The 55,973-nt window shown below is 60.9% G+C and carries 52 protein-coding genes and 1 pseudogene (1 of these 53 cut by a window edge); 23 read left to right on the top strand and 30 right to left on the bottom strand.

Annotation, left to right across the window (positions count from 1 at the left end; translation table 11 throughout):
• Nucleotides 1–102: 102 nt before the first annotated feature.
• The 3 genes from rfaC to rfaD are packed head-to-tail and all read right to left on the bottom strand — an operon-like array spanning nt 103 to nt 3,070.
• Nucleotides 103–1,074 (bottom strand): lipopolysaccharide heptosyltransferase RfaC, encoded by a 972-nt coding sequence (rfaC, locus tag GKQ23_RS23090; protein ID WP_212409518.1) that lies wholly within the window; start codon nt 1,072–1,074, stop codon nt 103–105.
• Entirely contained in the window at nt 1,075–2,121 is a 1,047-nt protein-coding gene (gene rfaF / locus GKQ23_RS23085; protein WP_212409517.1) for an ADP-heptose--LPS heptosyltransferase RfaF, read from the bottom strand. It lies immediately after the preceding gene.
• Nucleotides 2,122–2,137: 16 nt separating this feature from the next.
• Nucleotides 2,138–3,070: an ADP-glyceromanno-heptose 6-epimerase gene (gene rfaD / locus GKQ23_RS23080; protein ID WP_056233745.1), complete on the bottom strand. Its 933-nt coding sequence runs from the start codon at nt 3,068–3,070 to the stop codon at nt 2,138–2,140.
• 242 nt (nt 3,071–3,312) lie between these two features.
• On the opposite strand from rfaD, the gene GKQ23_RS23075 reads away from it, so the two are divergent.
• Both GKQ23_RS23075 and tdh read left to right on the top strand, forming a co-directional pair.
• Entirely contained in the window at nt 3,313–4,509 is a 1,197-nt protein-coding gene (locus tag GKQ23_RS23075; protein WP_212409516.1) for a glycine C-acetyltransferase, read from the top strand.
• Nucleotides 4,510–4,521: 12 nt separating this feature from the next.
• Nucleotides 4,522–5,550, top strand: coding sequence for an L-threonine 3-dehydrogenase (gene tdh, locus GKQ23_RS23070; RefSeq protein WP_212409515.1), 1,029 nt, complete (start codon nt 4,522–4,524; stop codon nt 5,548–5,550).
• A gap of 111 nt (nt 5,551–5,661) precedes the next feature.
• Here tdh and GKQ23_RS23065 read toward each other — a convergent pair whose 3' ends face one another.
• Complete coding sequence (locus GKQ23_RS23065; RefSeq protein ID WP_101506244.1) at nt 5,662–6,582, bottom strand: divergent polysaccharide deacetylase family protein; 921 nt, start codon at nt 6,580–6,582, stop codon at nt 5,662–5,664.
• A gap of 44 nt (nt 6,583–6,626) precedes the next feature.
• Nucleotides 6,627–7,931 (bottom strand): murein hydrolase activator EnvC, encoded by a 1,305-nt coding sequence (envC, locus tag GKQ23_RS23060; protein ID WP_082502301.1) that lies wholly within the window; start codon nt 7,929–7,931, stop codon nt 6,627–6,629.
• A gap of 348 nt (nt 7,932–8,279) precedes the next feature.
• Between envC and GKQ23_RS23055 the strand changes: the two genes are divergently transcribed.
• The 5 genes from GKQ23_RS23055 (at nt 8,280) to cysE (ending at nt 11,447) form a co-directional block, all read left to right on the top strand.
• Nucleotides 8,280–8,711, top strand: a complete 432-nt coding sequence (locus tag GKQ23_RS23055) for a rhodanese-like domain-containing protein (protein WP_056233619.1) — start codon at nt 8,280–8,282, stop codon at nt 8,709–8,711.
• A 32-nt stretch (nt 8,712–8,743) separates the two neighbouring features.
• Nucleotides 8,744–8,995 (top strand): glutaredoxin 3, encoded by a 252-nt coding sequence (gene grxC / locus GKQ23_RS23050; RefSeq protein WP_056233621.1) that lies wholly within the window; start codon nt 8,744–8,746, stop codon nt 8,993–8,995.
• Nucleotides 8,996–9,077: 82 nt separating this feature from the next.
• Nucleotides 9,078–9,542, top strand: coding sequence for a protein-export chaperone SecB (gene secB, locus GKQ23_RS23045; protein WP_056233624.1), 465 nt, complete (start codon nt 9,078–9,080; stop codon nt 9,540–9,542).
• Entirely contained in the window at nt 9,542–10,561 is a 1,020-nt protein-coding gene (gene gpsA, locus GKQ23_RS23040) for an NAD(P)H-dependent glycerol-3-phosphate dehydrogenase (RefSeq protein ID WP_212409514.1), read from the top strand. The genes secB and gpsA overlap by 1 nt, the downstream gene beginning before the upstream one ends.
• Nucleotides 10,562–10,625: 64 nt before the next feature.
• The gene (gene cysE / locus GKQ23_RS23035) at nt 10,626–11,447 is read left to right on the top strand and encodes a serine O-acetyltransferase (RefSeq protein WP_056233629.1); all 822 of its coding nucleotides are present in this window, start codon (nt 10,626–10,628) and stop codon (nt 11,445–11,447) included.
• A gap of 162 nt (nt 11,448–11,609) precedes the next feature.
• On the opposite strand, the gene trmL is transcribed toward cysE, so the two are convergent.
• The 3 genes from trmL to cpxR are packed head-to-tail and all read right to left on the bottom strand — an operon-like array spanning nt 11,610 to nt 14,200.
• A complete protein-coding gene (gene trmL, locus GKQ23_RS23030; RefSeq protein ID WP_101506222.1) occupies nt 11,610–12,083 on the bottom strand; it encodes a tRNA (uridine(34)/cytosine(34)/5-carboxymethylaminomethyluridine(34)-2'-O)-methyltransferase TrmL in 474 nt (157 codons plus the stop codon).
• 39 nt (nt 12,084–12,122) lie between these two features.
• Nucleotides 12,123–13,502: an envelope stress sensor histidine kinase CpxA gene (gene cpxA, locus GKQ23_RS23025; RefSeq protein ID WP_101506223.1), complete on the bottom strand. Its 1,380-nt coding sequence runs from the start codon at nt 13,500–13,502 to the stop codon at nt 12,123–12,125.
• Nucleotides 13,499–14,200, bottom strand: a complete 702-nt coding sequence (gene cpxR, locus GKQ23_RS23020; protein WP_101506224.1) for an envelope stress response regulator transcription factor CpxR — start codon at nt 14,198–14,200, stop codon at nt 13,499–13,501. Before cpxR ends, cpxA begins: the two co-directional genes overlap by 4 nt.
• Nucleotides 14,201–14,351: 151 nt before the next feature.
• On the opposite strand from cpxR, the gene cpxP reads away from it, so the two are divergent.
• The 5 genes and pseudogenes from cpxP to GKQ23_RS22995 all read left to right on the top strand — a co-directional run.
• On the top strand, nt 14,352–14,861 hold the full coding sequence (gene cpxP / locus GKQ23_RS23015) for a cell-envelope stress modulator CpxP (RefSeq protein ID WP_056233638.1): 510 nt from the start codon (nt 14,352–14,354) through the stop codon (nt 14,859–14,861).
• A gap of 243 nt (nt 14,862–15,104) precedes the next feature.
• Complete coding sequence (gene fieF, locus GKQ23_RS23010) at nt 15,105–16,016, top strand: CDF family cation-efflux transporter FieF (protein ID WP_212409513.1); 912 nt, start codon at nt 15,105–15,107, stop codon at nt 16,014–16,016.
• 201 nt (nt 16,017–16,217) lie between these two features.
• Nucleotides 16,218–17,180 (top strand): 6-phosphofructokinase, encoded by a 963-nt coding sequence (pfkA, locus tag GKQ23_RS23005; RefSeq protein WP_056233642.1) that lies wholly within the window; start codon nt 16,218–16,220, stop codon nt 17,178–17,180.
• Between the two features lie 142 nt (nt 17,181–17,322).
• Nucleotides 17,323–18,312 (top strand): sulfate ABC transporter substrate-binding protein, encoded by a 990-nt coding sequence (locus GKQ23_RS23000; protein ID WP_212409512.1) that lies wholly within the window; start codon nt 17,323–17,325, stop codon nt 18,310–18,312.
• 193 nt (nt 18,313–18,505) lie between these two features.
• Nucleotides 18,506–19,258: pseudogene (locus GKQ23_RS22995) on the top strand (CDP-diacylglycerol diphosphatase); the annotation flags it as partial.
• Nucleotides 19,259–19,500: 242 nt separating this feature from the next.
• On the opposite strand, the gene yhjD reads toward GKQ23_RS22995, so the two are convergent.
• Together yhjD and GKQ23_RS22985 are read right to left on the bottom strand one after the other, a co-directional pair.
• On the bottom strand, nt 19,501–20,508 hold the full coding sequence (yhjD, locus tag GKQ23_RS22990) for an inner membrane protein YhjD (RefSeq protein WP_101506226.1): 1,008 nt from the start codon (nt 20,506–20,508) through the stop codon (nt 19,501–19,503).
• 49 nt (nt 20,509–20,557) lie between these two features.
• On the bottom strand, nt 20,558–21,457 hold the full coding sequence (locus GKQ23_RS22985) for a LysR family transcriptional regulator (RefSeq protein WP_056233648.1): 900 nt from the start codon (nt 21,455–21,457) through the stop codon (nt 20,558–20,560).
• Nucleotides 21,458–21,573: 116 nt separating this feature from the next.
• Here GKQ23_RS22985 and GKQ23_RS22980 point away from each other — a divergent pair, with 116 nt between their 5' ends.
• On the top strand, nt 21,574–22,332 hold the full coding sequence (locus tag GKQ23_RS22980) for an SDR family NAD(P)-dependent oxidoreductase (RefSeq protein ID WP_212409510.1): 759 nt from the start codon (nt 21,574–21,576) through the stop codon (nt 22,330–22,332).
• Between the two features lie 71 nt (nt 22,333–22,403).
• Here GKQ23_RS22980 and GKQ23_RS22975 read toward each other — a convergent pair whose 3' ends face one another.
• The gene (locus GKQ23_RS22975; RefSeq protein ID WP_212409509.1) at nt 22,404–23,255 is read right to left on the bottom strand and encodes a PhzF family phenazine biosynthesis protein; all 852 of its coding nucleotides are present in this window, start codon (nt 23,253–23,255) and stop codon (nt 22,404–22,406) included.
• A gap of 130 nt (nt 23,256–23,385) precedes the next feature.
• On the opposite strand from GKQ23_RS22975, the gene GKQ23_RS22970 reads away from it, so the two are divergent.
• Entirely contained in the window at nt 23,386–24,009 is a 624-nt protein-coding gene (locus GKQ23_RS22970) for a glutathione S-transferase family protein (protein WP_212409508.1), read from the top strand.
• 107 nt (nt 24,010–24,116) lie between these two features.
• On the opposite strand, the gene GKQ23_RS22965 is transcribed toward GKQ23_RS22970, so the two are convergent.
• Both GKQ23_RS22965 and GKQ23_RS22960 read right to left on the bottom strand, forming a co-directional pair.
• On the bottom strand, nt 24,117–24,854 hold the full coding sequence (locus tag GKQ23_RS22965) for a thioesterase II family protein (protein WP_212409507.1): 738 nt from the start codon (nt 24,852–24,854) through the stop codon (nt 24,117–24,119).
• Between the two features lie 31 nt (nt 24,855–24,885).
• A complete protein-coding gene (locus GKQ23_RS22960) occupies nt 24,886–26,340 on the bottom strand; it encodes a PLP-dependent aminotransferase family protein (RefSeq protein ID WP_056233657.1) in 1,455 nt (484 codons plus the stop codon).
• 136 nt (nt 26,341–26,476) lie between these two features.
• Between GKQ23_RS22960 and GKQ23_RS22955 the strand changes: the two genes are divergently transcribed.
• On the top strand, nt 26,477–27,064 hold the full coding sequence (locus GKQ23_RS22955) for a LysE family translocator (protein ID WP_212409506.1): 588 nt from the start codon (nt 26,477–26,479) through the stop codon (nt 27,062–27,064).
• A gap of 342 nt (nt 27,065–27,406) precedes the next feature.
• Here GKQ23_RS22955 and mqo read toward each other — a convergent pair whose 3' ends face one another.
• Together mqo and GKQ23_RS22945 are read right to left on the bottom strand one after the other, a co-directional pair.
• Complete coding sequence (gene mqo, locus GKQ23_RS22950) at nt 27,407–29,020, bottom strand: malate dehydrogenase (quinone) (RefSeq protein ID WP_212409505.1); 1,614 nt, start codon at nt 29,018–29,020, stop codon at nt 27,407–27,409.
• A 322-nt stretch (nt 29,021–29,342) separates the two neighbouring features.
• Entirely contained in the window at nt 29,343–29,798 is a 456-nt protein-coding gene (locus GKQ23_RS22945; protein ID WP_212409504.1) for a carboxymuconolactone decarboxylase family protein, read from the bottom strand.
• Nucleotides 29,799–29,882: 84 nt separating this feature from the next.
• On the opposite strand from GKQ23_RS22945, the gene GKQ23_RS22940 reads away from it, so the two are divergent.
• A complete protein-coding gene (locus GKQ23_RS22940; protein ID WP_101506230.1) occupies nt 29,883–31,322 on the top strand; it encodes a PLP-dependent aminotransferase family protein in 1,440 nt (479 codons plus the stop codon).
• A 36-nt stretch (nt 31,323–31,358) separates the two neighbouring features.
• Here the strand turns inward: GKQ23_RS22940 and tpiA are convergent, their stop codons facing one another.
• A complete protein-coding gene (tpiA, locus tag GKQ23_RS22935) occupies nt 31,359–32,126 on the bottom strand; it encodes a triose-phosphate isomerase (protein ID WP_056233670.1) in 768 nt (255 codons plus the stop codon).
• Between the two features lie 117 nt (nt 32,127–32,243).
• The gene (locus tag GKQ23_RS22930; protein WP_056233672.1) at nt 32,244–32,837 is read right to left on the bottom strand and encodes a DUF1454 family protein; all 594 of its coding nucleotides are present in this window, start codon (nt 32,835–32,837) and stop codon (nt 32,244–32,246) included.
• A gap of 92 nt (nt 32,838–32,929) precedes the next feature.
• On the opposite strand from GKQ23_RS22930, the gene GKQ23_RS22925 reads away from it, so the two are divergent.
• Nucleotides 32,930–33,364 (top strand): DUF805 domain-containing protein, encoded by a 435-nt coding sequence (locus GKQ23_RS22925; RefSeq protein ID WP_101506231.1) that lies wholly within the window; start codon nt 32,930–32,932, stop codon nt 33,362–33,364.
• Here GKQ23_RS22925 and fpr read toward each other — a convergent pair whose 3' ends face one another.
• Nucleotides 33,365–34,111 carry a ferredoxin--NADP(+) reductase gene (gene fpr, locus GKQ23_RS22920; RefSeq protein ID WP_212409503.1) on the bottom strand — a complete coding sequence of 249 codons (747 nt, stop codon included), beginning with the start codon at nt 34,109–34,111 and terminating at the stop codon, nt 33,365–33,367.
• Nucleotides 34,112–34,417: 306 nt separating this feature from the next.
• Here fpr and emrD point away from each other — a divergent pair, with 306 nt between their 5' ends.
• A complete protein-coding gene (gene emrD / locus GKQ23_RS22915) occupies nt 34,418–35,602 on the top strand; it encodes a multidrug efflux MFS transporter EmrD (RefSeq protein WP_056233677.1) in 1,185 nt (394 codons plus the stop codon).
• A 115-nt stretch (nt 35,603–35,717) separates the two neighbouring features.
• Here emrD and glpX read toward each other — a convergent pair whose 3' ends face one another.
• From glpX to GKQ23_RS22900, 3 genes are all read right to left on the bottom strand, one after another.
• On the bottom strand, nt 35,718–36,728 hold the full coding sequence (glpX, locus tag GKQ23_RS22910) for a class II fructose-bisphosphatase (protein WP_056233679.1): 1,011 nt from the start codon (nt 36,726–36,728) through the stop codon (nt 35,718–35,720).
• Nucleotides 36,729–36,815: 87 nt separating this feature from the next.
• Nucleotides 36,816–38,330 (bottom strand): glycerol kinase GlpK, encoded by a 1,515-nt coding sequence (gene glpK, locus GKQ23_RS22905; protein ID WP_056233681.1) that lies wholly within the window; start codon nt 38,328–38,330, stop codon nt 36,816–36,818.
• Between the two features lie 32 nt (nt 38,331–38,362).
• Complete coding sequence (locus GKQ23_RS22900; RefSeq protein WP_056233683.1) at nt 38,363–39,205, bottom strand: MIP/aquaporin family protein; 843 nt, start codon at nt 39,203–39,205, stop codon at nt 38,363–38,365.
• 440 nt (nt 39,206–39,645) lie between these two features.
• Between GKQ23_RS22900 and zapB the strand changes: the two genes are divergently transcribed.
• The gene (gene zapB / locus GKQ23_RS22895; protein ID WP_056233685.1) at nt 39,646–39,885 is read left to right on the top strand and encodes a cell division protein ZapB; all 240 of its coding nucleotides are present in this window, start codon (nt 39,646–39,648) and stop codon (nt 39,883–39,885) included.
• A gap of 56 nt (nt 39,886–39,941) precedes the next feature.
• Here the strand turns inward: zapB and rraA are convergent, their stop codons facing one another.
• The 6 genes from rraA to priA all read right to left on the bottom strand — a co-directional run bounded on the left by rraA (nt 39,942) and on the right by priA (nt 47,145).
• Complete coding sequence (rraA, locus tag GKQ23_RS22890; RefSeq protein ID WP_056233687.1) at nt 39,942–40,427, bottom strand: ribonuclease E activity regulator RraA; 486 nt, start codon at nt 40,425–40,427, stop codon at nt 39,942–39,944.
• Nucleotides 40,428–40,545: 118 nt separating this feature from the next.
• Nucleotides 40,546–41,877, bottom strand: a complete 1,332-nt coding sequence (gene hslU / locus GKQ23_RS22885; protein WP_056233689.1) for an HslU--HslV peptidase ATPase subunit — start codon at nt 41,875–41,877, stop codon at nt 40,546–40,548.
• An 11-nt stretch (nt 41,878–41,888) separates the two neighbouring features.
• Nucleotides 41,889–42,419 (bottom strand): ATP-dependent protease subunit HslV, encoded by a 531-nt coding sequence (gene hslV / locus GKQ23_RS22880; protein ID WP_013200194.1) that lies wholly within the window; start codon nt 42,417–42,419, stop codon nt 41,889–41,891.
• 90 nt (nt 42,420–42,509) lie between these two features.
• Nucleotides 42,510–43,538 carry a cell division protein FtsN gene (ftsN, locus tag GKQ23_RS22875; protein ID WP_212409502.1) on the bottom strand — a complete coding sequence of 343 codons (1,029 nt, stop codon included), beginning with the start codon at nt 43,536–43,538 and terminating at the stop codon, nt 42,510–42,512.
• A gap of 169 nt (nt 43,539–43,707) precedes the next feature.
• Nucleotides 43,708–44,745, bottom strand: a complete 1,038-nt coding sequence (cytR, locus tag GKQ23_RS22870) for a DNA-binding transcriptional regulator CytR (protein WP_056233696.1) — start codon at nt 44,743–44,745, stop codon at nt 43,708–43,710.
• Nucleotides 44,746–44,949: 204 nt separating this feature from the next.
• On the bottom strand, nt 44,950–47,145 hold the full coding sequence (gene priA / locus GKQ23_RS22865) for a primosomal protein N' (RefSeq protein ID WP_212409501.1): 2,196 nt from the start codon (nt 47,143–47,145) through the stop codon (nt 44,950–44,952).
• Between the two features lie 218 nt (nt 47,146–47,363).
• On the opposite strand from priA, the gene rpmE reads away from it, so the two are divergent.
• On the top strand, nt 47,364–47,576 hold the full coding sequence (gene rpmE, locus GKQ23_RS22860) for a 50S ribosomal protein L31 (protein WP_056233700.1): 213 nt from the start codon (nt 47,364–47,366) through the stop codon (nt 47,574–47,576).
• A gap of 74 nt (nt 47,577–47,650) precedes the next feature.
• Here rpmE and GKQ23_RS22855 read toward each other — a convergent pair whose 3' ends face one another.
• Both GKQ23_RS22855 and metJ read right to left on the bottom strand, forming a co-directional pair.
• Nucleotides 47,651–48,661 (bottom strand): linear amide C-N hydrolase, encoded by a 1,011-nt coding sequence (locus tag GKQ23_RS22855; RefSeq protein WP_212409500.1) that lies wholly within the window; start codon nt 48,659–48,661, stop codon nt 47,651–47,653.
• A 325-nt stretch (nt 48,662–48,986) separates the two neighbouring features.
• Entirely contained in the window at nt 48,987–49,304 is a 318-nt protein-coding gene (gene metJ, locus GKQ23_RS22850; RefSeq protein WP_056233705.1) for a met regulon transcriptional regulator MetJ, read from the bottom strand.
• Between the two features lie 246 nt (nt 49,305–49,550).
• Between metJ and metB the strand changes: the two genes are divergently transcribed.
• The 3 genes from metB to metF all read left to right on the top strand — a co-directional run bounded on the left by metB (nt 49,551) and on the right by metF (nt 54,398).
• Nucleotides 49,551–50,711: a cystathionine gamma-synthase gene (metB, locus tag GKQ23_RS22845; protein ID WP_056233707.1), complete on the top strand. Its 1,161-nt coding sequence runs from the start codon at nt 49,551–49,553 to the stop codon at nt 50,709–50,711.
• 2 nt (nt 50,712–50,713) lie between these two features.
• Nucleotides 50,714–53,143, top strand: a complete 2,430-nt coding sequence (locus tag GKQ23_RS22840) for a bifunctional aspartate kinase/homoserine dehydrogenase II (RefSeq protein ID WP_212409499.1) — start codon at nt 50,714–50,716, stop codon at nt 53,141–53,143.
• Between the two features lie 349 nt (nt 53,144–53,492).
• Entirely contained in the window at nt 53,493–54,398 is a 906-nt protein-coding gene (gene metF / locus GKQ23_RS22835) for a methylenetetrahydrofolate reductase (protein WP_212409498.1), read from the top strand.
• Between the two features lie 72 nt (nt 54,399–54,470).
• Here the strand turns inward: metF and ppc are convergent, their stop codons facing one another.
• On the bottom strand, nt 54,471–55,973 hold the 3' portion of the coding sequence (gene ppc, locus GKQ23_RS22830; protein WP_056233714.1) for a phosphoenolpyruvate carboxylase. 1,146 nt of this gene lie beyond the right edge of the window; the window shows 1,503 of its 2,649 coding nt (coding positions 1,147–2,649); its start codon lies off the right edge, out of view; it ends in the stop codon at nt 54,471–54,473.

The following is a 55,973-nucleotide window of genomic DNA, read 5'->3' as shown; positions in this document are numbered from 1 at the left end:
TGAGTGGGCAGCACGCCGGTCAGCCCGATTTTCGGGGAGGTCGCTTTAACGATGGCCACTGTGCCATCGCTTTTGTCGCAGTGCTCCTGAATATGTGCTGTTTTATACCTGCAGCAGAGATTCCAGTTTTTCAAATACGGCAGACGCCTGAATAGCGGCCATCTCACCGGAGGCTGGCGATTTGAGAACATACTGATTCTCCCCATAGCCGCCAATCAGCCCCGGATCGGTCGGGCCGTACAGGGTGATGTTCGGCCGTGCTAACGCGGCGGTGAGGTGGCTTAAGCCGGTGTCGACCGAAACCACGCCGCGTGCGCCGGCCAGCTGCAGCGCCACCTGCTCCAGCGTCAGCTTTGGCAGCACCTCGACGTGGTCAAAACCGTCGGCCAGCCGCAGCGCCCGCTGCTCTTCGTGCGGGGCACCCCAGGGCAGCCGGATGCGCAGGCCGGTGGGCTGTACCAGCGCGATCAGGTCACGCCAGTGGCTCTCCGGCCAGTGTTTGTTATCCCGCGTGGTGGCGTGCAGAAACACCAGATACTGACCGGCGTCGGCGGATAACTCCGCGGTGAAGTGGCGGGCGATAGCATAGTCGCCGGGGGTGGCCGGTAACGGGTAACCGAGGCTTTTGGCAAACAGCTCACGGGTGCGCTCCACCGCGTGCCTGGCTTTCGCGATCTCATGGCGGCGGTCGTACCACCAGCTGGCAAACGGCTCACGCGCGCTGCGGCTGTCCGGGCCGTGCTTGACGCCGTGCGCCAGGCGCGTCACCAGCGCCGCGCTCTTGATCAGGCCCTGGGCATCGATAACCACATCATACTCGCGCGACTGCAGCTCGCGTTTAAACACCACGCGCTCCTCGCGAACCTGGCTGCCAAACCAGTGTTTACGCCAGCGGCGAATCGCTACCGGCAGCACTTTATCCACCGCCGGATGCCAGGCGGGGATCTGTGCGAAGCCCTCTTCCACCACCCAGTCGAAACGGATACCGGGTATCGCCTGCATAGCGTCGGTTAAGGCGGGCAGCGTGTGCAGCACGTCCCCCATCGAGGACGTTTTAATAATCAGAACCCGCATTCAAACTCCTGGCGTCGGGCAAAGCGTGGCCAGCTCGGCGATCACCCGTTCCGGCGTGATGTCGATCAGGCTCTGGTGATAACCTTCGGCGGCATCCCCTTTGCGGACTTTGTGATAGCCGGTGATCAGCCTGATCACCCGGGCGTGTTCGGACAGCGGCGGCGTGAAGTCCGGGCTGCTTGGCCCGTACAGCGCCACCAGCGGACGCTCCAGCGCAGCGGCGATATGCATCAGGCCGGAGTCATTGCTGACCACCGCCTGGCAGGCCGCCAGCAGGATCACCGCCTGCTCCAGCTGGGTCTCCCCGGCCAGATTGCGGCAGTGCTGGCGGCGTTCTTCGCTCAGCGTGGCCAGAATCTGCTGCCCGGTTTCATGGTCCTTCGCCGAACCGAACAGCACGACCTGGTAGCCCTGGTCGATCAGCTGCTGCGCCAGGCTGGCGTAGTGGTAGTGCGGCCAGCGCTTGGCCGGGCCAAACTCTGCCCCCGGACAGAAGCCAATGAGTGGCCGCCCGCTGTTCAAGCTGAAGGCGGCAACGGTAGCCTGTTTCTCCGTCTCCAGCACCTGCAGCTTTGGCCACAGCAGCGGCTGCGGCAGATCGCTGGCGCGGGTGATGTTTCCTTTCGGGTAGCCCAGCGCCACGTAGCGCTGCACCATCAGCGGGAAGGCCGCTTTATCCAGCACCCGCAGGTCGTTGAGCAGGCCGTAGCGCATCTCTCCGCGCCAGCCTGTACGCCGGGGGATCGCGGCAAAGAACGGCACCAGCGCTGACTTAAACGAGTTCGGCAGCACGTACGCGCGGTCATAGCCGGCACCGCGCAGCTGCTGCCCAAGCCGGCGACGTTCGCCGATCGCCAGCGCACCGTGCCCCAGCGGCATCGCCAGCGCGTTGCTCACTTCCGGCATGCGCGACAGCAGCGGACGGCACCAGGCCGGCGCCATCACGTCGATCGTCGCGTCAGGGTGCTGCACTTTCAGCGTGCGATACAGGCTCTGCGACATCATCATATCGCCGACCCATGACGGGCCGATAACCAGAATTTTCATGACCCGGATCGTCCCGTTACGCGTTGCGGTTCAGCCAGGCCATATACTCCGCCACGCCTTCCGCCACGGTTTTAAACGGCTTGTCGTAGCCCGCTGCGCGCAGTTTGGTCTGGTCGGCCAGCGTGTAGGCCTGGTAGCGGCCTTTGAGTTTTTCCGGGAACGGGATGTATTCGATCGCCCCTTTCTGGTGGTAGTTCAGCGCGGCATCGGCCACCTGCTGGAAGGACTCGGCGCGGCCGGAGCCGCAGTTGAAGATGCCGGAAACGCCGTTTTCCCAGAACCACAGGTTGACCGCCGCCACGTCTTCCACGTAGACGAAGTCGCGCTTAAAGCCGTCGCTGCCTTCAAACAGTTTCGGGTTCTCGCCATTGTTCAGCTGGGTATTGAGGTGGAACGCCACGCTGGCCATGCTGCCTTTGTGGCCTTCGCGCGGGCCGTAAACGTTGAAGTAGCGGAAGCCACATACCGGCGATTCGGCTTCCGGCAGGATGCTGCGGACGTAGTGGTCAAACAGCATCTTGGAGTAGCCATAAACGTTCAGCGGCTCTTCAAACTGGCGCTCTTCGATAAAGTCGGCGTTGCGACCGCCGTAGGTGGCGGCGGAGGAGGCGTAAAGGAACGGGATCTGGTGCTCAAGGCAGTAGTGCAGCAGCTCTTTCGAGTACTGATAGTTGTTTTCCATCATGTACTTGCCGTCCCACTCGGTGGTAGAGGAACAGGCACCTTCATGGAACACCGCTTCCACATCGCCAAAGTCTTCATCGGCGAGGATAGCGATCAGAAAGTCTTCCTTGTCCATGTAGTCGGCGATATCCAGGTCGACCAGGTTAGCGAACTTGGTGCCGTCTTTCAGGTTGTCGACCACCAGAATATCGGTGTGACCTTTGGCGTTCAGCGCCTTGACGATGTTGCTTCCAATAAATCCGGCACCACCGGTGACGATAATCATGAGCATTGGCCTTAAGTGGGGGCGTCGCAGGATGCTGACGCGCTAATGCTTCTATCATAACACTTCAGCGCTGTGCAGGCAGCCAGAGGAGTCTGTAACTGATGTTGTCACCGGTGCCGTTACCCGTCCGGTTATTTTCCGTGAGATGTGCGGCAAAAAACAGATCGCGTTGATCGGTTATCCGGTTAACTGCTTTATTCTCAGGTGTCCGTATTATCAAATGCACCAGCCGGAGGATAATCATGAAGCAGGATTTCTATCAACAGCTTAAGCAGCAGCTGCGCGAAACGGAAGAAGAGGGGTTGTTCAAAACGGAACGGCAGATCGTCGGCCCGCAGCAGGCGACGATTGAGCTGGCGGACGGCAGCGAGGTGCTGAACCTGTGCGCCAATAACTACCTCGGGCTGGCCAACCACCCGTCGCTGATCGCCGCGGCGAAAGCCGGCCTCGACGGCCAGGGTTTTGGCATGGCCTCGGTGCGTTTTATCTGCGGTACCCAGGATCGCCATCGTGCGCTGGAAAAGCAGCTGGCCGGCTTCCTCGGCATGGACGATGCCATCCTCTACTCCTCCTGCTTTGACGCCAACGGCGGCCTGTTTGAGACGCTGCTTGGTCCGGAAGATGCGGTGATCTCAGACGCGCTGAACCACGCCTCGATTATTGACGGTATTCGTCTGTGCAAGGCGCAGCGTTACCGCTACGCCAACAACGATATGGCGGAGCTGGAAAGCTGCCTGCGGCAGGCGCGCGAAGCGGGTGCCCGCCATATTCTGATCGCCACCGACGGGGTGTTCTCGATGGACGGGGTGATTGCCAACCTGCGCGGCATCTGTGACCTTGCCGATCGCTGGCAGGCGCTGGTGATGGTCGACGACTCCCATGCGGTCGGCTTTGTCGGTGCCGGCGGGCGCGGCAGCCATGAATACTGTGAAGTGATGGGGCGGGTGGACATTATCACCGGCACGCTGGGCAAAGCGCTGGGCGGCGCCTCCGGCGGCTATACTGCCGCAAAGCGCGAGGTGGTGGAGTGGCTGCGCCAGCGCTCGCGTCCTTATCTGTTCTCCAACTCGCTGGCCCCGGTGGTGGTGGCGGCCTCACAGCAGGCGCTGCAGCTGCTGAGCGAAGGTCATGGGCTGCGGCAGCGGCTGTGGGAGAACGTGCGCTACTTCCGCGGCGCGATGAGCGCGGCGGGCTTTACGCTGGCCGGGGCCGATCACGCCATTATCCCGGTGATGCTCGGCGATGCGCGGCTGGCGCAGACCTTCGCCAGCCGCCTGCAGCAGGAGGGCATCTACGTCACCGGTTTCTGTTATCCGGTGGTGCCGAAAGGGCAGGCGCGCATCCGCACCCAGATCTCCGCCGCACACGGCCAGCCGCAGCTGGAAAGGGCGGTGGCGGCCTTCAGCCACATCGGCCGCCAGCTCGGCGTGATCGCCTGACAGGAGCACACCATGAAAGCACTCGCTAAACTGCACTCGCGCCCCGGCATCTGGATGACTGACGATGCGCCGGTGCCGGAGCCGGGCCATAACGACGTACTGATTAAAATCCGCAAAAGCGCCATCTGCGGCACCGACGTGCATATCTACAACTGGGACAGCTGGTCGCAGCGCACCATTCCGGTACCGATGATCACCGGCCACGAGTACGTCGGCGAGGTGGTGGCGGTCGGCCAGGAGGTGGTCGGCTTCGCCCCCGGCGACCGGGTCTCTGGCGAGGGGCATATCACCTGCGGCCACTGTCGTAACTGCCGCGGCGGCCGCACCCACCTGTGCCGTAACGCCATCGGCATCGGCGTCAACCGCCAGGGCAGCTTCGCCGAATACCTGACGATCCCGGCGGCTAACGCCTTCAAAATTCCCGATAATATTTCCGATGAACTGGCGGCGATCTTCGATCCGTTCGGCAACGCGGTGCACACCGCGCTCTCGTTCGACCTGGTGGGCGAAGATGTGCTGATCGCCGGCGCGGGGCCGATCGGCATTATGGCGGCGGCCATTTGCCGCCACGTGGGTGCACGCCACGTGGTGATCACCGACGTGAACGACTACCGGCTGGCGCTGGCGCAGAAGGTCGGCGTCACCCGGGCGGTTAACGTGGGTCAGCAGAACCTGACGCAAACCATGAGCGAGCTGGGTATGACCGAGGGGTTTGACGTCGGGCTGGAGATGTCCGGGGTGGCGGCGGCGTTTCGCGGCATGCTCAGCGTGATGAACCACGGCGGGCGCATCGCTATGCTGGGCATCCCCTCCGCCGAAATGGCGATTGACTGGAATCAGGTGATCTTCAAGGGGCTGTTTATCAAAGGTATCTACGGCCGCGAGATGTTTGAAACCTGGTACAAAATGGTGGCGCTGCTGCAGTCCGGGCTGGATATCAGCCCGGTGATCACCCACCGGCTGCACATCGATGAGTTTCAGCAGGGCTTTGATGTGATGCGCGCCGGGCAGGCGGGTAAGGTGATCCTCGACTGGGACTGAGCGGGCAGCTGCAGAAGGCGGGCGTCGGAGCGCGACGCCTGATGACGCCGGGCATCCGGGGGAACGACCCGCCCGGCCTGCTGTTCTGCGGCCGGAGCGTACCGGCCGCCGCTAGTGCCCGGCTGCTGCTGGCCTGTCTGTCGCTGGTTCGTTTGTCGTCGGCGAACCGACGATCTGTGCCATCACCTGTTTGATCAGCGGGCCATCCGCCAGACTTTCGGCGATGATGCTTAGCGCGCGCGTGGCCGGCACCGGGGCCACCTTCACCGGGCAGACCTTGCCCGGGCGGAACGGATTACGCGGCTTCACCGCCTGAGGTTTGCTGTCCGGCGGCAGCGGCGCGTTATTCACCCGCTGCGGCTCATTCAGCAGCTGGCTCGGGCGCACCAGGGTGATATCGGCGGGCAGGGTCGGCAGCATCTGCTGCAGCACGCGGACGGTAGTCGGATGCGGATGGCCGATGGCGATCGCCGAACCGTCACGCTGCGCCAGCCGCACCGCCCGCATAAACTGCCGGCGGATGTCCGCTTCATTTTGCGTATCGTCGAGGAACACCCGGCGTTTAATCACCTTCACGCTGGTGCCCGCAGCGGCCTGCACCGACTTACTGCTGCCGATGGTCATGCTGTCGAGGAAGTAGAAGTTGTAGTGCGAGAGTACCTGCATCACCTTCTGCATCCCCGCCAGGCTGGAGGTCATCGCGCTGCCCATATGGTTGTTCAGCCCCACCGCAAACGGCACCTTCTCGCTGGCCTCACGCACGATACGTGCGATTTCGTCGGCGGACATCTCCGGGCGCAGGGTATCTTTTTCCAGCGGCTGTTTGCTGAGCGGGGCCATCGGCAGATGGATCAATACCTCGTGGCCGCGCTGGTGGGCTTTGGTCGCCATGTCGCGGGCGTGCGGGGCATTCGGCAGCACCGCGACCGAGATGGCCGCCGGCATCTGTAATACCTGGTTCTCCTGCGCGGGCCGGTAGCCAAAGTCATCGATGACGATCGAAAGCTTACCGGCGTAAGCCGGCCCGGCCATCAGCACGGCTGCCAGCAGCGCGCTGAGTTTTCGACGTTGCACAGTTATCTCCCTAGCCACGGAACCGGGTTAACGGCTTGTCCCTGACGACGAATTTCAAAATAGAGTGACGGCGTGCCGCGGCCGCCGCTGTTGCCGACCAGGGCGATCGGCTGCCCGGCTTTCACCTGGGTGCCGACGCCGACCAGCGCGCTCTGATTATAGCCGTACAGGCTCATATCACCTTTACCGTGCTCAACCACCACCACCAGGCCGTAGCCCTGCAGCCAGTCGGCCATCAGCACCCGGCCATCGGCAATCGCTTTAACTTCAGTGCCTTCCGGCGCGGCAATCACCAGCCCTTTCCAGCGTAGCTCACCCTGCAGCTGTTCGCCAAAGCGGTGTTCAACGCGGCCGCGTACCGGCCAGATCGCCTGACCGGCCGGCCGGCCAAGGCCGCCGGTACGTGAGACCAGCGCGCGTTCGTTCTCGGTCGGTTTGTAGGTGGTGCCTTTGCGTTTGGCCTGCGCCTCACGCTCGCGCACCTGTTGCGCCTCACGCGCTTCGCGCTCCGCGCGGGCTTTGGCCTCCCGCTCGGCTTTGGCGATCTTATCGCGCAGGCGGCTTTCGTTCTGCCGCAGCTCAACCAGCTGCGCCTGGTCTTTCTCCAGCGAGGATTCCAGCGTGGTCAGGGTTTTCTGCCGCGCCTGGCGCGCCCCTTCCAGCGTCTGCTGCTGACTCTGCTGCTGGCTTAACAGGCTTTTTTGCTGCGCCTGTTTATCCACCAGGCTGGTTTTCTGCGCCGAGAGGTCAGTGCGGGTCTGTTGCAGCTCCGCAATTGACTTCTGTCGTGCATCATTGAGATAACCGAAGTAGGCCAGCATCCGCTCGCTGCGTTGGCTCTCTTCGCCGCTCAGCACCAGCTGCAGGCCGCTATGCTGGCCCTGGCGGAAGGCCGCATCCAGCTGATCGGCCAGCAGTGCTTCCTGCTGCTGCTGCTGCTGCTGCAGCCGGGCGATCGAGGCGGTCAGGGTGGTAATCTCTTTGCCGAGCGCGCCAAGGACCGATCGGGTATCGCGCAGCTGGCGGCTGGCCTGGGCAATCACCTTTTCCTGGCTCTGTAGCTGATTGAGCAGCTGGCTGCGCTGCTGCTTCTGCAGCTGCACGCTTTTCTCTTTTGCCGCGATATCCTGCTGCAGGCTCTGCAGCTGCGACTTATTATCGTCAGCCGCTGCGGCGGTGAGCGGGCACAGCAGCATCGCGCTGCACAATGCACCGATGGTCAGGGCGGACACGCCGCCGCGCAGTCGCCGGCGCGGCGGGGTATGACGCGGAATCCTTGAAATGATCACTGTCGCTTTTTCCCTCATAGCCGCGGATTATTCCACGATGAACAGCGGCTTACCAGCGACCACTGCGCGGTTTTCTATTACCAGTCGTGACCTTTTAGCCGCTAAACCGCAGATTGCGGGCATGACGTTAAGCCAAATGTCAGGTGGCGCATCGCCTGCGAAGTGCGCAGCTGCGCAACAATTCACCACCCGTTGCGACACGCCTCGATCACAGGATAGCCTTTTTCATTAAAGGCAACTTTTTTTTGGATTATGCCGCAGAAAACGCAATTCAGACGGCCTTCGCGGCTGTACATGACAGCCCCGAAAGGTATACTCAGAACCCTTGTTTTCGCTTATTAACCCTTTCGGGAGTTGTTACCCCTCATGCAAGATATTATGCAGTTCGCAGGCAATCACACCATCTTAGCTCTTTCGTGGGTTGTTTTGCTGGTTTTGGTGATCGTGACCACCGTTAAGGGCATGTTCTCCAAAGTAAAAGTGATTAGCCGTGGTGAAGCTACCCGTTTAATTAACAAAGAAGATGCCGTGGTAGTGGACGTGCGTGGGCGTGATGACTTCCGTAAAGGCCATATCTCTAATGCGATTAACGTGCTGGCTGCGGATATCAAGAAAGGCAGCTTTAGCGAACTGGAAAAACACAAAGCGCAGCCGCTGATCGTGGTTTGTGCCACCGGCACCTCTGCGTCTGACTCTGCGGCACAGCTGATCGCAGCAGGCTTTCCGCAGGTGTTCGTCCTGAAAGAGGGCGTATCCGGCTGGAGCAGTGAGAACCTGCCGCTGGTGCGCGGTAAATAGCAGTCCGTCTGACACAGTGAAGGAGAGCCGCTATGGCTAACGTTGAGATTTATACCAAAGCAACCTGCCCTTTCTGCCATCGTGCTAAGGCGCTGCTCAGCCAGAAAGGCGTGGCGTTTAAAGAGATTGCCATCGATGGCGACGCGCCGCTGCGCGAGAAGATGATCGCCCGCAGCGGCCGCACCACGGTACCGCAAATTTTTATCGACGATCGGCACATCGGTGGCTGTGATGACCTGTTCGCGCTTGACGCGCAGCAGGGTCTTGACCCGCTGCTGAACTAGCAGCGGGCGCGCATGTAACGCGCCCATTGCTGACCCGCGCTTCGGCACAATAACGGATTATTAACCCATAGGATTACGTACCATGTCAGAACAAAACAACACCGAAATGTCTTTCCAGATCCAGCGTATCTACACCAAAGATATCTCCTTCGAAGCGCCTAACGCGCCACAGGTCTTCCAGAAAGAGTGGGAGCCGGAAGTGAAACTGGATCTGGACACCGCCTCTACCCAGCTGGCTGACGACGTGTATGAAGTCGTGCTGCGCGTCACCGTGACCGCGACCGTGGGTGAAGAAGCGGCATTCCTGTGCGAAGTGCAGCAGGCGGGCATCTTCTCTATCGGTGGTATCGAAGGCACCCAGATGGCACATTGCCTGGGCGCGTACTGCCCGAACATTCTGTTCCCGTATGCCCGTGAGTGCATCACCAGCCTGGTTTCCCGTGGCACCTTCCCGCAGCTGAACCTGGCACCGGTTAACTTTGACGCGCTGTTTATGAACTACCTGCAGCAGTCAAACGAAGGTGAAGCACCGCAGCAGGATGCCTGATGCGTAGCCCTCATGCTTCCATGAGCGTCATCGGTGCCGGCTCGTACGGCACCGCTTTGGCGATTACGCTGGCCCGTAACGGCCACAACGTGGTGCTGTGGGGCCATAACCCGCAGCGCCAGGCGCAGCTTCAGGCCGATCGCTGCAACAGCGCTTTCCTTCCCGATGTGCCCTTCCCGGATACCCTGCAGCTGGAAACCGACCTGGCAAACGCCGTGGCCGCCAGCCGCGATCTGCTGGTGGTGGTGCCGAGCCACGTGTTTGGCGACGTGCTGCAGCAGATTAAGCCGCACCTGCGGGCGGACTCGCGCCTGGTATGGGCGACCAAAGGGCTGGAGAAGGAGACCGGGCGTCTGTTACAGGACGTGGCACGCGAAATCCTCGGCGAGTCGATCCCGCTGGCGGTGATTTCCGGCCCGACGTTTGCCAAAGAGCTGGCGGCTGGCCTGCCAACGGCGATCGCGCTGGCGGCAACTGACAGTCTGTTTGCCGACGAGCTGCAGCAGCTGCTGCACTGCGGCAAAAGCTTCCGCGTGTATAACAACCCCGATTTTATTGGCGTTCAGCTCGGCGGCGCCGTGAAGAACGTCATTGCCATCGGTGCCGGCATGTCCGACGGTATTGGCTTTGGTGCCAATGCCCGCACCGCGCTGATCACCCGCGGGCTGGCCGAAATGAGCCGGCTTGGGGCGGCATTAGGCGCCGATCCGACCACCTTTATGGGCATGGCCGGGCTGGGCGACCTGGTGCTGACCTGCACCGATAACCAGTCGCGCAACCGTCGCTTTGGCATGATGCTCGGGCAGGGTGCCGACGTGGAAGGAGCCCAGCAGGCGATTGGTCAGGTGGTGGAAGGCTACCGTAATACCAAAGAGGTGAAGGCCCTGGCGGCACGTTACGGCGTTGAGATGCCGATTACCGAGCAGATCTTTCAGGTGCTGTACAGCGGTAAAGATGCGCGTGAGGCGGCCCTGAGCCTGCTGGGGCGCACAAGGAAGGATGAGAACAGCAGTCGCTGAGCCGGAGTGGTCGCGTGAACGTAGTTAGCGCCCGCCGGGCGCTATTTTTAATGGGGAGAGAATCATGCCGTGCGTAGAACCTGAACTGATCTGGGATAACATCAAAACGGAAGCGCGCGCGCTGGCGGACTGTGAGCCAATGCTGGCCAGTTTCTACCACGCCACCCTGTTAAAGCATGATGACCTCGGCCTGGCGCTGAGCTATATGCTGGCCAACAAGCTGTCTAACCCGATCATGCCGGCGATTGCGATCCGCGAGGTGATCCTCGACGCCTATCGTCAGGATCCGTCGATGATCGTCTCGGCCGCCTGTGATATTCAGGCGGTGCGCCAGCGCGACCCGGCGGTCGACAAATACTCCACTCCGCTGCTCTACCTGAAAGGCTTCCATGCGCTGCAGGCTTACCGTATCGGCCACTGGCTGTGGAATGAAGGCCGCCGCGCGCTGGCGATCTACCTGCAAAACGAAATCTCGGTCTCGTTCGCCGTCGATATCCACCCGGCGGCAAAAATTGGCCGCGGCATCATGCTCGACCACGCTACCGGCATTGTGGTGGGGGAGACGGCGGTGATTGAAGATGACGTTTCGATCCTGCAGAACGTCACGCTGGGCGGTACCGGCAAAACGACCGGCGATCGCCATCCGAAGATCCGTGAAGGGGTGATGATTGGTGCCGGTGCCAAGATCCTCGGCAATATCGAAGTCGGCCACGGCGCGAAAATCGGTGCCGGTTCGGTGGTGCTGCAGCCGGTGCCGCCGCATACCACCGCCGCCGGCGTGCCGGCACGCATCGTCGGCAAGCCGAACAGCGACAAGCCGTCGATGGATATGGATCAGCATTTTAACGGCACGGTACCCGGCTTCGAATTCGGCGACGGGATCTGAGATCGGCCTGGTTTACTTGCCATTTTGAATTCGGGCAGTGCTCGAACTCCTTACGTACTTCAGTACGCTCCGGGTTCTCCGCGCTGGCCGTAGCCAGAGTGGCTGCGACACCGACGGCCCCTGTAATCGCTGACAAGGGGCACCAGGGCTCCATGCTGACGATCACTTCTTAATCAGTGCACCGGCGTAGTCGAGCTGGCGCCACGCTTCGTAGACCACCACCGAAACAGCGTTCGACAGGTTCATGCTGCGGCTGTCCGCCATCATCGGGATGCGGATCTTCTGCTGTGCGGGCAGGGCGTCGAGAACAGAGGCCGGCAGGCCGCGGGTTTCCGGGCCGAACAGCAGATAGTCACCGGGCTGGTAGCTGACCGCGCTGTGGGCCGGGGTGCCTTTGGTCGTGAGAGCGAACAGCCGCTGCGGCGCTTCGCTGGCGAGGAAGGCGTCATAACTGTCGTGATGCTTAATCGCGGTGAATTCGTGGTAATCCAGCCCGGCACGGCGCAGCCGTTTATCATCCCAGGCAAACCCCAGTGGTTTAATCAGGTGCAGCCGGAAGCCGGTGTTGGCGCACAGGCGGATGATATTGCCGGTGTTCGGCGGGATTTCAGGTTCAAACAAGACGATGTTAAGCATTAAGACGGCCCTCAAAAACGAGGGCCGCAGGATAACAAATTATTCGCTCTGGGTGGTATATAACGGTAGCCAGATGGTCAGCCGCAGGCCGCCCAGCGGGCTGTCGTCGGCTTTCACCCAGCCCCGGTGCTGCTGAATGGCGTTCTCGACGATCGCCAGCCCCAGCCCGGTGCCGCCCGATTCGCGGTCGCGTGCCTCGTCGGTGCGGTAGAACGGCCGGAAAATCTGTTCACGATCTTCCGGGCTGACCCCCGGACCGTCATCATCAACGTGGATGGTGATGCCCTTTTTATCCACCGCAAAGCTGACCGAAATTTTGCTGTGCGAGTAGCGCAGGGCGTTACGTACGATGTTCTCCAGCGCGCTGTCCAGCGCGTTCGGGTTTCCGTACAGCGGCCACGGGCCTGGCGGATAAGGGACTTCCAGTGATTTCCCCATCTGCTCGGCTTCAAAGCGCGCATCCTCCAGCACGTCAGACCATAAATGGCTGGCCTTCAGGGTTTCGCTGACCAGCGCATTGGTGTGCTGCGCCCGCGACAGCACCAGCAGATCGTTAATCATGCCGTCCAGCCGCTGCGCCTCCATCTCAATGCGCCCCAGCTCCTTGCCTTCACCGTGACGGCGGCGCATCAGCGCCGTCGCCAGCTGCAGGCGGGTCAGCGGGGTGCGCAGCTCGTGCGAGATATCCGACAGCAGGCGCTGCTGGGTGGTCATCATCCGCGCCAGCGCGCTGATCATCTGGTTAAAGCTGGCACCGGCCGCCAGGAACTCCTGCGGCCCGGACTCCAGCTCCGGCCGCTGGCGCAGGTTGCCGGCGGCGACGTCGTCGGCGGCATGTTTCAGCCGTCGCGCCGGTTTTGCCAGGCTCCACGCCAGCCACAGCAGCAGCGGCGAGCTGATCAGCATGGTGACCATCAGCAGCAGCAGCGGGCGGTCAAACAGCAGGTTGATAAAGTCCAGCTGCGAACTGCCCGCCGGGCGAATCAGGTACAGCTGGTAGTTATCTTCCCCGTCGCGAATCGAAAACGGACCGACCAGTTCAACGCGGCCATACTTTTTCTTCTGCGGCTGATCGGCGTTATCGGCCTGGCCGATAAAATTCCTGATGACCTGCATCTCGCTGTGCTGGGCGCCAATCACCCGCCCTTCGCTGGTGACCAGCAACAGGCGCTGGCCGGGCGGTGCCCATTTGTCGATGGCGCGGAACAGCCTGCGCCACCACATCAGGTCATTGGGCGGATCCTGGCTCAGCTCTGCCTCGACGTGCTGCTCGATCATCAACCCCTGCCGCTGTTCACTGTCCAGCAGCGGGGTCATCTGGCGTGAGTCCAGCTTCGGCAGCATCAGCACCAGCATCAGCACCAGCGCCAGCGTCAGCCAGAAAATGGCAAAGATGCGTGTCGTCAGGCTGGAGATCATGCGGCAGACACCATCAGGTAGCCACGACCACGCAGGGTTTTAAACCACGGATGCCCGTCTTTGCGCTCCGGCAGTTTCCGCCGCAGGTTGGAGATGTGCATATCGATGGCGCGGTCAAACGGCGTCAGCCGTTTGCCCAGCACTTCCTGGCTGAGGTGCTCACGTGACACCACCTGGCCGAGGTGCTGCGCCAGCAGGTAGAGCAGGGTGAACTCGGTGCCGGTTAAGTCCAGTGAGATATTTTCAAAGCTGGCTTCCTGGCGTCCTGGATTGAGGCGCAGCTGATCCACTTCCAGCGTTGGCGAACTGTTGTCGTGCTGCTGTTGCTGCTGCTCGCTCCAGTTTGACCGGCGCAGGATCGCGCGGATGCGCGCCACCAGTTCACGGTCGTTAAAGGGTTTTGGCAGATAGTCGTCGGCACCCAGCTCAAGGCCGAGTACGCGGTCCAGTTCGCTGCCGCGGGCGGTGAGCATGATCACCGGGGTCTGATGCTGCTGACGCAACTCTTTCAGGGTATCAATGCCGTTTTTCTTCGGCATCATTACGTCCAGAAGTAACAGGTCAACCGTGCTGTCCAGTATCGCCAGTGCCTGTTCGCCGTCGCCGGCAACCAGTACGTCGAAGCCTTCCATTTCCAGCAATTCTTTCAGTAGCGAAGTCAATTCGCGGTCATCGTCAACCAACAGGATTTTATTCATTTTTTATTGCCCTCCGCAGGCAAAATACCGTGAACGAACGCGCCTAATCACTGACTTTACGTAGTTTTACACCCCCTGACGCATGTTTGCAGCGGGCACTTTAAACTGGCTCTCGTTGAATCGAAATACGCAACAAAACTGGGAGTACACGATGCGCAATGTTACTGCCGTCGTTGCGGTGCCGGCGTTGATATTAACACTCTCCAACGCCTTTGCAGCAGCCGTGACGACGACTGACGAGATGCATCAGAACGATGGCGCAAACCGCACGCTGCAGCAGGTTCCGCAAAGCCATATGTTTGATGGCATCAACCTGACTGAACAACAGCGGCAACAGTTGCGCGATCTGATGCAGCAGGTACGTCACGATCGTTCTCCCATAAGTATTAACGATTTAGAACAGATGCATGAATTGATTATTGCAGAAAAATTTGATCAGGCAGCCTACCAGGCTCAGGCGGAAAAAATAGCGCAGGCGGAAGTGTCGCGGCAGGTCGAAATGGCCCGCATACGCAACCAGATGTACCACCTGTTAACGCCCCAGCAGCAGGCTGTTTTAGAGAAACGACACCAGCAGCGCCTTGAAGAATTGCGCCGGCTGACGAATATGCAGGTCTCCTCACCGCTGCAGGCGGCAAGCAGTACCGGGAGTAACCCGTAAGTTATCAGTAGCGAGTCATCAGTAACGTAGTCCCTGTACCAGAGTATCCCTGTTTTCCTTGCCATAGACACATCCCTGTCTTCCCCCTCATGATGAGGGGGTTTTTTTTGGCAAAAATTTGTCCCTGTCTCCCGGCCGTAGCGGCCCATCGACCGCATTTTGATCGCCAACCGGCCACCACTACCGGGCTTTTTTTGCGCAAAACCCGATATACTGAGTGCACATTCTCTGAGAGCGTGCGCCATGAATCAACGCTATGCCCGGCTGGTAAACGCGGCGGCCCTTGCGGCGACGGTACTGGCTTCACTGTTGCTGATTATCAAAATCTTTGCCTGGTGGCATACCGGGTCGGTCAGCGTGCTGGCGGCGCTGGTGGACTCGCTGGTCGACATTGCCGCCTCGCTGACCAATCTGCTGGTGGTGCGCTATTCGCTGCAGCCCGCCGATGCCGAGCACACCTTTGGCCATGGTAAGGCCGAATCCCTTGCGGCGCTGGCGCAGAGCATGTTTATTTCCGGATCGGCGCTGTTCCTGTTCCTGACCGGCTTCCAGCACCTGGTGACCCCGGAACCGATGACCTCGCCGCAGGTGGGCATCATCGTGACCCTGATCGCGCTGTTTTCTACGCTATTGCTGGTCACCTTCCAGCGCTGGGTGGTGCGTCATACCCACAGTCAGGCGATCCGTGCCGACATGCTGCACTATCAGTCCGACGTGGTGATGAACGGGGCCATTTTGCTCTCTCTGGCGCTGAGCTGGTACGGCTTCCACCGTGCAGATGCGCTGTTTGCGCTGGGGATTGGCGTCTGGATCCTCTACAGTGCACTGCGGATGGGCTATGAAGCTGTGCAGGCGCTGCTGGATCGCGCGTTGCCGGAAACCGAGCATCAGGCGATGCTGGCGATCGTCGCCGGCTGGCCGGGGGTGCGGGGCGCGCACGATCTGCGTACCCGCCAGTCCGGCCCGACACGTTTTATTCAGCTGCATCTGGAAATGGATGACCACCTGCCGCTGCTGCAGGCGCACGATATTGCCGACCAGCTGGAACAGGCGCTGCTCAGGCGTTTTCCGGGTTCGGACGTGATTATTCATCTCGATCCCTGCTCGGTGGTGCCGGAAGGCCGTCAGGGAAATTTTTCCGGTTGTGGCGAGTAAACGTGGTTTATCTGTCCGGATGCTGTAAGAAACGTGACTTACCGCAAAAAAAATAGCCATTTAGGCTGTGACCTGAATCAATTCAGCTCACAGTGTTTGATATACTATTGCACTTATCAGACTCTGCTTACTCGGTCGCGTGGGTTGTTCCGCTCCGGCGTTCAGAATTCATCATTGGTATCAACAAGTTCAGAGGTTGTCATGATCAAAAAAATCGGTGTACTGACAAGTGGCGGTGACGCCCCAGGTATGAACGCTGCGATCCGTGGCGTTGTGCGCGCCGCATTGAGTGAAGGACTGGAAGTCTGTGGTATTTATGATGGCTATCTGGGCCTGTACGAAGATCGCATGATCAACCTCGACCGCTACAGCGTTTCAGACATGATCAACCGCGGCGGCACCTTCCTCGGCTCTGCCCGTTTCCCGGCGTTCCGCGAGGATGAGGTGCGTACGGTTGCGATTGAGAACATGAAAAAACGCGGCATTGATGCGCTGGTGGTGATCGGCGGTGATGGTTCCTACATGGGTGCCAAGCGCCTGACCGAGATGGGCTTCCCGTGCATCGGTCTGCCGGGTACTATCGATAATGACGTAGCCGGTACCGACTACACCATCGGCTATTTCACCGCGCTGGAAACGGTGGTGGAAGCGATTGACCGCCTGCGCGACACCTCCTCTTCACATCAGCGTATTTCGATTGTCGAAGTGATGGGGCGTTACTGCGGCGACCTGACGCTGGCGGCGGCGATCGCCGGCGGCTGCGAGTTTATCGTCCTGCCGGAAGCGCCTTACACCCGTGAAGAGCTGGTGGATGAGATCAAAGCCGGCATCGCCAAAGGCAAAAAGCACGCGATTGTGGCGATTACCGAGCACATCTGCGACGTCGACGAGCTGGCGAAATATATCGAATCTGAAACCAAACGTGAAACGCGCGCCACGGTGCTGGGCCATATTCAGCGCGGCGGTGCGCCGGTGGCTTACGACCGTATCCTGGCTTCACGCATGGGTGCCTACTCGATCGAACTGCTGCTGCAGGGCTACGGCGGCCGCTGCGTCGGTATCCAGAATGAAAAAATGGTGCATCACGACATCATTGACGCGATTGAAAATATGAAGCGTCCATTTAAGGGCGACTGGCTGGAAACGGCGAAACGCCTTTACTAAGCAAAATCAAGGCGCTGCGGGTCAGCGCCTTTTTTATGCAAAGCTATATTCCATATGGTTATTAAAGCTGTTTTTTAATTCTTTAAATCGTTGGTTACTTTATGTCACGCTTCACTCAACAAAACCTTGGGGAGTGTGTGCGATGAATAAGTGGAGTGTGGGATTTACCCTGTTACTGGCCTCAACCAGCGTGCTGGCGAAGGATGTTCAGCTGCTGAACGTCTCTTACGATCCGACGCGTGAGCTGTATGAGCAGTACAACAAAGCGTTCAGCGCACACTACAAACAGGAAACCGGCGATAACGTGGTGATTCGCCAGTCACACGGCGGATCCGGCAAACAGGCCACCTCGGTGATCAACGGCATTAAGGCCGATGTGGTAACCCTGGCGCTGGCCTCTGACGTGGACGCGATTGCCGAGCGCGGCCGCATAGATAAAAACTGGATTAAACGCCTGCCGGATAACTCCGCGCCTTATACCTCGACCATCGTGTTCCTGGTACGCAAAGGCAACCCGAAACAGATCCACGACTGGCCGGATCTGATCAAACCGGGCGTGTCGGTGATTACGCCAAACCCGAAAACTTCCGGCGGCGCGCGCTGGAACTATCTGGCGGCCTGGGGCTGGGCGCTGGATCAGAATAAAGGCGACCAGGCGAAGGCGCAGGAGTACGTGAAGGCGCTGTTTAAGAACGTCGAAGTACAGGACTCCGGCGCGCGCGGCGCGACCAATACCTTCGTTGAACGCGGCATTGGTGACGTGCTGCTGGCGTGGGAAAACGAAGCCTACCTGGCGGTAAACAAGCTGGGTGCCGATAAGTTTGAAATCGTCACGCCAGGTGAGTCGATCCTGGCTGAGCCGACCGTCTCGGTGGTGGATAAGGTGGTGGACGAGCGCGACACCCGTCAGGTGGCCGATGCCTACCTGAAGTACCTCTACTCGCCGGAAGGCCAGGAGATCGCGGCGAAGAACTTCTATCGTCCTCGCGATCCGGCGGTAGCGAAGCAGTTCGCCAGCACCTTCGCGCCGGTGAACCTGTTCACCATCGACGGCAAATTTGGCGGCTGGACCGCCGCGCAGAAGACCCACTTCGCGGAAGGTGGCACCTACGATCAGGTGATGAAGCGTTAGATTTTCACGAGCGATAAAAAAGGCTGACGGTGACCCCGTCAGCCTTTTTTTATGTCCCCGGCGGTTAATTTGCGTTAAGTCATTGTGGGTGACGAAAAGCGCCGAAAAATGTTCACCCGCGTGATGATTTCACATGATCTTCGGACAGGCCTGAACTACATTACAGGCATCGTGTGGACTGGGGCAGAGGCTGATGCAGGGAACGAAGTGGGTGGCGGCGGGCGTGGCGGCTGTGGTGGTGGCGATCGCCGCCGCGAGCGGCATTGTTGCGTTTAATTTTCAACGCAATGCGGATGCGCTGTGGCAGATTGTCAGCCAGCAGTGCGTGCCCGGCCAGCGGCTGAACAACCAGCCCGCGCCCTGTCGGCTGGTTAATTTGCCGGATGACTACGTGGTGCTGAAGGACCGCAACGGCCCGCTGCAGTTCCTGCTGCTGCCGGTGGCAAAAGTCAGCGGCATTGAGAGCCAGAAACTGCTCAATCCTGCCACCGCCAACTACTTTGCCGAAGCCTGGCGCGCGCGGCATTTTATGGAGGAGCGCCGCGGCGCGCCGATTGACGAGAGCGTCTATGCGCTCGCGATCAACTCGCGCTGGGGACGCAGCCAGAATCAGCTGCATATTCATATCTCCTGCCTGCGGGCGGACGTCCGCCAGCGGCTCGACAGCCTGAGTGGCCAGCTCAGCAATCAGTGGCAGACCCACCAGCTGGCCAATCATGACTACCAGCTGCGGGTCATCAGCCGCGATGAGTTTAAGCGTACCAGCCCGTTTATCCTGATTGCCCGCGAGCTGCCCGGTGCCCGCGAAGAGATGGGCAGCTACGGTATTACCGTCGCTTCGCTGGGCGGCGGCAAACGCGTGCTGATGGTGCTGAAACGCAACTGGCTGCTGCTCAACCGCGGCCACGCCGAAGAGCTGCAGGACCACAGCTGTGCGCTGTTGAGCCGGGTTAACCCTCATACATCGAACGTTCTGCTGCCCAACCCCCGGACGTCCGAGCCTCAGGCATCGATCCTTCCTGCTGCTGAACATCAGGCGTCTGAAGCCCTGGCATCTGAACCTCTGGTATCTGAAGCCCTGGCACCTTAAGCCCTGGCATCTGAACCTCTGGCATCTGAACCCCTGACACCTGAACCTCTGGCATCTGAACCGCAGGCAGCGCGTTGAACGATCGCGCTGCCCTGCGCTTAACGCGACGCTTTTTCTTCCGGTAACGGGTCGTCTTTGTAGCGCGCGGTGGCGATCCAGGCGGCGCAGAACAGGGTCAGGCGTGCAAAGAAGTAGAAAAACGCCATCAGGCCGAGCACCGAGCCGAAGGCGGCACCGGAAGGCGACGAGGCCAGCTTGGGCAAGGTCAAGGTCATGATAAACTTAATCACCTCGAAGCCGATCGCCGCCAGCAGTGTGCCGCGCAGCAGCGCTTTTTTGCGCGGCTTGTGACGGGGCAGGATCCAGAAGATCCACAGGAACAGCAGGTAGTTGGCGAAGATCGAAATCGACAGCGCGATAACGGTCATCGCCGGGCGCAGCCATTCAATTCCCTCCAGCCCGAGCGCCCGCACAATCGCCGCCTGCGCCGCGCCGGCGACCGAGGTCAGCGACAGGGTGATAATCAGCGCCAGCACCAGCCCGGTCAGCGAGATAAAATCGCGGCTGTATTTAAACCAGATTTTCTCCTGATCCTGTGGCGTGCGCTCCCAGACGTCGCGCGACTGCGCGCGAATGGCTTCACGCAGGTTGCCCATCCAGCTGATCCCCGAGTAGAGCGCCACCAGCAGCCCGGTCAGGCCGACCGTGGTGCGCTGCTGCACCGCGGTATTCACCGTACTTTTCAGGGTGGCGGCCAGCGCCGGGTCGCTGATGCTGCCGACCATCTTTGCGATCAGCCCGGTCAGCAGATCGGGGTTGGAGGCCAGCACAAAGCCGACGGCGGCAAAAGACACCATCAGGATCGGAATCAGCGACAGGAACGAAAAGTAGGTGATGGCAGCACCAAACTGGCTGCCGAGGCGGTCATTAAAACGCTCGCCGGCGCGGAGAAAGTGGGCCACCGCCGGAATAGCCTGAAACCAGCTGACCAGCCGGGAAACCCGGGTGATGGACTTATCCACCGTGCGATTGCCGGTTTTAATGTTGATCAGCGGTTTTTCCGCTTTGGCCGGACGCTGAGGCGCGCGTTGTTGACTGTCCGTCATGGGTCATATCCTTGAAATTTACCGATAACATGAAATTATAGTCTGTCGGTCAGGTGACGTAACGTTTCAGAGCGAGGCTTAACCACTCGATAAACACGTGGACACGTTTCGCCAGATTGCGGCGGTGCGGCCAGAGCAGGGAAACCGGCATCGGCCGCGCCCGGAACAGCGGCAGTACCTCCACCAGCTTCTTCTCCTGCAGCGCGCTCTGTACCCCGACCTTCGGCACCTGAATAATCCCCAGCCCGGCGATGCAGGCGGCGCGATAGGTTTCGGTGCTGTTCACGGTGATCACCCCGCCGGTTTTAATCAGCTGGGTAAACTTGCCGTCGTAGTACTCAAAACCTTCCGGCTGCAGGCCGGGCTGCTGGCTGTAGTGCACCATCGCGTGCAGCGACAGCGACTCCAGCGTGGTCGGCGTGCCAAAACGCGCCAGATAGTCCGGGCTGGCGCAGTTAATCTGGGTCAGCGTACCCAGCGGGCGGGCGATCAGCCCGGAGTCCTCCAGCATGCCGACACGCACCACGCAGTCAAACCCTTCGCGCACCACGTCCACCCGCCGGTCGCTGCTGCTCAGATCCAGTTCAATGCCGGGATAGTTGCGCATAAAGTCCGGCAGCAGCGGCATCAGGTACTGGCTGGCGAGGCTGACCGGCATATCTACCCGAATCCGGCCGCTGAGCGTGGCCGGGTCGTGCTGAAACAGCGAGTCCATCTCCTCCAGCGTGGCCAGCACGTCGCGGCAGCGCTCAAAGTAAACCATGCCATCCTGGGTCAGCTGCACGCGGCGGGTGGTGCGGTGCAGCAGGCGCGAGCCGAGATGGTTCTCCAGCGCCTGGATCTGCCGCGAGAGGCTGCCTTTCGGCAGGCCGCAGCTCTCGGCGGCGCGGGTGAAACTCTGCATTTCAGCCACCCGCACGAACAGCCGCATTGCCTGAATTTTATCCATCTCCTGCGCCTTTTGTTGTTGCAAATGAAACAGTGAATCGTATTTACCCCTATTTATAGATCGTCTGACGCGTAATAACCTTCTTTTTGTCCACAACCCACGCCCGGAGAGAGAAAATGTCTGAAAAAATTGCCCTGATTACCGGCGGCAGCCGCGGTTTAGGCCTGAATGCAGCGTTAAAACTGGCTGAAAAAGGCATCGACGTCATCCTGACCTATCACAGCCAGCAGCAGCAGGCGCAGGCGGCGGTACGGCAGATTGAGGCGCTGGGAGCGCGCGGGCTGGCGCTGCAGCTGGATGTTGCCGACAGCAGCCGCTTTGATGATTTTGCGGCGGCGGTGAAAGAACAGCTGGCGCTGATTTGGCAACGCGACAGTTTCGACTATTTATTAAACAACGCCGGCACCGGCCTGCATCAGCCGTTTATGGAAACTACTGAAGCGCAGTTCGACCAGCTGGTGGCGGTGCATTTTAAGGGGCCGTTCTTCCTGACCCAGAAGCTGCTGCCGCTGCTGGCGGACGGCGGGCGCATCGTTAACGTCTCCAGCGGGCTGGCGCGTTTTACCCTGCCAGGGGCGGGGGCCTATGCGGCGGTAAAAGGGGCGATTGAGGTGCTGACCCGCTATCAGGCGAAGGAGCTGGGCGCGCGCGGCATTACCGTTAACGTGCTGGCACCGGGGGCGATCGAGACCGATTTCGGCGGGGGCCGGGTGCGTGATGATGCGGCGCTGAACGCCTTTGTCGCCGCCCAGACCGCGCTGGGGCGGGCCGGGCAGCCGGATGATATCGGCCATGCGGTGGTCGCGCTGTTCAGCGAGCAGTGCCGCTGGGTCAACGGTCAGCGCATCGAGGCTTCCGGCGGCATGTTCCTGTAAGTGCCGCCGGGCAGCGGGGCACAGCAGAATACTGCCCATCCGGGGACGGGCAAAAACGCCGGGCAGCGGTGTCAGAGGCGCACGCTGCCGTCGATCAGCGTGACCGTCTGGCCGCCGATCCAGATGCCATCAGCGCGGTAGCTGACGTTCAGACGCCCGGCTCGCTGCATCGCCGTTCCCTGATGGACCTGGTAATCCAGCTCCACGCCGCGTGCCTGGAAGTAGCGCGCCAGGCAGGCGTTGGCGCTGCCGGTGACCGGGTCTTCCGTCAGCGAGCCCTGCTCAATCAGCAGCGCCCGCACCTCCCAGCAGTTGCTCTCGCCTTTCAGCGGTGCAAAGGGCATCACGCCATTCACCCGCGCTTTTTTCACCAGCCGGGCAAACTCCACCGCATCCGGTTTAATCGACAGCACCGCATCACTGGACGCCATCGGCACCAGCAGCCAGCGGATGCCCATATCCGCCACCATTACCGGCAGCTGCTCTTCCAGCGCGTCGCTGTTCAGCGCGCTGCCGATCGGTGCGTCGCTGAACGGCGTCAGAATCGCGTCCGGGGCGGCAAAGGCCAGCGCACCGTCGTCGGCAATTTTTACCGTCACCAGGCCAATCTCACACTGCTGCACGATCTGGCCGGGGGTATGCGGCGTAACGCCGTTCTCCAGCAGGGCGTGGGCGGTTCCCAGCGTCGGGTGTCCGGCAAACGGCAGCTCCATATCCGGAGTAAAAATGCGCACCCGGTAGTCGGCGGCCGCATCGCTGGCGGGCAGCACAAAGGTGGTTTCCGACAGGTTAGTCCAGCGGGCGAACGCCTGCATTTGCGCATCGCTCAGGCCGACGGCATCAATAACCACCGCCAGCGGATTGCCATTGCAGGGGGTGGAGGTAAAGACATCAACCTGTTTAAAAGGGCGTAACTGCGTCATAACGGGTCCTGTGAGTGAGGAGTTTGCTTCAGTGTGCCACGCCCGACTGTACAGGCGAAGTAAACAACGGTTGTCAGTGCCGGAGATAATGACTATTAATAATGCATAGCTGATGAAAGGTGATGATTTAATGCTGAAAATACTGGGAAGAGCGTCATCGATCAATGTACGAAAAGTGCTGTGGCTGTGTGAAGAGCTGCAGATCGATTTTGAACGGGAAGAGTGGGGCGATGGCTTCCGCTCGCCGAAGGAGCCCGCATTCCTGGCGCTGAACCCGAACGCGCAGATCCCGGTGGTGCAGGACGGCGATTTCACCCTGTGGGAGTCGAACACCATTATCCGTTATCTGGCCAATGCCTGCGGCGGCGAATGGCTCTACCCGGCCAGCCCGCAGGCGCGGGCGCGCGTTGACCAGTGGATCGACTGGCAGGCCACCGAGCTGAACACCGCCTGGCGCTACGCCTTTATGTCGCTGGTGCGCAACTCTCCCGCGCATCAGGATGCGCAGCTGCTGGCGGCCGCCTGTAAGGGCTGGACCTGGACCATGGGTATCCTTAACCAGCAGCTGGAGAAAACCAACGCGTTTGTCGCCGGCGACGCCTTCTCACTGGCCGATATCCCGATCGGCCTGTCGGTAAACCGCTGGTACGAAACGCCGATGGAGCACGCGGAGCTACCGGCGGTGCGCGCCTATTATGAGCGGCTGACGGCTCGCCCCGGTTACACCCTGTGGGGCCGCAACGGCACACCTTAGAGCCGGTTCCGTCAGGCGATGAGTCGCGGGCTGCCAGGGGGCTCTGCGATCGCCGCGCGGTGCTGATGCAGGCAGAAGTGCCCGCTGTGGGTACGGAACGGCACGCCTTAATCGTGCAGTAGCAGGCTACCGATCGCCTCAACGATCGCCGCCCGCTGCTGATGCAGATAGAAGTGCCCGCCCGGCCAGGCGTAGCGGTGGAACGGGCCGTGGCTCCACTGCCGCCAGCCGGCGATCGACGCGTCGTCCACTTCCGGGTCGCTGTCGCCGTTGAAGGTGGCCAGCGGGCAGTGCAGCACGCCCTGCGGCCGTGCCGGGTAGGTTTCGATCAGCCGGTAGTCGGCGCGGATGGCGGGCAGGATCACCTCGCGCAGCTCGGCCTGCGCCAGCACCTGGGCGTTATTGCTGTCCAGCCTGATCAGCTCGGCGCACAGCGCGTCATCGTCCTGCAGATGCACCTGCCCCGGCCGGTGAAACTGCGCTGCTCCGCGGCCGGAAACGGCCAGCAGCTGCGGTTCGCTGGCACCGCGCCGGCACAGCTCCAGTACCACCTCATGCGCCAGCGTAGCCCCCATGCTGTGGCCAAAAATCGCCCAGCGCGCGCCGATCGCCGGCAGCATGGCGTCGGCCAGCTGCTGCGTCAGCGCGTCGAAGCTGTCCGGCATCGGGTGGCGAAAGCGCTCCAGCCTGCCGGGCAGGCAGACCTGCACCAGGCGAATGCCGGCGGGCAGCAGCGCCCGCCACGGATGATAGAGCGAGGCGTTACCGCCGGCATGGGGAATGCAGAACAGTGGAATGGCGTTGTCACCGTAGGTGGGGGTGGCGCGCAGCCAGGCAGAATTCATCGGTACAGCTCCTTGATCTCAGAGGAAGGCGTCAGCCTACGCCGGCGGCGATGCCGCTCATTTCGCACGCCAGCGCACCGGTGCGCTGCAGCGCCCAGGTGTAACGCTGGTCAAACGGGTAGCAGCAGGAGAGCCGCAGCGCGTTATTACAGCGCTCACCGAGGGTATACAGCGCACCGGGGGTCAGGCAAATTTTTTCCTGCAGCAGGCGGTGGAACAGCGCCACGCAGTCCACCCCGCCGGGCAGCTCCACCCAGAACACGAAGCCGCCGCTCGGCCGGGTGGCGCGGGTGCCCTGCGGGAAGTGGCGGGCGATAATGCCGCGCGCCTCCTCCAGCTGCGCGGCGTAGCGGCGGCGTAGCGAGCGCAGATGGTGGTCATAGCCGCCGGACTCCAGGAAGTGGCCGAGGGTTTCTGACAGCAGCCGCGATTCCGACATCGACGACACCGCCTTCAGCCGCGCCAGCGCGTCGCTGAAGCGGCCGGCGGCGATCCAGCCGACGCGATAATCCGGCGCCACGGTTTTGGTAAAGCTGGCGCAGTACAGCACCCAGCCGTGCTCGTCAAACGCCTTTACCGCCGGCGACAGCGGCCAGCAGAACTGCAGCTCGGCGTACAGGCCATCTTCCAGCAGCGGCACCTGATAGTGATTGACCAGTCGCGCCAGCCGTTTCTTCGCTTCCAGCGTCATGCTGCTGCCCAGCGGGTTCTGCACGTTGGGCATGGCAATCAGCGCCTGGATGCGCTGCTCCTGCAGGACCAGCTCCAGCGCGTCCAGCGACAGCCCGTACTGCGGGTCGGTCGGGATCTCCAGCACCTTCAGGCCAAGGCTGGCCAGCAGCGGGAACAGATAGAAATAGGTCGGCGTCTCGACCCCGACGCAGTCGCCGGGGCGGGTGACCGCCCGCAGCGCCAGCTGCAGCGCCTCCATGCAGCCATGGGTCAGGGTGACCTCCTCGCTGCTGACGTGGATGCCGAGGTCCAGCGAGCGGCGGGCGATCTCCCGCCGCAGCCGCAGGCTGCCGGGGGGCAGGGCGTAGCGGGCGATCAGGTCCGGCTCGTGCTTCAGCAGGGTGCGCATGATGCCGCTGAGCTTTGCCGTCGGGAAGAAGTCACTGTTCTGCGGACAGGCCAGCGAGATATTGGTGAACTCCGCATGGTTTTGCGCGGCAAACACCGTGTCGATCAGATCCAGCTTTTCACTGCTCGGCGAGCGCACGTGGCTGCGCGGCTGCGCCTGGCGGGTCAGCGAGGGCAGCGCGTCGCGCACGTAGTAGCCGGACTGCGGGCGGGCTTCGATCAGCCCGCGATCTTCCAGCATGCCGTAGGCGGTCAGCACGGTGTTGACGCTGACCTGATGGCTGGCGGCGCAGCGACGAATGGCGGGCAGGCGGCTGCCGGGCGTAAAGGTGCCCTGGTGAATCGCGGCGGCCAGCGTTTCTGCCAGCTGGTGGTAGCGGGTGGTCTGGGGATCGTTGATGGACACAGTGCTCTCCACGAATGATGGGTACAATGTTCTGACAGGCCTGTTTGTACCCATAACAATACTCATTTTCTGCATCTGTTACCATCTGTCGGCGCTGATTACACTAAGTCCATTCTCAGACCGCAGGAGCGCACCCATGCTTGACCCCTCTTTTTTCAGCTATGTCACCGTGATGTCGATCACGCCAGGCCCCAACAATTTGCTGCTCGCCACCTCCGGGGTGAATTTCGGGCTGAAGCGGACGCTGCCGATGATCAGCGGTATTCTGATCGGCTGCGCGTTGCAGACGGTATTTGCCGGCCTGTTGTTAGAAGTGCTGCTGAGCTGGATGGGGGCGATTCGCCTGCCGCTGACCCTGCTGGGCTGCGGCTATCTGCTGTGGCTGACGTGGAAAATCTTCCGCTCCGGCGCGCCGGAACTGCGCGAGAAGGCGCGGCCGATGACGGCGATCGGCGGGGCGCTGTTTCAGGCGGTGAATCCTAAGGCGTGGCTGATGGCGACCAACGTCGCGCTGATGTACACCGTCAACAACACCATTCTGACGGTGATGCTCAGCTTTATGCTGCTCAACCTGCCCTGCATTCTGATCTGGGCCGCGCTGGGCGATCGGCTGGGCAGGCACCTGCAGGTGGCGTGGAAGCTGCAGCTGTTTAACGGCCTGATGGCGTTCTCGCTGCTGGCCACCACCCTGTGGATGCTGGTGGATGCGCTAAGGCTGGCCTGACGGCTGTAATCGCTTTACGTGCGGGTCGCTGCCGGTTCGCGTGCCCGGCGTATCGGGTATATCCGGAACGCGGACAGGCTGATCTTCCTTCAGGCAACTCAGCAATATGAAGCGATGGGAGCCTGTACACGGAGCAAAGCATCGCGGGCCACGGATGGCCCGCGCTGAGCTGTCAGGGATGACGCTTGTTGCGTCTTTGCGGAGTGTACAGGCTCCCTGAGCCGTGCACAGTGTTACAGCAGACGATGCCTTTTTCACCCTTGCAGAGGGTACAGGCTCCCTGAGCCGTGCACAGTGTTACAACAGACGACGCATTTTGTGTCTTTGCGCTGCGCCCGGAGATTATTTACCTACAACCGCCGCCGCTGCTGAGTTCTCGTCGTTCGCCGCGCTGAGCGGCGCGTAGTCCAGCTGCAGGATCTGGCTGGTATCGGCCAGCACTTTCTCCGTTGCCGCCACGTTGCCGTTCAGCTTCTGGCCCCAGGACGGGATAATGGTTTTCAGCGCGCTCTGCCAGGCCGGGCTGGCCATCTCTTCTTTAAATACCCGACCCATCAGCTCCAGCATGATCGGAGCGGCAGTGGAGGCACCCGGCGATGCGCCCAGCAGGGCTGACATGCTGCCGTCTTCTGAGGTGACCACTTCCGTACCCAGCTTCAGCACGCCGCCCTTGTGCGGATCCTGCTGAATGATCTGCACGCGCTGCCCGGCTTTTACCAGACGCCAGTCCTCTTTCTTCGCTTCCGGGAAGTATTCGCACAGCGCCTTGTGGCGGTCGTCTTCGCTGAGCATCACCTGGCCGACCAGGTATTTCACCAGGTCAAAGTTGTCCAGCCCCACGCGTATCATTGGCAGCACGTTAGACGGGGTTACCGAGCCAAACATGTCCCACAGCGACCCCTGCTTCAGGAACTTGGTAGAGAAGGTGGCGAACGGCCCGAACAGCAGCACCTGTTTGCCGTCCAGCGTGCGGGTGTCGAGGTGCGGCACCGACATCGGCGGCGCGCCAACCGAGGCTTTACCGTACACCTTGGCCTGGTGGCGCTTCACCACCTCCGGGTTGTCGGTGACGAGGAACTCGCCGCCCACCGGGAAACCGGCAAATTTTTTCGCTTCCGGAATGCCGGAGTGCTGCAGCAGGGTCAGCGCCGCGCCGCCCGCACCAATAAACACCTTGTTCGCGCGGGTCACCGACTCACGGTTGCCGTTGTTCAGGTCGGCCAGCGTGACGTTCCAGCTGCCGTCGGCGTTGCGTTTAATCGCCCGCACTTCGTGGCGGCTCTGCAGCTCAAAGTTCGGGCTCTTCTGCAGCGAGGCGATCAGCTGGCGGGTGATTTCACCGAAGTTAACGTCGGTACCGATCGGAATGCGGGTGGCGGCGACGCGCTGACCCTGGTCGCGGCCTTCCATCACCACCGGGATCCATTCGCGGATCTCTGCGGCATCTTCCGAGTAGTCCATCCCACGGAACAGGCTGTTGTTTTGCAGGGCGGCGTAGCGTTTTTTCAGAAACGCCACGTTCTCCTCACCCCAGACAAAGCTGACGTGCGGCACGCTGGTGATAAAGCTGCGCGGATTACGCAGCACGCCGCGCTGCACCTGGTGCGCCCAGAACTGACGTGAAATCTGGAACGCTTCGTTGATTTCTACCGCTTTGGTGATGTCGATTGCGCCGTCGGCCTTCTCCGGCGTGTAGTTCAGTTCCATCAGCGCAGAGTGCCCGGTGCCGGCGTTGTTCCAGCCGTTCGAACTCTCTTCAGCCACCCGATCCAGGCGCTCTACCATGCTGATGCGCCAGTTGGGCTCCAGCTCCTGCAGGTAGGCTCCGAGGGTCGCGCTCATCGCGCCACCGCCGATCAGTAACACGTCGACGCTTTTCTCATCGACCGCTGAGGCTTTTTTGGAAAAGCCAGGACCGTTCTGACGTTCGGCCCCCAGTACTTCCTTCTTGCGCATGAATCGACATCTCCAAATGCTGAATAAATTCAACATATTAAGCGGTTGAAACAGATCCGGTTTCTGGGGAACCAGTTGCACTGCTTCGTTCTTTCAGGGTTGCTCACAGATCTACGCACAGCTGTGCTGTTTGTTTAATCAATGTTCAAAGGTGTTAGAAATATACCATTGTTATAGGGTATTTAAAAAAGTGTTTAAGGATGAAAAATGAGAATGATGGCGGGGTGAAAATTAGTAACATTGATACGGGTCACAGTTATGACCCGCAGGGGTTAGGGCAAAGGCACAGTGAAAAATGGGTAAGTCGTTGAGTGGTCGAAATTTAATCGCGCGGTGCACTGTCCGGCAGCTTGCGGTGGCTGATCGCCAGGCGGTTATAGGCATTCATCAAACCAATCGCGACGGTCAGGTCTGTGATCGCTTTGTTACTGAATTCGGCCTGCATTTGCGTAAAGATGACTTCCGGCGCGTTGGTTTGTGCAATCAGCGTCAGCGACTCCGCCCAGGCCAGCGCGGCCCGCTCGGCGGCGGAGAACCAGTTGCCCGCTTCGGCCCACACCTGGGTCAGCACAATTTTGTCCCACGGCATGCCGCCTTTGTGTAACGCTTTGGTATGCATATCAATACAGTATGCGCAGCCGTTGATCTGAGACACGCGCAGATAAACCAGTTCCACCAGGCTCGGATCCAGGTCGCATCTGCTGACGTAGTCGTGTACGCCGGCCAGCGCTTTCATCCCTGCAGGTGACGAGGTATAAAAATCAATGCGTTCACTCATAATTCGCTCCGGTAAAAGGGGATGGCTGTCGGAAAGCGTTTCCGACATGGGCGCTATTTTCACCGGGTACGGGGAGCCATAACAGTGCCAGGAAATAACAACCACAGTGGTCCATCGAACGCCGTGCCGCTGGGGATTACGCTGCGGCGTGGCGGCAGGCTGACGCTGGCCGAACAGATCCATAACGAAATGCAGCAGGCGATTGCCGACGGCCGACTGGCGGCTGGCGCACGGCTGCCCTCCTGCCGCGACCTGGCGGTGCAGCTCGGCGTGGCGCGTGGCACGGTGCGTGCCGCCTACGACCGGCTGGTGGACGGCCAGCTGCTGGTAAGCAGAGGGGCCGCTGGCACCTGGGTTAGCGGCGTGCCGTCGCTGCCTGCGCGGGTGGCCCCGGCAGCCGAGGCGATCGCCCCGCTGGCGGAGATGGTCCACGCCTTCGACGTACCGCCGCTGACCTTCCAGATGGGGGCACCCGCCAGCGACGCCTTTCCGGCCAAAGTCTGGTCACGCATCATCAGCCGCCATGCCCGCCAGATGGCCAGCCAGCCGATGGGCTACGCCGATCCGCGCGGCAGCCCGGCGCTGCGCCAGCAGCTGGCGAGCTATCTGGCGATCGCCCGCGGCATGCACTGCCAGCCCGCGCAGATCGTTATCACCAACGGCTACGCCGGCGCGCTGGGGCTGATCGTGCTGGGGCTGCGGCTGGCCGGGCAGCAGGTGTGGCTGGAGAATCCTGGTTATCTGCTGGCACGGCGGGCGCTGGCGCTGGCTGGCGTGCAGGGGGTGCCCGTACCGGTCGATGAGCAGGGGATCTGCGTCGGGGAAGGGGAGCGGCTGGCACCCGAGGCTCGTGTGGCGCTGGTGACGCCTGGCCAGCACGCGCCGCTGGGCATGACGCTGTCATCCTCCCGCCGCCGCGCGCTGCTGGACTGGGCGCACCGGCAGCAGGGCTGGATTATCGAGGACGATTATCTGGGCGAACTGCAGCTGCAGGGGCGTGCCGCCCCCGCGCTGGCGGCGCTGGATAGTGAACGGGTGCTGCACGTCGGCACCTTCAGCAAGAACCTCAGCCCGACGCTGAGGCTGGGTTATCTGGTGGTGCCGGAAGCGCTGGCGGCGACCTTTGGCGAGGTGGCCGCGCTGTTGATGCCGGCGTCGTCAGCGGTGCTGCATCGCGCCGTGGCGGAATTTCTGCATGAGGGGCATTTTATGCGCCACCTGCGGCGGATGAAACGGCTGTATGCCGAACGGCTGGCGCTGATGCTGGAGGCGCTGGCACCGCATTTTTCACAGCTGTCACAGGCCGCGCTGAGCGTGGTGGTCGATCTGCCAGTGGGCACCCGTGATACGCTGATTGCCCGTGAAGCGCTGAGCTGTGGCATGGCACCGTCGCCGCTGTCGATGTGGTATCAGGAAAATCCGGCACCGCGCAGTGGGCTGGTCCTCAGCGTGACGACGCTGCCACGTGTGGGCTATGCAGAGAGTGCGCTGCGGCTGAAGCAGCTGGTGGAGCGGTTTGGTTAAATTACCCCGCCCCGGGAGGGGCAGGGCTGAGCAGGCTTAGGCGTTTTTCGCTGCGGCGGCTGCTTTGACGATCGCGGCAAAGGCGTCGGCCTTCAGTGAGGCGCCGCCAACCAGCGCGCCATCGATGTCCGGCTGAGCAAACAGCTCGGCGGCGTTCTTGTCGTTAACAGAACCGCCGTACTGAATGATCACCTGAGCGGCCACGGCTGCATCCTGCTTAGCGATGTGGTCACGGATAAACTTGTGCACCGCCTGGGCCTGGGCCGGGGTTGCTGACTTGCCGGTACCGATCGCCCAGACAGGTTCGTAGGCGATCACCACGCCGTTGAAGGCGTCTGCACCCTGGGTGGTCAGCACTGCGTCGATCTGACGTGCGCAGACTTCTTCGGTTTTACCCGCTTCGTTTTCCGCTTCGGTTTCACCGATGCACAGCACCGGGATCAGACCCGCCGCTTTCAGCACGGCGAATTTCTTCGCGATAAACTCGTCGCTCTCAGCGTGGTAGGTGCGGCGCTCAGAGTGGCCGATGATGATGTACTGTGCGCCAACGTCTTTCAGCATGTCAGCGGAGACTTCACCGGTGAAGGCACCTGACAGGTTCACATCAACGTTCTGCGCGCCCAGTGCGATATGGCTACCGGAGATGGCATGTTTCGCCTGATCCAGATAGATCGTCGGCGGGGCAATCGCCACGCCACAACCGTCAACGCCGCTCAGCTCGGTACGCAGGCCGGCGATCAGCTCGTTGACCAGGTTTTTATTGCCGTTTAATTTCCAGTTACCCATCACTAATGGATGTCGCATTGTATCCTCCACGCTTAGAGAGTATGAAAGCTGCCGGCTGGCAGCGTTGTCTGCCGACAGTATAGAGATCAAACAGTCGAAAGGCTTTGCTTTTCGTCATGCTTTGACTGAAACGATTCAAGGGGTTGCCAGCGCCAGTTTCAGCGGCTCGACGGCGAAGGTCAGCCCTTTTTCGCCGTTATCGGCGACAATATAGCGCAGCGCTCCTTCACTCTGCTGGTAGTAGCGAACGCCTTTTCCTTTGCTCAGCAGCGTGCTTACCCGTTTCTGGCTCTGTTCGGCGCTGAGCATCGGTTCAAAGAAACGCACAAACGCCGCCATATAGGCCAGCGCTTTATCATATGCTGCCTTCTGGTCCGGCCCCGGGATCGGCAGCCAGGTAATCTGCAACGTTTTGATTTTACCGGTGCCGTGCTCCAGCGCGGTGGAGGCATAAAGATTTTCATTAATCTTGCTGGCCGCGCGGGTCAGATTGCTCTTATCATCATTCGTGTCAATGGCGCGATATTCACCTAACGGTAACGTTACGTTGGCAGCATTATACTTTTCGCGGAACTGGCCGATAGTCATATCAAAGACCGGCGCGCCGGCCTGCAGATAGGGTGCCGACGGCAGAGGGGCTGCCCGATCCTGCGGAACGGTGTCGGCATACGCTGTCGCAAAGGTCAGTGCGGTCAGCAGGGCAATCCCTGCCCGTCTCGCGTTGTTCATGTTATCGGCCCTAACCAGTAAACTCAGCTCAAGATTAAAACGGACATCGACCTGAAAAGTCAAAGGGCTCCCGGAGTGTGGAATAAAAAATAATGACCTTACAGCACTGGTGTTTCTCTTTTCGTGGCCGACTGCGGCGGCGCGACTTCTGGATCTGGCAAACCGTCTGGCTGCTGCTGCTGACCCTGCTGTTTACCCTTGCCTCCAATGGCTGGCTGGACAACCAGACCGCGGCCTTCTGCGTGGTGGCACTGCTGTGGCCCACCAGCGCGGTGCTGGTGAAACGTCTGCACGATCGCAATAAGGGCGGCCAGTGGGCGCTGCTGCTGATCCTGGCGTGGATGCTGATGGCGGGGAACTGGGCGATGCTGCCGGGCGAGGCGCAGTGGGTGGTTGGCCATTTTATCCCGGCCTTGATTATGGTCAGTATGCTGGTCGAACTCGGTGGTTTTAGCGGCACGGCGGGGGATAACCGCTTTGGTAAAACGGCGCAGTACGTGGTGTTCCTGCCCCGCCGTGCGGCCTGATTACCAGTAATGCTCGCTGGTGATGTGCCCGGGCTTACGTTTCAGGTGTTTGCGCATCTCGCGGGTCTCTTTCAGCACCTGCTGGGTGTCGCGCACCATCTGCGGGTTACCGCACAGCATTACGTGGCTGTGTTCGGCATCAATGGTCAGCCCGACTGCCGCCTCCAGCTGGCCGTCGGCGATCAGCGCCGGGATGCGGCCGGTCAGTGAACCGCTGCTCTCTTCGCGGCTGACGATGGTCTGGATCTGCAGCTGGCCATTAAAGCGCTGCTGCAGCTGTTGCATCTGCGGCAGGTAGCTTAAATCCTGCGCGTGGCGGGCCGCGTGCACCAGCACGATGTTTTGAAAGCGCTCCAGCCCTTTACCCTCCTCAAGAATGGAGAGATAGGGGCCGAGCGCCGTACCGGTGGCCAGCATCCACAGTGTGTCGCATTCGGGCACTTCATCAATCACAAAAAAGCCCTGGGCATCGCTGGTGATCAACACTTCGTCGCCCGGTTGCAGGGCGTGCAGCCGCGGGCTGAGCTTGCCTTCCGGCACGGTCACCAGGTAGAACTCCAGGTTCGGGTTGTGCGGCGCGTTAACATAGGAGTAGGCACGTACCACCCGTTCACCGTCGATCATCAGCGCCAGCTTGGCGTACTGGCCGGCGGTGAAGGGGTCAATCGGTGCGGTAACGGTCAGGCTGAACAGGCTGTCCGTCCAGTTGGTTACCTGTTGTACCTGAGCATTGAGCCAAACGGCCATAAAAAAACTCCTTAGCGTGGTTAGGGCATTTAGCCTTTCCGGCTATCTTCACCAGCGGTAAACGTTTTTTCCACCGCGGGCGGGGCGTAAAGCTCTTATGAACAAAGTATGCGCACGAATTTCACCAGACGTAAAAAATGTTTTACAGCCCTGCGCTAAATTAGTGACAGTGCGGTATCACCTGTTTTGACCTGCCCCCTCGCTTTGTCACCCAGTCCTGATATTTTCTCCGCCAACTGGCCGCAGGCTTCCGGCACATCCTCTGCTCAGGGGATTTTTTGCCACTTATTATACTGATGTGAAACCATGAAAAAGATTGAGAACGGGCATCTGCTGGTGATGCTGATCGCGCTGCTGGCCGTTGGTCAGATGGCGCAAACCATCTATGTGCCGGCGATGCCGGTGATTGCGCAGGCGTTCCACGTCGCTGACGGCGCGGTGCAGCGGGTGATGGCCGCTTACCTGATTACCTACGGTGCCTCGCAGCTGCTGTACGGGCCATTGTCGGACAGCATCGGCCGCCGGCCGGTGATCCTGTTCGGTATGGGCATTTTTATTGCGGGATCGCTGATCGCGCTGTTCGCCAGCGGCCTGGATGGCCTGGTGCTGGGCGCGGCGATTCAGGGGCTGGGAACCGGGGTGGCCGGGGTGATGGCGCGCACCATGCCGCGCGATCTCTACTCCGGCAGCGCGCTGCGCCACGCCAACAGCCTGTTGAATATGGGCATCCTGTTCAGCCCGTTGATTGCGCCGACGATTGGTGCCGGGCTGACCCATCTGTTCGGCTGGCAGGCCTGCTTCGCCTTCCTGCTGCTGCTGTGCCTGGCGGTGACCGCGGCGATGGCCCGTTTTCTGCCGGAAACCCGGCCGGCGGGCCAGGCGTCGCTGCCGCTGCTCTCCCGCTACCGGCCGCTGCTGGCGGACGGCAACTTTGTGCGTTATCTGCTGATCCTGATCGGTGCCACCGCCGGCATCACCGTCTATGAGGCCAGCAGCGGCGTGCTGATGGGCGGGGTGCTGGGGATGAGCAGCCTGGCGGTCAGCCTGCTGTTTATTCTGCCGCTGCCGGGCGCGTTCTTCGGGGCGTGGTTTGCCGGGCGCACCCGTAAGTCGTTTAACACGGTGATGTGGTACGCGGTCAACAGCTGCCTGCTGGCCGGAGCGCTGATGTGGATCCCCGGCTGGCTGGGGGTAATGAACCTGTGGACGCTGATCGTCCCGGCGTCGCTGTTCTTCTTTGGCGCCGGCATGCTGTTCCCGCTGGGCACCTCCGGGGCGATGGAGCCGTGGCCCTATATGGCGGGCACCGCCGGGGCGCTGGTCGGCGGCCTGCAGAATCTGGGATCGGGACTGACCGCCTGGCTCTCCGCGCTGCTGCCGCAGACCGGCCAGTTCAGCCTGGGGATGCTGATGTTTGCCACCGCGCTGCTGATCCTGTTCTGCTGGCTGCCGCTGTCGAAGCGACCGGAGCCGCAGACGGAAACGGTGTAACCCGTCGCAGACTGAGAGGCGGTGAACCGGGAAGATTGACTGGCTGCTGGCGCAGTCGGGGGCGGGCCGCCGGTCTGCTGAAAAACAGCGCCCCGCAATGCGGGGCGTTTTGGCATTACAGGATAAACGGGTGCAGGTTTTCGTCTTTTAATTCGAGATAGTGAATCGACTGGATACGGCGAATGGTGCGCGACTTGCCGCGGATCAGCAGGGTTTCGGTGGTCGCCATATTGCCTTTGCGGGTAATGCCTTTCAGCAGGTCGCCGCTGGTGATGCCGGTGGCGGAGAAGATCACGTTATCGTTACGCGCCATCTCTTCCAGAGTCAGTACCTCGCCGGCGGCGATGCCCATCTCGCGGCAGCGGCTCAGCTCCTGCTCGCCCAGCCGACGGTTTTCCGGCGTGTCGCCTTTCACCTCGTGGCGAGCCAGCAGGCGGCCCTGCATATCGCCGTCCAGCGCGCGGATCGCCGCCGCGGAGACGACCCCTTCAGGCGCGCCGCCGATGCCGTACATCACATCGACTTCGCTGTCCGGCATGCAGGTGAGGATCGAGGCGGCCACGTCACCGTCCGGGAAGGTAAACACCCGCACGCCCAGCTGCTGCAGGCGGGCGATCGTCGCGTCATGGCGCGGCTTGGCCAGCAGGGTGACGGTCAGCTCGCTTAACGGCTTCGCCAGCGCGTCGGCCACGCGCCGCAGGTTCTCTTCCAGCGGCAGGCGCAGATCGATCGCGCCGCGCGCGCCGGGGCCGACCGCCAGCTTCTCCATATACATGTCCGGCGCGTGCAGGAAGGTGCCTTTATCGCCCACCGCCAGCACCGCCAGCGCGTTCGCCTGGCCGAGGGCGGTCATGCGGGTGCCTTCAATCGGGTCGACGGCGATATCTACCGCGTCACCGCTGCCGCTGCCGACTTTCTCACCGATGTACAGCATCGGTGCTTCGTCAATCTCCCCTTCGCCAATCACGATCTGACCGTCGATATCCACCTTGTTGAGCATAATACGCATTGCATGTACTGCCGCGCCGTCGGCGGCATTTTTGTCACCGCGTCCCAGCCATTTGTAGCCAGCCAGTGCCGCCGCTTCAGTTACACGGGAAAATTCAATTGCCAGTTCTCGTTTCATGACGTGCCTCGGGGAAGTAATGAGGCGGGAAGTTTATCACAGGAGGGGAGGGGAGGTGCCCGTGGTCAGCGACCACGGGCGGGGGGATTACTTATCGTCAGCCTCTTCCCACGCCTGCGCGCGGGAGACGGCTTTCTTCCAGCCGGCGTACAGCACGTTACGCTGGGTGGTTTCAATGCCCGGACGGAACTCACGTTCGACAACCGATTTGGCACGCACTTCTTCCAGGTCTTTCCAGAAGCCCACGGCCAGGCCCGCCAGATAAGCGGCACCCAGCGCGGTGACTTCACGCACTTCCGGGCGTTCAACGCGGGTACCAAGGATGTCAGACTGGAACTGCATCAGGAAGTTGTTGGCGACCGCACCGCCGTCCACGCGCAGCGACTGCAGGCGGGTGTTGGCGTCGTTCTGCATCGCTTCCAGCACGTCACGGGTCTGATAGGCGATCGATTCCAGCGTGGCGCGGATAATGTGGTTAGCATTGGCACCGCGGGTCAGGCCGAAGATGGCACCGCGCGCATACGGGTCCCAGTACGGGGCACCGAGGCCGGTAAAGGCCGGCACCATATAGACGCCGTTGGTGTCTTTGACCTTGGTGGCGAAGTATTCGGAATCCTGCGAATCGCTGATCAGCTTCATTTCATCGCGCAGCCACTGAATAGATGCACCGCCGATAAAGACGGCACCCTCCAGCGCATAGTTCACTTCACCGCGCGGGCCACAGGCGATGGTGGTCAGCAGGCCGTGGGTAGAGGCGACGGCTTCGGTACCGGTGTTCATCAGCATAAAGCAGCCGGTGCCGTAGGTATTTTTTGCCATTCCCGGCTGCACGCACAGCTGACCGTACAGCGCGGCCTGCTGGTCACCGGCGATACCGGCGATAGGAATACGGGTGCCGCCTTTACCGCCGATGTTGGTCTGGCCGTAAATCTCGGAAGAGGATTTCACTTCCGGCAGCATTTCACGCGGGATGTCGAGGATCTCCAGCATGCGCGCATCCCACTCCAGCGTATGGATGTTAAACATCATGGTACGCGAGGCGTTGGTGTAATCGGTGATGTGCACCCGCCCCTGGGTCATCTTCCACACCAGCCAGGAGTCGACGGTACCGAACAGCAGTTCGCCACGGCGTGCCCGCTCGCGCGAGCCTTCCACGTGGTCGAGGATCCATTTAACTTTGGTGCCAGAGAAGTAGGGGTTAATCACCAGGCCGGTGGTGCTGCGGATATACTCCTCCAGCCCCTCTTTTTTCAGCTTCGCACAGTAGTCTGCGGTGCGTGGATCCTGCCAGACGATGGCGTTGTAGATCGGCTTGCCGGTCTCTTTATCCCAGACGATGGTGGTCTCACGCTGGTTGGTGATACCAATGGCGGCGATCTCGTCGGCGTTAATGTCCGCGTGCGCCAGCACTTCGACCAGCGTTGAGCTCTGTGAGGCCCAGATGTCCATAGGGTCGTGTTCAACCCAGCCGGCTTTTGGATAGATCTGCTGGAATTCGCGCTGTGATACCGCAACGATGTTGGAGTCGTGATCCAGTACGACCGCACGGGAGCTGGTGGTGCCCTGGTCGATCGCAACGATGTATTTTTTTTCTGTGGTCATTTCAGGTTCCTGAATATAAGCGGTTAGCAGGATTACGCTTTGCGTTGTGCAGCGCCGGCGGTCGGTTTGTGCTGAACGGCCTCAACCTTGCCGGGCAGGTTTTTGCCGATCAGGGCACGGTAGCCAAAGGCACCGAGGCTGGCACCGATCAGTGGGCCAAAGATCGGCACCAGGAAATAGGGAATATCACGCGCGCCGGTAAAGGCCACATTACCCCAGCCGGCCAGCCACGCGAACAGTTTTGGTCCGAAATCACGCGCCGGGTTGAGGGCAAAACCGGTCAACGGGCCCATAGCAGCACCGATAATGGCGATCAGGAAACCGATCAGCAGCGGGGCCATCGGGCCGCGCGGCAGGCCGTTGCCGTCGTCGGTGAGGGCCATGATCAGCGCCATCATAATCGCGGTGATCACCAGCTCAACCAGGAACGCCTGGCCGACGCTAATCAGCGGGTTCGGGTAGGTGGAGAAAACGCCGGCCAGATCGAGACTCTCGACGCTGCCGCGCACCATATGATGGGTCTGTTCGTACTCAAGGAACAGATTGTGGTACAGGCCATACACCAGCGCGGCGGAGCAGAAGGCCCCGGCGATCTGCGACAGGGCGTAAGGCAGCACCTTGCGCCCTTCGAAGTTGGCAAACAGCCACAGCGCTACGCTGACCGCCGGGTTGAGGTGGGCACCGGAGATGCCGGCGCTCAGGTAGACGGCCATTGCCACCGCCAGGCCCCAGACAATGCTGATTTCCCACAGGCCGAAAGTGGCGCCGGCCACCTTCGCGGCAGCCACACAACCGGCACCGAAGAAGATAATGGTGGCCGTGCCAAGAAACTCGGCGATGCACTGGCCCTTTAGCGTACTTGTTGCATGACTCATGTTGGAATTCCTGAAGGCGAGTTAACGGTTTAATGTTCTTTAATAGTGCTGGTTTTTATCTGCACCACTCTGTGTTGGTGTGTTGTGAATTTATCGTTAACGAACATAAACGAGAAATAGCGAAATCAAAATTTGTGTGATGCGTCATAAAAATGAGCGTTTACGCGTCTTTCTACCTCTGTTGTTCGTCATGTCAGTTTCTAAATTGCGCGTAAACTATCCGATGCGCTCCTTAAAACCCTGGGCAGAGCAGGGATTAATCCCTTTTTAAGGTTAAGGCTGAAAAGTGTTACAGACTACGCCCCTGACGGGTTCATCGCTGGACTTGACGGGCGGCTCTACTTACAATCGGATGAATAGTGTTATCCGCGGCATACCGGTTCATCCCTTGTCCCTGCGGCTAGCATAATCAACGCCCTGCGATTAGGAGAGAGAGAAACATGTCATTTGAAGTATTCGAAAAACTGGAAGCGAAAGTGCAGCAGGCGATTGATACCATCACGCTGCTGCAGATGGAAATTGAAGAGCTTAAAGAGCAGAACGGTAATCTGAACCAGCAGGTTCAGCAGGCGTCAGGCAACACCGATGCACTGGTGCGTGAAAACCAGCAGCTGAAAGAAGAACAGCACGTATGGCAGGATCGTCTGCGTGCGCTGCTGGGAAAAATGGAAGAGGTGTAATGCTGCACCCGCTATAGCCAGCAAAGAGAACGGGTGCCTGTGGCACCCGTTTTTGTTTATTCGATGTCGAGGGGATCTTCTGACAGGATGATGCCGGTGTTGTCGGCATACAGGTGGTCGCCCGAGAAGAAGGTGACGCCGCCAAAGTTAACGCGCACGTCGCTTTCACCAATGCCTTCACCGGCCGCGCCAGCGGGGATCGCCGCAATCGCCTGGATGCCAATGTCCAGCTCTTCCAGGTCGTCGACCTGACGCACCGAGCCGTAAATTACCATCCCTTCCCACTCGTTCTGCACCGCCAGCTGCGCCAGCGCCGCATCGACCAGCGCACGCCGCACCGAGCCGCCACCGTCAACCAGCAGCACGCGCCCACGCCCGTTCTCTTCCAGCAGATCGTAGAGCAGACCGTTGTCTTCGAAACATTTCACCGTGATGATCTGCCCACCAAACGAGGTGCGGCCACCAAAGTTTGAGAAAAGCGGTTCAACGACATTTACGTCTTCATGGTAGATGTCGCACAGTTCGGAGGTATCGTATTTCATCGCGGGTTCATCTGGTTGCTGCCGGGACAGAGAGTATATCGCTTTATGGCGGCTGTTGGCAAAAGCATCACTTTTCACCGGGGAGGCGGCTGCCTCCCCGGGAACAAACGGCGGGCGGTTACAGGATAAAGCGGCTGAGGTCTTCGTCGGCCACCAGCTCGTCAAGGTGCTGACTGACGTAATCGGCGTCGATGGTGATGGTGCTACCGCTCTTGTCGCTGGCCTCGAAGGAGATCTCCTCGACCAGGCGTTCCAGCACGGTGTGCAGGCGGCGCGCACCGATATTCTCGGCGGTTTCATTCACCTGCCACGCGGCGGCGGCAATCTTGCTGATGCCGTCTGCGGTAAAGTTGATCTCCACGCCTTCGGTCTGCATCAGGGCTTTGTACTGCACGGTGATCGAGGCGCTTGGCTCGGTGAGGATGCGCTCGAAGTCGTGAGTGGTCAGCGCCTGCAGCTCAACGCGGATCGGCAGGCGGCCCTGCAGTTCCGGAATCAGGTCAGACGGGCTGGCCACCTGGAACGCGCCGGAGGCGATAAACAGGATATGGTCGGTTTTGACCATGCCGTGTTTGGTCGACACGGTGCAGCCTTCCACCAGCGGCAGCAGGTCGCGCTGAACGCCTTCACGGGAAACGTCCGGGCCGGAGGATTCGCCGCGCTTACAGACTTTATCGATCTCATCGATAAACACGATGCCGTGCTGCTCGACCGCATCAATGGCGCTCTGCTTCAGCTCTTCCGGGTTCACCAGCTTCGCCGCTTCTTCTTCGATCAGCAGCTTCATCGCTTCTTTGATCTTCAGCTTGCGGGCTTTCTGCTTCTGGCCACCAAGGTTCTGGAACATCGACTGCAGCTGGCTGGTCATCTCTTCCATGCCCGGCGGGGACATGATCTCAACGCCCGGCGAGGCGGCGGCCAGGTCGATCTCGATCTCTTTATCGTCCAGCTGGCCTTCGCGCAGCTTTTTACGGAACGACTGACGGGCGGCAGACGGCTCGGCGGCCACTTCGTTCTGGCCCCAGTTGTTCTTAGCCGGTGGGATCAGCACGTCAAGAATGCGCTCTTCCGCCAGCTCTTCGGCGCGGTAGCGGTTTTTCTCAATCGCCTGTGAACGGACCATTTTGATCGCTGAGTCGGTCAGATCGCGAATGATAGAGTCCACTTCTTTACCAACATAGCCCACTTCGGTGAACTTGGTTGCTTCGACTTTGATAAACGGCGCGTTTGCCAGCTTGGCCAGGCGACGGGCAATTTCGGTTTTGCCGACGCCGGTCGGGCCAATCATCAGGATGTTTTTCGGCGTTACTTCATGGCGCAGCTCTTCATTAAGCTGCATGCGACGCCAGCGGTTACGCAGGGCGATAGCCACGGCACGCTTGGCGCCATCCTGACCGATGATAAATCTGTTGAGTTCGCTGACGATCTCGCGCGGGGTCATTTCAGACATAAATAGGGTCCTTACGCTTTAGACGGTAATGCTTCGATGGTGAGGTTGTGGTTGGTATAGATGCAGATATCGCCTGCAATACCCAGCGCCTTTTCCACAATATCACGCGCGCCGATCTCGGTATTTTCCAGCAGCGCCCTGGCGGCCGCCTGGGCGTAAGGCCCGCCGGAACCAATAGCAATCAGGTCATTCTCGGGCTGGATTACGTCACCGTTGCCGGTGATGATCAGCGAGGCGTTCTCATCTGCTACCGCCAGCAGGGCTTCCAGCTTGCGCAGCATACGATCTGTGCGCCAGTCTTTCGCCAGCTCAACGGCCGCTTTGACCAGATGACCCTGGTGCATTTCCAGTTTGCGTTCGAAAAGTTCAAACAGGGTGAAGGCATCTGCCGTGCCTCCGGCGAAGCCGGCGATCACTTTATCATTGTAGAGGCGGCGCACTTTTTTGACGTTGCCTTTCATCACGGTATTGCCGAGGGTAGCCTGGCCATCGCCGCCAATCACTACCTGGCCGTTGCGTCGTACACTTACTATTGTTGTCACGGGCAGACCCCTTATAACCGATTGAATAGGGCCCGGCGAGCTCGCGCCGGGCACAGATGCAACCAGATATGGGGCGGGTTGGCGGGGGTTTCAACCCCCGATGGCGAGAGGAATACAATTTGCGTGGCCGGAGCCGCGCAGGCCTTTCAGCGCGCTGTCGGCCGCGGCGCGACTGGCGTAAGGACCAATCACCACGCGGTTCCAGCCGCCGCCGCTGGTGATGCGGCTTTCGAACCCTTCAAACGCCAGCTGAGCGCGAACTGACTCGGCCTGATCGGTCCCTTTGAACGAACCGCACTGCACCATCCAGCGCTGCGCCTTCTCTTTTTCGGCTTCTTTCGGCTTCGTCTCGGCCTTCGGCTGCGCGGCAACCTCCGTTTCACGGGTGGCCTGGGTGACCGGGGCCTGGCGCGTCGGCTGTGTTTGCGGCTGCTGCACGCGCGGCGTTTGAGCCGGCTGCTGCTGGGTGCGCGTCGTCTGCGGCAACATATGGCTTTGCTGCTGGGTGTTCTGCTGCGTCGCCTGCTGTTGCAGCATGCGCGTCTGCTGCTGCTGGCTGTTCTGCTGCTGCAGGCGCTGCTGCTGTTGCTGTTGCTGACGCAGTTGCTGCTGCTGCATCCGTGCCTGCTGCTGCAGATCGTTCTGCTGCTGTTGCTGGCGCTGCATGGTCTGCTGTCGCTGCGCCGGGGTCTGTTCATTCCACGGCACTTCGTTCAGCTGGGTCGGCTGCTGGCGCATATCCGCCTGCATCTGCTCCAGCAGCTGGCGCTGTTCGTCGGTCAGCTGGGTCTGCGAGTGCACTTCGCCCCCGGCGGACGGTTCGGTCGGCATCGGCACGCCTAACTGGCGGTTTTCCAGCTCTTTAATGTAGCGCCAGCGCTCCTCCGGCTTCGGCGGTAGCCCGTTGCCGACGGCTTTGTGGTCAGGAATGACCGGCGTCTCTTCTTTCTTATGGTGGGCGATAAACCACAGGCCGCCGACAAAGGCGACCAGCACGGCGACCGCCAGAACCGTCATGACTTTTGAAACCCCTGAACCCCCGCTGGCTTTTTTGCCGCGGGTGGTTTTGCGACGCGTCCCTGTCGAACGCCCGCGGCTGACATAATCTTTTTGTGCCACTCTCGTTCCGTTTATAAATAATGAAAGAAATTACCGGGAAGAAAAGTGTGCTCCCGGTACAGCCCCGCCATGTTACGCAAGGGGCTGAGGTTTGACCAGCCAGCATATCACTAAGAATCCGCTGATTTTTTTGCAGATAATCTTATCGGACGGGCGGAAACGTCTGTGGTTAGTCTTCGTCGTACAGCGATGGCGCCGTGCTGCCACGGATTTTAAGTTCAAAATCCAGCAGGCGGGAACCCGTATTCACCATTCTGCCCTCCAGCTGCTCCAGCAAGAGTAGCATTGCTTCGCGACCTATGTTGAAACGCGGCTGGGCGACGGTGGTTAACTGCGGATCGCTGTAGCGGGAAAGCTCAATATCATCAAAGCCGATCAGCGACAGATCGCGTGGAATGCGCAGCCCCATATTTTTCGCCTGCGCCATCGCCCCCAGCGCGATGATGTCGCTGTGGCAAAACAGCGCCTGAGGCGGCTTTGGTAGCGCCATCAGCTGCCGCATCGCCCGCGCGCCGGCATCAAAGCTAAACTCACCGCGCACGATGTACTGCGGATCGACGCTGATGCCGTGACGGCGCAGCGCCTGAATATAGCCCTGCAGGCGGTACTGGCACAGCGGCATCTCTTCCGGGCCGGCGATGCAGGCGATACGGCGGTGCCCCAGCTTTTGCAGGTGGTTAACCGCTTCAAACGCCGCGGTCAGGTTATCAATATGTACGGTGGGCAGCTCCAGCTCGGGAGCAAATTCGTTAGCCATCACCATTGGCGGCAGATTACGCTGCTCCTCCTGGCGGGTATCGAAAGGTACCTGAGAACCCAGCAGCACCATGCCGTCGATCTGGCGGGTCAGCATCAGGTTGAGGAACGACTTCTCCTGCTGGTTCTGGTGAGCGCAGTCGCCGATCAGCACCAGGTAGCCTTTGCGCGCCGCCACCACTTCGATGCCGCGAATAATCTCGCTGAAGAACGGGTCGCAGATATCCGGCACAATCACCAGTACGGTGCGGGATTCACCGCGCCGGGTGCTGCGCGTCATCGAATGCGGTGAGTAGCCGACGGCAATCACCGCCTGCTCGACTTTTGCGCGGGTCGCAGCGGAGACTTTTTCCGGATTCATCAGCGCGCGTGAGACCGTGGCCGTTGATACCCCTGCTTTTTCGGCCACGTCCTTCATGGTCGCTGCCGTCGTCTCTTGATTCTGCTCCACTGCTTCTCCCAGTAACCCGCTGTCGCGGGTCTGACAATCTTATGACAATAGTTTCTTCGCGTTGGCCTGTGCCGCTTCCTGCGCTGCCAGCCGCATTCTTAACAGATGTCGCGCTCTGCTGTTACTTAATTTGCATAAAAAATGTGACTTGTGCGACTTTTTTCGATCGGCCCCGCAAAATTCACAGGCAAACGCTTACGTGCCTTAACTTTCGCTCGGATCGATATCCAGCGTCCACTTCACCTTACGCGCCTGTGGCAGCGTGCCGATCAGCGGCAGCGTGGCCTTAAGCGCGCGCTGTAGCACCGCCCGCGACGGGTGCTGCAGCAGCAGCTGCCAGCGGTAACGGCCACCGCGTTTGGCCTGCAGCGCCGGGACCGGGCCCATAATCCAGAACGCCTCATCTTTCAGCGGGCTGGCCTCCAGCAGGTTACGCAGCTGCTGTAAAAACAGCATCGCCTGCTGGTTGTCGTGATCGTCGGCGCGGAACAGTGCGTGGCTGGTAAACGGCGGCAGAAAGACGCTTTTCCGTTCGCTCAGCGCCTGGTGGGCAAACGCGTCGTAGCCCTGTTTCAGCAGCGTTTGCAGCAGCGGATGCTCCGGATGGTGGGTCTGCAGCAACACCTCGCCCTGCTTGCCGGCGCGGCCGGCGCGGCCGGCCACCTGAATATAGAGCTGGGCGAACCTTTCGGCGGAGCGGAAGTCAGCCGAGAACAATGCACCGTCGACGTCCAGCAGCGATACCAGCGTCACGTCAGGGAAGTGGTGGCCTTTGGCCAGCATCTGGGTACCGACCAGAATGCGCGCGCCGCCGCGATGCACCTCGGCCAGCTGCTGCTCCAGCGCGCCTTTACGGCTGGTGGTATCACGGTCAATGCGCGACAGCGGCACGTCGGGGAACAGCGCGCTGAGGTTATGTTCCAGCTGCTCGGTGCCTAAGCCGACCGGCACCAGATGGGTGGAGCCGCACGACGGGCACTGATATGGGATCGGCCGCTGGCTGTCACAGTGGTGGCAGCGCAGCTGGCGCTGCTGCTGGTGCAGCGTGTAGTAGCGGTCGCAGCGCTGGCATTCGGCAATCCAGCCGCACTCGTGGCACAGCAGCGTCGGCGAGAAGCCGCGGCGGTTAAGGAACAGCAGCACCTGATTATCCGCCTGCAGGTGCTGGCCGATTTTTTTGATCATTAGCGGTGACAGGCCGCCCTGCAGCTTCACGCCTTTCAGGTCGATCAGCAGCTGGGTGGCTTTGGTGGCATTGCCGGCGCGTTTGCTGAGGTTAAGCTGGCGGTATTTGCCGGCCTGCACGTTGTGCAGCGTTTCCAGCGCCGGCGTTGCGGAGCCCATCACCACCGGGATATTTTCCTGACGGGCGCGGAACACCGCCAGGTCACGGGCGTGATAGCGCCAGCCTTCGTGCTGTTTGTAGGAGCCGTCGTGCTCTTCATCAATGATGATGGCACCCAGCCGCGCGAAGGGGGTAAACAGCGCCGAGCGGGTGCCAATCACGATCGCCGTTTCGCCGCTGCGCGCGCGCAGCCACACCGCCAGCCGCTCGCTGTCGTTGAGGGCGGAGTGCAGCACGTCGACCGGCGCGTTAAAACGTTCGCGGAAGCGGGCGATGGTCTGCGGCGTCAGGCCGATTTCCGGCACCAGCACCAGCGCCTGGTGGCCGGCGGCGAGGATATTCTCCAGCACGCTGAGGTAGACCTCAGTTTTACCTGAACCGGTAATCCCCGCCAGCAGCCAGGCGGCAAACTGATCGTCCGCGCTGCGGATCGCGCCCACCGCGGTCGCCTGCTCGGTGTTCAGCCGCAGGCGCTCGCCGTTGACCGCAAAGTGCTCACGCCAGTCGTCGCGCTGGCGCGCGCGGGAGTGCAGGTCACACAGCCCTTTGGCACGCAGCGCCTGCAGCGTGGCGTCGGTGATATCGTGCTGGCCGATTTCATGGCGGTAGAGGCCGCGATGGCGTAGCGCGGCCAGCGCCTGCTGCTGTTTCGGCGCGCGCTTCAGGCTTTCCGGCGCGGTGGCGCGGCCGTCATCGGTGATCTGCCACTGCCACAGCGGCGCTTCTTCCGCGGCTTTGCCCTGGCGCAGCAGCACCGGCATGGCGTGGAACAGCACTTCGCCCAGCGGGTAGTGATAGTACTCCGCCGCCCACAGTAGCAGCCGCCACAACGACGGCGGGTAGAGCGACTCATCGTCCAGCACCTGTTGCACGCTTTTCAGCTGATCGAGCGGGTAGTCGCTGGTTTCACGGATCGCCACCACCACGCCCGTCGCGTCACGCTTGCCAAAAGGCACGCTGACGCGGCCGCCGACCACCGGGTTGAGGTGGGGGGGCAGCAGGTAGTCAAAACAGCGGGCAAGGGGAACGGCTAGCGCGACCTGAACAACGGGCATGGGTTCATCCGGATGAAAACTTAAGCCGGATAGTGTACACTGTGTCGTCGGTGATGTGCGGATCCGATTGCGGCGGGCGGTTAATTTCTGTATAGTTCGCCGCCGCTGGTACGGCTTTTTTGGTATCAGCTTCACCTAATCATTATTAATTCTCGTGTGGTGCCGGCGCAGGATTTTCCTGGCGCGGGAGAGCGACACGGCCTTAACTGAGGTTTCCCATGAAAAAAGGTATTCACCCAAATTACGTTGAAGTTACTGCTAAATGTTCTTGCGGTAACGAAATCAAAACCCGCTCTACCGTGGGTCGCGACCTGAACCTGGACGTGTGTGGCGCATGCCACCCGTTCTACACTGGTAAGCAGCGTGACGTTGCTACCGGTGGCCGTGTTGACCGCTTCAACAAGCGTTTCAGCATCCCAGGCGCCAAGTAAGACGCCTTTCGGAAGCGGCCTGCCGTTTCTGATGCAGAAAAAACCCGGCTTCGGCCGGGTTTTTTTATGGGCGCTCAGCAGGGCGTCAGCTGCGCCAGAATGTTCCCCTGTAACCCGCGTTCGGCGTAGTGCTGCAGATGGTCGAGCTGGCGCACCGGCTGGCCGGCGCTGAAGTCTATCTCCTGCAGCTTCACATACACGGAGGATGCCGCGAACACCGACTTAAACCAGTATTCCCCCCGGCTGAGGTCGGTAAGGGTGCTCCAGTAGGTGGCGGTGCCTCTGTTCTCACCGGGATAGCGTGAGTACCGCTGATAGGCGGCGCTGACTTCGCGCACCATCGGATCGTCCATATCCGGGTAGCCCACCGGGAAGGCCTGGTTGGACAGTACCGACTGCACAAACCCCCGAGCCTGGTCGGCGCTGTGTGGTTCCGGCAGGTTGCGCAGATGCAGGGTGGCGCGGACAAAGCGGTCCTGCGGGCTTTGTGTGGCCGGATAGTGGTCGGCATCCGTAAAGCGGTACTTTTCCAGGTTAGCCAGCTGTTGCGCATAAGATGGCGGATTGGTCATTACCCGGTATTCACGATGATGGTAGATGTTCACCTTGCCGTCATCGATCTCAATAATCGCCGAGTCGCCGCTGGTATCCTCCAGCGCAATATGTTTGGTATCGGTGGCGTAATCAATCGGCAGTTTTCTGGCAACCAGCCGCACGTTTTCTAATCCTGCCACCGCTTCCGCCACCGTGGCGTGGTTATCCAGCAGCCAGCTGAGCCAGGCACGGCTGTCCAGCTGCGGTTTGTCCTGATTGTCGCGCTGTTGCTGTTTGCCGTTATTGTAATAGAGCGTGTGGCCTGCCAGCCCCATTTCGTTGATGCCATCCATCGGAAACAGGCCGCTGGCGTAAATCATCACGCTGCCGTAGCGCGTCTGCCAGCACAGCGCATCCGGTTCGTCGCTGCCGCTGTGCTCAATGCCGCGCGGGGTGATCACCAGCGCGGGATCGGCCGGGCCAAAGAAGTCCAGCCCACGCGCGCTGACCAGATAGTCAGGGTGCATATTCATAAAGACACGGGTACACATGGTAGATTCCTTTTCTTATCTGAGACGGATCTCATAGCCTGCTCAGTGATGGCGGGAGAAAACAGTCCCCGAATGGGGGGCAGCAGGGGATAAGGCCGGGCCTGTGCGACAAAACGTCATCAGGGATAGCACGGTGCGCGTGCGTCAGGCAGATAGCGTTCGGTAAAAGCGTAGATCGTCAGAGGTAAGGCAAAGGGAGGATGACAGCAGAGGGGGGAAGGGCAGGAACAGGGTGCCAGCCAGCGGAGCGGGAGATCGGTGCTGGCGCGGGCCACGTCCCCCTTTTCAGCGGGGCACGTGGCCGGCAGCGACTGAGTGGCGGAACTCAGTACTCCCAGGTGTCCGGATCGACGCCCATCTCACGCATGATCGCCTTGGCCGTTTCGGGAATCTCGTCGCTGCGCTCTTTACGCAGGTCGATGTCGTCCGGCAGCGGCTGTCCGGTGAAGGCGTGCAGGAACGCTTCACACAGCAGTTCGCTGTTGGTGGCATGGCGCAGGTTGTTGACCTGGCGGCGCGTGCGCTCGTCCGTCAAAATTTTCAGGACTTTTAACGGGATGGATACCGTGATTTTTTTGACCTGCTCGCTCTTCTTACCGTGCTCAGCGTAAGGGCTGATATATTCGCCGTTCCATTCAGCCATGGGCTACCTTAATCATCGTATGAAAGTGAAAATGCCGAAAACCGGCTAATTATGCCCGAAGTCGGTGGCCATCACACCGGGATGACACCACTTTCTGCGGGGGATTTCGGCATAATTCTAGCGGTTATTGGTCCGTTGCTCAATCTATACGCAAAGACATTTAGATGTCCAGATGTATTGACGTCTATTGTGCCCCGCTTTACTCTATATGCCATCTTCTTCCCGACCTGCAGGAATATATGCACCATGACGCGTAAACAGGCAACTATCGCAGTACGTAGCGGTTTGAATGACGACGAGCAATATGGCTGCGTTGTCCCACCGATTCACCTCTCCAGTACGTATAACTTCACCGATTTTAACGAGCCGCGCGCCCATGACTATTCACGCCGCGGTAACCCGACCCGTGATGTGGTGCAGCGTGCGCTGGCCGATCTGGAAGGCGGTGCCGGTGCGGTAATGACCAATACCGGTATGTCGGCGATCCATCTGGTGACCACCGTATTCCTGCAGCCGGGTGACCTGCTGGTGGCACCGCACGACTGTTACGGCGGTAGCTATCGTCTGTTCGACAGCCTGAGCAAGCGCGGTGCTTATCGCGTGAAGTTCGTCGATCAGGGTGATGAAGCGGCCCTGCAGGCCGCGCTGGCGGAGAAGCCAAAGCTGGTGCTGGTGGAAAGCCCGAGCAACCCGCTGCTGCGCGTGGTGGATATTGCTGCGATCTGTAAAGCCGCGGCCGAGGCCGGCGCGATTAGCGTGGTGGATAACACCTTCCTCAGCCCGGCGCTGCAGAACCCGCTGGCGCTGGGCGCGGATCTGGTGATCCACTCCTGTACCAAGTACCTGAACGGCCACTCGGACGTGGTGGCGGGGGCGGTGATTGCCAAAGATCCAGAGCATGTTACAACGCTGGCCTGGTGGGCGAACAATATCGGCGTCACCGGTGCGGCGTTTGACAGCTATCTGCTGCTGCGCGGCCTGCGCACGCTGGCACCGCGTATCGCGGCAGCTCAGCGCAACGCGTTGGCGATTGTGGACTATCTGCAGCAGCAACCGCTGGTGAAAAAGTTGTATCATCCTTCTCTGCCGTCCAATGCAGGACATGAGTTTGCGGTGAAGCAGCAGAAAGGCTTCGGCGCGATGCTCAGTTTTGAGTTTGACGGTGATGAGGCGACGCTACGCCGCTTCCTGAAAGCGCTGGAACTGTTCACCCTGGCGGAGTCGCTGGGTGGCGTTGAGAGCCTGATCTCCCACACGGCGACCATGACCCACGCGGGTATGTCAGCCGAGGCGCGTGCGCAGGCCGGGATTTCCGAGTCGCTGCTGCGTATCTCCGTGGGGATTGAGGATCATGAAGATTTAATTGCCGATCTGGATAATGCCTTCCGGATTGCGGCCAAGAGGTAAGCATGAGTTATTCAGCAGGGGCAGGACGTTCACGTCAGTTACATAAGTTTGGCGGCAGCAGTCTGGCGGATGCGAAATGCTATCAGCGGGTGGCCGGGATTATGGCGGAATACAGCCAGCCGGGCGATCTGATGGTGGTGTCGGCGGCCGGCAGTACCACCAACCAGTTAATCAGCTGGTTAAAGCTGAGCCACAGCGATCGGCTGTCGGCCCATCAGGTACAGCAGGCGCTGCGTCGTTATCAAAGTGAACTGATTACCAGCCTGTTACCTGCTGAGATCGCCGAGCCGCTGACTGGCACCTTTATCCACGATCTGGAGCGGCTGGCCGCGCTGCTGGACGGCGAAATCAGTGAAGCGGTATATGCCGAAGTGGTTGGCCACGGTGAGATCTGGTCGGCGCGGCTGATGTCGGCGGTGCTCAACCAGCGCGATATTGAGTCCTCCTGGCTGGACGCCCGAGATTTTCTGCGTGCGGAGCGCGCCGCTCAGCCGCAGGTGGATGAAGCGAAATCCCTGCCGCTGCTGCAGCAACTGATGGCACAGCGCGGCTCGCACCGCCTGGTGGTGACCGGCTTTATCAGCCGCAGCGACGCCGGTGAAACGGTGCTGCTCGGGCGCAACGGCAGCGACTATTCGGCGACGCAGATCGGCGCGCTGGCCGGGGCCACGCGGGTGACCATCTGGAGTGACGTGGCCGGGGTGTACAGCGCCGACCCGCGTAAGGTGAAAGATGCCTGCCTGCTGCCGCTGCTGCGGCTGGACGAGGCCAGCGAGCTGGCGCGCCTGGCCGCGCCGGTGCTGCACACCCGCACCCTGCAGCCGGTGTCGGCCAGCAATATCGATTTACAGCTGCGCTGCAGCTATCAGCCGGAGCAGGGCTCGACCCGTATTGAGCGGGTGCTGGCGTCCGGTACCGGTGCGCGCATCGTCACCAGCCATGATGACGTCTGCCTGATTGAGTTCCAGGTGCCACCGCAGCACGACTTTACCATTCTGCATAAAGAGATCGACCAGCTGCTGAAGCGCGCCCAGGTGCGCCCGCTGGCGACCGGTATCCATCCCGATCGCAACCTGCTGCAGCTGTGTTACACCTCGGAAGTGGTTAACAGCGCGCTGACGCTGCTGCAGGATGCCGGGTTACCGGGACGCCTGCAGCTGCGTGACGGTATGGCGCTGGTGGCGATGGTCGGGGCCGGCGTCTGCCGTAATCCGCTGCACAGCCACCGTTTCTGGCAGCAGATGAAAGACCAGCCGGTAGAGTTTATCTGGCAGTCTGAGGAGGGGATCAGCCTGGTGGCGGTGCTGCGCGTTGGCCCAACCGAACACCTTATCCGCGGGCTGCACCAGACGCTGTTCCGCGCCGAGAAGCAGGTCGGGCTGGTGCTGTTTGGTAAAGGCAACATCGGCTCACGCTGGCTGGAGCTGTTCGCCCGCGAGCAGGAGACGCTGTCGGCGCGTACCGGCTTTGAATTTGTGCTGGCCGGGGTGGTGGACAGCCGCCGCAGCCTGCTTAACTACGCGGGGCTGGACGCCAGCCGCGCACTGGCGTTCTTTGAGACTGAGTCCGAGGCGCTGGATCAGGAGTCGCTGTTCCTGTGGATGCGTGCACACCCGTTCGACGACCTGGTGGTGCTGGACGTGACCGCCAGTGAGACGCTGGCGGCACAGTACCTGGATTTTGCCAGCTACGGTTTCCACGTGATCGGTGCCAATAAGGTGGCCGGGGCGTCCAGCGGCGTTGACTACCGTCAAATCCGCGATGCCTTTGCCAAGACCGGACGCCACTGGCTGTATAACGCCACCGTCGGTGCCGGGCTGCCGGTCAACCATACGGTGCGCGATCTGCGCGAAAGCGGCGACAGTATTCTGTCGATCAGCGGTATTTTCTCCGGCACGCTGTCGTGGCTGTTCCTGCAGTTTGACGGTTCGGTGCCCTTTACCGAGCTGGTGGACCAGGCCTGGCAGCAGGGGCTGACCGAGCCCGATCCGCGCGTCGACCTCTCCGGTCAGGACGTGATGCGCAAGCTGGTGATTCTGGCGCGTGAAGCGGGCTACGATATTGAACCGGGCCAGGTGCGCGTTGAATCGCTGGTGCCGGAGGGCTGCCAGGCCGGCACCGCCGACGACTTCTTCGAAAACAGCGACGTGCTCAACGAGCAGATGCTGCAGCGCTATGAAGCGGCGCAGGAGCTGGGGCTGGTGCTGCGCTACGTGGCGCGCTTCGATGCTAACGGCAAGGCGCGCGTCGGCGTGGAAGCGGTACGCCCGGACCACGCGCTGGCCGCGCTGCTGCCGTGTGACAACGTGTTTGCCATCGAGAGCCGCTGGTATCGCGATAACCCGCTGGTGATCCGCGGGCCGGGTGCCGGCCGTGACGTCACTGCCGGGGCGATTCAGTCCGATCTCAATCGCCTGGCTCAGCTGCTGTAATCTGCCCGTAGCGGCCTGTATTTCGATGACGCGTGCCGGGCCGCCTGCCCGGCCTGTGAATCTGTTGCGACAACCGACGGGACAGGTTCACAGGTATTAACGCCTGCCACAGGCAGTCTCTCAGCGTTTTGACTGACTGCTACCGTTGTTTGTCCTGCCTCACGGTTTTTTGGTCCGCCTGCCTGCATCATGAGAATCCTTCAACCTGCCTGAGAATTCGTCACTGCCTTTGCGCATTTAGCTGTTGACTGAATAACCAGATTCCGTCATTTTGAATGTCTGGACGTCTGAATGGATAGACGTTTGTCGGGCAATATTTGTTCTGCAGCGATCGATGAGGATAACAGGTATGAGTTTTTTCCATGCAAATCAGCGCGAAGCACTGAATCAGAGTCTGGCCGAGATTAACGGACAGATTAATGTCTCGTTTGAATTCTTTCCGCCGCGCACCACTGAAATGGAAGAAACCCTGTGGAGCTCGATCGATCGCCTGAGCAGCCTGAAGCCGAAATTTGTTTCGGTGACCTACGGTGCCAACTCCGGCGAGCGCGACCGTACCCACAGCATCATCAAAGGCATCAAGGATCGCACCGGGCTGGAAGCGGCACCGCACCTGACCTGCATCGACGCCAGCCGCGATGAGCTGCGCGCGATTGCCAGCGACTACTGGAATAACGGTATCCGCCATATCGTGGCGCTGCGCGGCGATCTGCCGCCGGGTGCCGGCAAGCCGGAAATGTACGGGGCGGATCTGGTCTCGCTGCTGAAGGAGGTCGGGGATTTCGATATCTCGGTGGCGGCTTACCCGGAAGTGCACCCGGAAGCCAGAAGCGCCCAGGCTGACCTGATCAACCTCAGGCGTAAAATCGATGCCGGGGCGAGCCGCGCCATCACCCAGTTCTTCTTCGACGTCGAGAGCTACCTGCGCTTCCGCGACCGCTGCGTGGCGGCGGGTATCGACGCGGAGATCGTGCCGGGCATCCTGCCGGTCTCCAACTTTAAGCAGCTGCAGCGTTTCGCCGCCATGACCAACGTGCGCGTGCCGGGCTGGATGACGCAGATGTTTGAGGGGCTGGATAACGATCCCGAAACGCGCAAGATGGTCGGTGCCAACGTGGCGATGGATATGGTCAGGATCCTCAGCCGTGAAGGGGTGAAGGACTTTCACTTTTACACCCTGAACCGCGCCGAGCTGAGCTACGCCATCTGCCATACGCTGGGCGTACGGCCGAACACGGCGGTAGCGGCATCCTGACCGCCCGTTAGCGAGCGACTAAAACAAAAAAAGGACGCGCAAGCGTCCTTTTTTGCTGATGGTATCCGTTGCCTAGCCGGTGTTACGCATGCCCGCCGCCACGCCGGCGATGGTGACCATCAGCGCCTGCTCGATGCGCGCGTCCGGTTCGCCGGCCTCTTCCAGCTGGCGTGAACGGTGCAGCAGTTCAGCCTGCAGCACGTTCAGCGGATCGGTGTAGACGTTACGCAGCGCAATGGACTCGGCGATCCACGGCTGGTCGGCCATCAGATGTGAGTCGTTGGCGATGGTCAGCACCGCGTTGATGTCCGAGTCCAGCTGGTCGCGCAGCTGTTTACCCAGCGGCCACAGGGATTTGTCCACCAGGCGCTGATCGTAGTACTCCGCCAGCCACAGGTCGGCTTTGGAGTAGACCATCTCCAGCATGCCGATGCGGGTGGAGAAGAACGGCCAGTCGCGGCACATCACTTCCAGCCGATCCTGATGGCCGTCGGCCATCGCTTTCTGCAGCGCGGCACCGGCGCCCAGCCAGGCCGGCAGCATCAGGCGGTTCTGCGTCCAGGCGAAGATCCACGGAATGGCGCGCAGCGACTCGACGCCGCCGGTCGGGCGGCGCTTGGCCGGGCGGGAACCCAGCGGCAGCTTGGCCAGCTCCAGCTCCGGGGTGGCCGAGCGGAAGTAGGGCACGAAGTCGTCATGTTCGCGCACGTAGCCGCGGTACATCCTGCAGGAGACCTCCGACAGCTGCGCCATCACCTGACGCCACTCGTCTTTTGGCTGCGGCGGCGGCAGCAGGTTGGCTTCAAGAATGGCACCGGTATACAGCGCCAGGCTGCTGATGGTCACTTCCGGCAGGCCGAACTTAAAGCGGATCATCTCGCCCTGTTCGGTGACGCGCAGGCCACCCTTCAGGCTGCCCGGGGGCTGTGACAGCAGCGCGGCGTGCGCCGGTGCGCCACCGCGGCCGATGCTGCCGCCGCGTCCGTGGAACAGGGTCAGGGTAATCCCGGCCTGCTCACAGGTGTTAATCAGTTTTTCCTGCGCTTCATACTGCGCCCAGCTGGCGGCCATTACGCCGGCATCTTTCGCCGAGTCGGAGTAGCCAATCATCACCATCTGTTTGCCCTGAATCAGGCCGCGGTACCAGTCGATGTTCAGCAGCTGGCCCATTACCTCGTTGGCGTTGTTCAGGTCGTCGAGGGTTTCAAACAGCGGTGCCACCGGCATTGCGTAAGGAATACCGGCTTCTTTCAGCAGCAGATGCACCGCCAGCACGTCGGACGGCGTTTTCGCCATCGAGATCACGTAGGCGGCGATCGAGCCCTGCGGCACTTCGGCGGCGACGCGGCAGGTATCCAGCACTTCCTGGGTATCGGCGGTCGGCTCCCACTTCAGCGGCGTCAGCGGGCGCTTGGAGTTCAGTTCGCGGATCAGGAACGCCTGCTTGTCGGCTTCTGACCAGCTTTCGTAGTCGCCGAGACCCAGGTAGCGGGTAATTTCGGCGATCGCCTGGGTGTGACGGGTGCTCTCCTGACGCAGGTCAATGCGCACCAGCGGCACGCCGAAGCACTTCAC

Origin of the sequence: Erwinia sp. E602 (assembly GCF_018141005.1) — a bacterium.
Taxonomy (GTDB): Bacteria; Pseudomonadota; Gammaproteobacteria; order Enterobacterales; family Enterobacteriaceae; genus Erwinia.
Note: the sequence above shows the minus strand (reverse complement) of the source record. Positions and strands in the feature narration are given on the sequence as shown.

Excerpts from the sequence above, each read along its gene's own strand:
- rfaC (WP_212409518.1), bottom strand. The coding sequence starts at position 1,074 with ATGCGGGTTCTGATTATTAAAACGTCCTCGATGGGGGACGTGCTGCAC.
- rfaF (WP_212409517.1), bottom strand. The coding sequence starts at position 2,121 with ATGAAAATTCTGGTTATCGGCCCGTCATGGGTCGGCGATATGATGATG.
- rfaD (WP_056233745.1), bottom strand. The coding sequence starts at position 3,070 with ATGATTATCGTCACCGGTGGTGCCGGATTTATTGGAAGCAACATCGTC.
- GKQ23_RS23075 (WP_212409516.1), top strand. The coding sequence starts at position 3,313 with ATGAAGCAGGATTTCTATCAACAGCTTAAGCAGCAGCTGCGCGAAACG.
- tdh (WP_212409515.1), top strand. The coding sequence starts at position 4,522 with ATGAAAGCACTCGCTAAACTGCACTCGCGCCCCGGCATCTGGATGACT.
- GKQ23_RS23065 (WP_101506244.1), bottom strand. The coding sequence starts at position 6,582 with ATGGCCGGGCCGGCTTACGCCGGTAAGCTTTCGATCGTCATCGATGAC.
- envC (WP_082502301.1), bottom strand. The coding sequence starts at position 7,931 with ATGAGGGAAAAAGCGACAGTGATCATTTCAAGGATTCCGCGTCATACC.
- GKQ23_RS23055 (WP_056233619.1), top strand. The coding sequence starts at position 8,280 with ATGCAAGATATTATGCAGTTCGCAGGCAATCACACCATCTTAGCTCTT.
- grxC (WP_056233621.1), top strand. The coding sequence starts at position 8,744 with ATGGCTAACGTTGAGATTTATACCAAAGCAACCTGCCCTTTCTGCCAT.
- secB (WP_056233624.1), top strand. The coding sequence starts at position 9,078 with ATGTCAGAACAAAACAACACCGAAATGTCTTTCCAGATCCAGCGTATC.
- gpsA (WP_212409514.1), top strand. The coding sequence starts at position 9,542 with ATGCGTAGCCCTCATGCTTCCATGAGCGTCATCGGTGCCGGCTCGTAC.
- cysE (WP_056233629.1), top strand. The coding sequence starts at position 10,626 with ATGCCGTGCGTAGAACCTGAACTGATCTGGGATAACATCAAAACGGAA.
- trmL (WP_101506222.1), bottom strand. The coding sequence starts at position 12,083 with ATGCTTAACATCGTCTTGTTTGAACCTGAAATCCCGCCGAACACCGGC.
- cpxA (WP_101506223.1), bottom strand. The coding sequence starts at position 13,502 with ATGATCTCCAGCCTGACGACACGCATCTTTGCCATTTTCTGGCTGACG.
- cpxR (WP_101506224.1), bottom strand. The coding sequence starts at position 14,200 with ATGAATAAAATCCTGTTGGTTGACGATGACCGCGAATTGACTTCGCTA.
- cpxP (WP_056233638.1), top strand. The coding sequence starts at position 14,352 with ATGCGCAATGTTACTGCCGTCGTTGCGGTGCCGGCGTTGATATTAACA.
- fieF (WP_212409513.1), top strand. The coding sequence starts at position 15,105 with ATGAATCAACGCTATGCCCGGCTGGTAAACGCGGCGGCCCTTGCGGCG.
- pfkA (WP_056233642.1), top strand. The coding sequence starts at position 16,218 with ATGATCAAAAAAATCGGTGTACTGACAAGTGGCGGTGACGCCCCAGGT.
- GKQ23_RS23000 (WP_212409512.1), top strand. The coding sequence starts at position 17,323 with ATGAATAAGTGGAGTGTGGGATTTACCCTGTTACTGGCCTCAACCAGC.
- yhjD (WP_101506226.1), bottom strand. The coding sequence starts at position 20,508 with ATGACGGACAGTCAACAACGCGCGCCTCAGCGTCCGGCCAAAGCGGAA.
- GKQ23_RS22985 (WP_056233648.1), bottom strand. The coding sequence starts at position 21,457 with ATGGATAAAATTCAGGCAATGCGGCTGTTCGTGCGGGTGGCTGAAATG.
- GKQ23_RS22980 (WP_212409510.1), top strand. The coding sequence starts at position 21,574 with ATGTCTGAAAAAATTGCCCTGATTACCGGCGGCAGCCGCGGTTTAGGC.
- GKQ23_RS22975 (WP_212409509.1), bottom strand. The coding sequence starts at position 23,255 with ATGACGCAGTTACGCCCTTTTAAACAGGTTGATGTCTTTACCTCCACC.
- GKQ23_RS22970 (WP_212409508.1), top strand. The coding sequence starts at position 23,386 with ATGCTGAAAATACTGGGAAGAGCGTCATCGATCAATGTACGAAAAGTG.
- GKQ23_RS22965 (WP_212409507.1), bottom strand. The coding sequence starts at position 24,854 with ATGAATTCTGCCTGGCTGCGCGCCACCCCCACCTACGGTGACAACGCC.
- GKQ23_RS22955 (WP_212409506.1), top strand. The coding sequence starts at position 26,477 with ATGCTTGACCCCTCTTTTTTCAGCTATGTCACCGTGATGTCGATCACG.
- mqo (WP_212409505.1), bottom strand. The coding sequence starts at position 29,020 with ATGCGCAAGAAGGAAGTACTGGGGGCCGAACGTCAGAACGGTCCTGGC.
- GKQ23_RS22945 (WP_212409504.1), bottom strand. The coding sequence starts at position 29,798 with ATGAGTGAACGCATTGATTTTTATACCTCGTCACCTGCAGGGATGAAA.
- tpiA (WP_056233670.1), bottom strand. The coding sequence starts at position 32,126 with ATGCGACATCCATTAGTGATGGGTAACTGGAAATTAAACGGCAATAAA.
- GKQ23_RS22930 (WP_056233672.1), bottom strand. The coding sequence starts at position 32,837 with ATGAACAACGCGAGACGGGCAGGGATTGCCCTGCTGACCGCACTGACC.
- GKQ23_RS22925 (WP_101506231.1), top strand. The coding sequence starts at position 32,930 with ATGACCTTACAGCACTGGTGTTTCTCTTTTCGTGGCCGACTGCGGCGG.
- fpr (WP_212409503.1), bottom strand. The coding sequence starts at position 34,111 with ATGGCCGTTTGGCTCAATGCTCAGGTACAACAGGTAACCAACTGGACG.
- emrD (WP_056233677.1), top strand. The coding sequence starts at position 34,418 with ATGAAAAAGATTGAGAACGGGCATCTGCTGGTGATGCTGATCGCGCTG.
- glpX (WP_056233679.1), bottom strand. The coding sequence starts at position 36,728 with ATGAAACGAGAACTGGCAATTGAATTTTCCCGTGTAACTGAAGCGGCG.
- glpK (WP_056233681.1), bottom strand. The coding sequence starts at position 38,330 with ATGACCACAGAAAAAAAATACATCGTTGCGATCGACCAGGGCACCACC.
- GKQ23_RS22900 (WP_056233683.1), bottom strand. The coding sequence starts at position 39,205 with ATGAGTCATGCAACAAGTACGCTAAAGGGCCAGTGCATCGCCGAGTTT.
- zapB (WP_056233685.1), top strand. The coding sequence starts at position 39,646 with ATGTCATTTGAAGTATTCGAAAAACTGGAAGCGAAAGTGCAGCAGGCG.
- rraA (WP_056233687.1), bottom strand. The coding sequence starts at position 40,427 with ATGAAATACGATACCTCCGAACTGTGCGACATCTACCATGAAGACGTA.
- hslU (WP_056233689.1), bottom strand. The coding sequence starts at position 41,877 with ATGTCTGAAATGACCCCGCGCGAGATCGTCAGCGAACTCAACAGATTT.
- priA (WP_212409501.1), bottom strand. The coding sequence starts at position 47,145 with ATGCCCGTTGTTCAGGTCGCGCTAGCCGTTCCCCTTGCCCGCTGTTTT.
- rpmE (WP_056233700.1), top strand. The coding sequence starts at position 47,364 with ATGAAAAAAGGTATTCACCCAAATTACGTTGAAGTTACTGCTAAATGT.
- GKQ23_RS22855 (WP_212409500.1), bottom strand. The coding sequence starts at position 48,661 with ATGTGTACCCGTGTCTTTATGAATATGCACCCTGACTATCTGGTCAGC.
- metJ (WP_056233705.1), bottom strand. The coding sequence starts at position 49,304 with ATGGCTGAATGGAACGGCGAATATATCAGCCCTTACGCTGAGCACGGT.
- metB (WP_056233707.1), top strand. The coding sequence starts at position 49,551 with ATGACGCGTAAACAGGCAACTATCGCAGTACGTAGCGGTTTGAATGAC.
- GKQ23_RS22840 (WP_212409499.1), top strand. The coding sequence starts at position 50,714 with ATGAGTTATTCAGCAGGGGCAGGACGTTCACGTCAGTTACATAAGTTT.
- metF (WP_212409498.1), top strand. The coding sequence starts at position 53,493 with ATGAGTTTTTTCCATGCAAATCAGCGCGAAGCACTGAATCAGAGTCTG.